This window comes from Bacteriovorax sp. BAL6_X (assembly GCF_000443995.1).
Taxonomy (GTDB): Bacteria; Bdellovibrionota; Bacteriovoracia; order Bacteriovoracales; family Bacteriovoracaceae; genus Halobacteriovorax_A.
The window spans coordinates 288,358-346,028 of the sequence record NZ_AUMC01000003.1; the positions used below are offsets into that span (position 1 = coordinate 288,358).

The 57,671-nt window shown below is 36.6% G+C and carries 53 protein-coding genes (2 of these 53 only partly in view); 40 read left to right on the forward strand and 13 right to left on the reverse strand.

What is annotated here, in order from left to right:
• The 4 genes from M902_RS01550 to M902_RS01565 form a co-directional block, all read left to right on the forward strand.
• On the forward strand, window positions 1–231 hold the end of the coding sequence (locus M902_RS01550) for a TrkA family potassium uptake protein (protein ID WP_021266154.1). 465 nt of this gene lie to the left of the window's left edge; 231 of the gene's 696 nt are visible here — the last part of the coding sequence; its start codon lies beyond the left edge, outside the window; its stop codon occupies window positions 229–231.
• A 30-nt stretch (window positions 232–261) separates the two neighbouring features.
• Window positions 262–1,494, forward strand: coding sequence for a HAMP domain-containing protein (locus tag M902_RS01555; RefSeq protein ID WP_021265968.1), 1,233 nt, complete (start codon window positions 262–264; stop codon window positions 1,492–1,494).
• Between the two features lie 89 nt (window positions 1,495–1,583).
• Window positions 1,584–3,407, forward strand: a complete 1,824-nt coding sequence (lepA, locus tag M902_RS01560) for a translation elongation factor 4 (RefSeq protein WP_021265778.1) — start codon at window positions 1,584–1,586, stop codon at window positions 3,405–3,407.
• A gap of 2 nt (window positions 3,408–3,409) precedes the next feature.
• Window positions 3,410–4,027, forward strand: a complete 618-nt coding sequence (locus M902_RS01565) for a hypothetical protein (protein WP_021266050.1) — start codon at window positions 3,410–3,412, stop codon at window positions 4,025–4,027.
• Here M902_RS01565 and M902_RS01570 read toward each other — a convergent pair.
• Complete coding sequence (locus tag M902_RS01570) at window positions 4,024–4,959, reverse strand: hypothetical protein (RefSeq protein WP_021265743.1); 936 nt, start codon at window positions 4,957–4,959, stop codon at window positions 4,024–4,026. The genes M902_RS01565 and M902_RS01570 overlap by 4 nt on opposite strands.
• A 64-nt stretch (window positions 4,960–5,023) precedes the next feature.
• Entirely contained in the window at window positions 5,024–6,016 is a 993-nt protein-coding gene (locus M902_RS01575) for a lysylphosphatidylglycerol synthase transmembrane domain-containing protein (RefSeq protein ID WP_021266364.1), read from the reverse strand.
• Between the two features lie 80 nt (window positions 6,017–6,096).
• Here M902_RS01575 and M902_RS01580 point away from each other — a divergent pair, with 80 nt between their 5' ends.
• The 3 genes from M902_RS01580 to M902_RS01590 all read left to right on the forward strand — a co-directional run bounded on the left by M902_RS01580 (window position 6,097) and on the right by M902_RS01590 (window position 8,495).
• Window positions 6,097–7,410: a UDP-glucose/GDP-mannose dehydrogenase family protein gene (locus M902_RS01580; RefSeq protein WP_021265833.1), complete on the forward strand. Its 1,314-nt coding sequence runs from the start codon at window positions 6,097–6,099 to the stop codon at window positions 7,408–7,410.
• Complete coding sequence (locus tag M902_RS15635) at window positions 7,410–8,216, forward strand: nitrilase-related carbon-nitrogen hydrolase (RefSeq protein WP_021266515.1); 807 nt, start codon at window positions 7,410–7,412, stop codon at window positions 8,214–8,216. The genes M902_RS01580 and M902_RS15635 overlap by 1 nt, the downstream gene beginning before the upstream one ends.
• Before the next feature lie 96 nt (window positions 8,217–8,312).
• Window positions 8,313–8,495 (forward strand): hypothetical protein, encoded by a 183-nt coding sequence (locus M902_RS01590; protein WP_021266370.1) that lies wholly within the window; start codon window positions 8,313–8,315, stop codon window positions 8,493–8,495.
• A gap of 88 nt (window positions 8,496–8,583) precedes the next feature.
• On the opposite strand, the gene M902_RS01595 is transcribed toward M902_RS01590, so the two are convergent.
• Both M902_RS01595 and M902_RS01600 read right to left on the reverse strand, forming a co-directional pair.
• Complete coding sequence (locus tag M902_RS01595; protein WP_021266260.1) at window positions 8,584–8,838, reverse strand: NifU family protein; 255 nt, start codon at window positions 8,836–8,838, stop codon at window positions 8,584–8,586.
• Between the two features lies 1 nt (window position 8,839).
• Window positions 8,840–9,544 carry an RsmE family RNA methyltransferase gene (locus M902_RS01600; protein WP_021266149.1) on the reverse strand — a complete coding sequence of 235 codons (705 nt, stop codon included), beginning with the start codon at window positions 9,542–9,544 and terminating at the stop codon, window positions 8,840–8,842.
• A 61-nt stretch (window positions 9,545–9,605) separates the two neighbouring features.
• Here M902_RS01600 and M902_RS01605 point away from each other — a divergent pair, with 61 nt between their 5' ends.
• Window positions 9,606–10,568: a DEAD/DEAH box helicase gene (locus M902_RS01605; protein ID WP_021265808.1), complete on the forward strand. Its 963-nt coding sequence runs from the start codon at window positions 9,606–9,608 to the stop codon at window positions 10,566–10,568.
• Window positions 10,556–11,353: a DNA repair protein RecO gene (locus tag M902_RS01610; protein ID WP_040313735.1), complete on the forward strand. Its 798-nt coding sequence runs from the start codon at window positions 10,556–10,558 to the stop codon at window positions 11,351–11,353. The genes M902_RS01605 and M902_RS01610 overlap by 13 nt, the downstream gene beginning before the upstream one ends.
• Here the strand turns inward: M902_RS01610 and M902_RS01615 are convergent.
• The 6 genes from M902_RS01615 to M902_RS01640 form a co-directional block, all read right to left on the reverse strand.
• Window positions 11,348–12,235, reverse strand: a complete 888-nt coding sequence (locus M902_RS01615) for a hypothetical protein (protein ID WP_021265754.1) — start codon at window positions 12,233–12,235, stop codon at window positions 11,348–11,350. The genes M902_RS01610 and M902_RS01615 overlap by 6 nt on opposite strands.
• Complete coding sequence (locus M902_RS01620) at window positions 12,217–12,648, reverse strand: FixH family protein (RefSeq protein ID WP_021266141.1); 432 nt, start codon at window positions 12,646–12,648, stop codon at window positions 12,217–12,219. The genes M902_RS01615 and M902_RS01620 overlap by 19 nt, the downstream gene beginning before the upstream one ends.
• Window positions 12,648–13,034 (reverse strand): hypothetical protein, encoded by a 387-nt coding sequence (locus tag M902_RS01625; RefSeq protein WP_021266212.1) that lies wholly within the window; start codon window positions 13,032–13,034, stop codon window positions 12,648–12,650. Before M902_RS01625 ends, M902_RS01620 begins: the two co-directional genes overlap by 1 nt.
• Before the next feature lie 2 nt (window positions 13,035–13,036).
• The gene (locus M902_RS01630) at window positions 13,037–13,558 is read right to left on the reverse strand and encodes a redoxin family protein (RefSeq protein WP_021266336.1); all 522 of its coding nucleotides are present in this window, start codon (window positions 13,556–13,558) and stop codon (window positions 13,037–13,039) included.
• Between the two features lie 64 nt (window positions 13,559–13,622).
• Complete coding sequence (locus M902_RS01635; protein WP_021266449.1) at window positions 13,623–13,883, reverse strand: GIY-YIG nuclease family protein; 261 nt, start codon at window positions 13,881–13,883, stop codon at window positions 13,623–13,625.
• On the reverse strand, window positions 13,883–16,336 hold the full coding sequence (locus M902_RS01640; protein ID WP_021266383.1) for a U32 family peptidase: 2,454 nt from the start codon (window positions 16,334–16,336) through the stop codon (window positions 13,883–13,885). Before M902_RS01640 ends, M902_RS01635 begins: the two co-directional genes overlap by 1 nt.
• A gap of 304 nt (window positions 16,337–16,640) precedes the next feature.
• Between M902_RS01640 and M902_RS01645 the strand changes: the two genes are divergently transcribed.
• The 26 genes from M902_RS01645 (at window position 16,641) to aspA (ending at window position 50,917) form a co-directional block, all read left to right on the forward strand.
• Entirely contained in the window at window positions 16,641–17,960 is a 1,320-nt protein-coding gene (locus tag M902_RS01645; RefSeq protein ID WP_304412113.1) for a glycine--tRNA ligase, read from the forward strand.
• 63 nt (window positions 17,961–18,023) lie between these two features.
• Window positions 18,024–20,675, forward strand: coding sequence for a pyruvate, phosphate dikinase (ppdK, locus tag M902_RS01650; RefSeq protein WP_021266307.1), 2,652 nt, complete (start codon window positions 18,024–18,026; stop codon window positions 20,673–20,675).
• Complete coding sequence (locus tag M902_RS01655; protein ID WP_021266009.1) at window positions 20,675–21,562, forward strand: serine hydrolase; 888 nt, start codon at window positions 20,675–20,677, stop codon at window positions 21,560–21,562. Before ppdK ends, M902_RS01655 begins: the two co-directional genes overlap by 1 nt.
• Before the next feature lie 86 nt (window positions 21,563–21,648).
• Complete coding sequence (locus tag M902_RS01660; RefSeq protein WP_021266337.1) at window positions 21,649–23,331, forward strand: hypothetical protein; 1,683 nt, start codon at window positions 21,649–21,651, stop codon at window positions 23,329–23,331.
• An 11-nt stretch (window positions 23,332–23,342) separates the two neighbouring features.
• Entirely contained in the window at window positions 23,343–27,179 is a 3,837-nt protein-coding gene (locus M902_RS01665; RefSeq protein ID WP_021266451.1) for a hypothetical protein, read from the forward strand.
• A 72-nt stretch (window positions 27,180–27,251) separates the two neighbouring features.
• The gene (gene murC, locus M902_RS01670; RefSeq protein ID WP_021266510.1) at window positions 27,252–28,676 is read left to right on the forward strand and encodes a UDP-N-acetylmuramate--L-alanine ligase; all 1,425 of its coding nucleotides are present in this window, start codon (window positions 27,252–27,254) and stop codon (window positions 28,674–28,676) included.
• The gene (locus M902_RS01675; protein WP_021266393.1) at window positions 28,660–30,354 is read left to right on the forward strand and encodes a hypothetical protein; all 1,695 of its coding nucleotides are present in this window, start codon (window positions 28,660–28,662) and stop codon (window positions 30,352–30,354) included. Before murC ends, M902_RS01675 begins: the two co-directional genes overlap by 17 nt.
• 119 nt (window positions 30,355–30,473) lie before the next feature.
• Entirely contained in the window at window positions 30,474–31,640 is a 1,167-nt protein-coding gene (gene metK, locus M902_RS01680; protein ID WP_021265845.1) for a methionine adenosyltransferase, read from the forward strand.
• A gap of 338 nt (window positions 31,641–31,978) precedes the next feature.
• Window positions 31,979–32,209 carry a hypothetical protein gene (locus tag M902_RS01685; protein ID WP_156979689.1) on the forward strand — a complete coding sequence of 77 codons (231 nt, stop codon included), beginning with the start codon at window positions 31,979–31,981 and terminating at the stop codon, window positions 32,207–32,209.
• Window positions 32,210–32,362: 153 nt separating this feature from the next.
• On the forward strand, window positions 32,363–33,904 hold the full coding sequence (locus M902_RS01690; protein WP_021265948.1) for a sigma-54 dependent transcriptional regulator: 1,542 nt from the start codon (window positions 32,363–32,365) through the stop codon (window positions 33,902–33,904).
• Between the two features lie 237 nt (window positions 33,905–34,141).
• Window positions 34,142–36,817, forward strand: a complete 2,676-nt coding sequence (locus M902_RS01695; protein ID WP_021266250.1) for a hypothetical protein — start codon at window positions 34,142–34,144, stop codon at window positions 36,815–36,817.
• A 40-nt stretch (window positions 36,818–36,857) separates the two neighbouring features.
• Window positions 36,858–37,790, forward strand: a complete 933-nt coding sequence (locus tag M902_RS01700; RefSeq protein ID WP_021266167.1) for a sigma-54 dependent transcriptional regulator — start codon at window positions 36,858–36,860, stop codon at window positions 37,788–37,790.
• 9 nt (window positions 37,791–37,799) lie between these two features.
• Window positions 37,800–38,207, forward strand: coding sequence for a flagellar basal body rod protein FlgB (gene flgB, locus M902_RS01705; RefSeq protein ID WP_021266076.1), 408 nt, complete (start codon window positions 37,800–37,802; stop codon window positions 38,205–38,207).
• A 14-nt stretch (window positions 38,208–38,221) separates the two neighbouring features.
• Window positions 38,222–38,665, forward strand: a complete 444-nt coding sequence (flgC, locus tag M902_RS01710) for a flagellar basal body rod protein FlgC (protein WP_021265925.1) — start codon at window positions 38,222–38,224, stop codon at window positions 38,663–38,665.
• Window positions 38,666–38,688: 23 nt separating this feature from the next.
• Entirely contained in the window at window positions 38,689–39,051 is a 363-nt protein-coding gene (gene fliE, locus M902_RS01715; RefSeq protein WP_021265866.1) for a flagellar hook-basal body complex protein FliE, read from the forward strand.
• 68 nt (window positions 39,052–39,119) lie between these two features.
• The gene (gene fliF / locus M902_RS01720; protein ID WP_021265902.1) at window positions 39,120–40,781 is read left to right on the forward strand and encodes a flagellar basal-body MS-ring/collar protein FliF; all 1,662 of its coding nucleotides are present in this window, start codon (window positions 39,120–39,122) and stop codon (window positions 40,779–40,781) included.
• 42 nt (window positions 40,782–40,823) lie between these two features.
• Window positions 40,824–41,855 carry a flagellar motor switch protein FliG gene (gene fliG, locus M902_RS01725; protein WP_021266524.1) on the forward strand — a complete coding sequence of 344 codons (1,032 nt, stop codon included), beginning with the start codon at window positions 40,824–40,826 and terminating at the stop codon, window positions 41,853–41,855.
• Between the two features lie 25 nt (window positions 41,856–41,880).
• Window positions 41,881–42,696: a FliH/SctL family protein gene (locus M902_RS01730; RefSeq protein ID WP_021266438.1), complete on the forward strand. Its 816-nt coding sequence runs from the start codon at window positions 41,881–41,883 to the stop codon at window positions 42,694–42,696.
• Entirely contained in the window at window positions 42,683–44,053 is a 1,371-nt protein-coding gene (locus M902_RS01735; RefSeq protein WP_021266325.1) for a FliI/YscN family ATPase, read from the forward strand. The genes M902_RS01730 and M902_RS01735 overlap by 14 nt, the downstream gene beginning before the upstream one ends.
• 5 nt (window positions 44,054–44,058) lie before the next feature.
• Window positions 44,059–44,517 carry a flagellar FliJ family protein gene (locus M902_RS01740; RefSeq protein WP_021266276.1) on the forward strand — a complete coding sequence of 153 codons (459 nt, stop codon included), beginning with the start codon at window positions 44,059–44,061 and terminating at the stop codon, window positions 44,515–44,517.
• 1 nt (window position 44,518) lies between these two features.
• A complete protein-coding gene (locus M902_RS01745) occupies window positions 44,519–45,052 on the forward strand; it encodes a hypothetical protein (protein WP_021266494.1) in 534 nt (177 codons plus the stop codon).
• Window positions 45,053–45,132: 80 nt separating this feature from the next.
• Window positions 45,133–46,653, forward strand: coding sequence for a hypothetical protein (locus M902_RS01750; protein ID WP_021266413.1), 1,521 nt, complete (start codon window positions 45,133–45,135; stop codon window positions 46,651–46,653).
• Window positions 46,653–47,516, forward strand: coding sequence for a flagellar hook assembly protein FlgD (locus M902_RS01755; protein WP_021266152.1), 864 nt, complete (start codon window positions 46,653–46,655; stop codon window positions 47,514–47,516). The genes M902_RS01750 and M902_RS01755 overlap by 1 nt, the downstream gene beginning before the upstream one ends.
• Before the next feature lie 10 nt (window positions 47,517–47,526).
• Window positions 47,527–47,994, forward strand: a complete 468-nt coding sequence (locus tag M902_RS15640; RefSeq protein WP_021266054.1) for a TIGR02530 family flagellar biosynthesis protein — start codon at window positions 47,527–47,529, stop codon at window positions 47,992–47,994.
• A 133-nt stretch (window positions 47,995–48,127) separates the two neighbouring features.
• Window positions 48,128–49,408: a flagellar hook protein FlgE gene (locus M902_RS01765; RefSeq protein WP_021266455.1), complete on the forward strand. Its 1,281-nt coding sequence runs from the start codon at window positions 48,128–48,130 to the stop codon at window positions 49,406–49,408.
• Between the two features lie 90 nt (window positions 49,409–49,498).
• A complete protein-coding gene (aspA, locus tag M902_RS01770; protein ID WP_021266369.1) occupies window positions 49,499–50,917 on the forward strand; it encodes an aspartate ammonia-lyase in 1,419 nt (472 codons plus the stop codon).
• 41 nt (window positions 50,918–50,958) lie between these two features.
• Here aspA and M902_RS01775 read toward each other — a convergent pair whose 3' ends face one another.
• Together M902_RS01775 and M902_RS01780 are read right to left on the reverse strand one after the other, a co-directional pair.
• The gene (locus tag M902_RS01775) at window positions 50,959–51,300 is read right to left on the reverse strand and encodes a hypothetical protein (RefSeq protein ID WP_021265787.1); all 342 of its coding nucleotides are present in this window, start codon (window positions 51,298–51,300) and stop codon (window positions 50,959–50,961) included.
• Between the two features lie 94 nt (window positions 51,301–51,394).
• Complete coding sequence (locus M902_RS01780; protein WP_021266506.1) at window positions 51,395–51,829, reverse strand: hypothetical protein; 435 nt, start codon at window positions 51,827–51,829, stop codon at window positions 51,395–51,397.
• Window positions 51,830–51,948: 119 nt separating this feature from the next.
• Between M902_RS01780 and M902_RS01785 the strand changes: the two genes are divergently transcribed.
• Entirely contained in the window at window positions 51,949–53,115 is a 1,167-nt protein-coding gene (locus tag M902_RS01785; protein ID WP_021266042.1) for a thiolase family protein, read from the forward strand.
• A 44-nt stretch (window positions 53,116–53,159) separates the two neighbouring features.
• Window positions 53,160–54,224 carry a Crp/Fnr family transcriptional regulator gene (locus M902_RS15645; protein WP_021266267.1) on the forward strand — a complete coding sequence of 355 codons (1,065 nt, stop codon included), beginning with the start codon at window positions 53,160–53,162 and terminating at the stop codon, window positions 54,222–54,224.
• Here the strand turns inward: M902_RS15645 and M902_RS01795 are convergent.
• Window positions 54,221–55,831: a hypothetical protein gene (locus tag M902_RS01795; RefSeq protein ID WP_021265932.1), complete on the reverse strand. Its 1,611-nt coding sequence runs from the start codon at window positions 55,829–55,831 to the stop codon at window positions 54,221–54,223. The genes M902_RS15645 and M902_RS01795 overlap by 4 nt on opposite strands.
• Before the next feature lie 164 nt (window positions 55,832–55,995).
• Between M902_RS01795 and M902_RS01800 the strand changes: the two genes are divergently transcribed.
• The 3 genes in view from M902_RS01800 to M902_RS01810 are tightly spaced (at most 6 nt apart) and all read left to right on the forward strand, a layout consistent with a single transcriptional unit that may run on beyond the window.
• Window positions 55,996–56,787 (forward strand): GYF domain-containing protein, encoded by a 792-nt coding sequence (locus tag M902_RS01800; protein WP_021266185.1) that lies wholly within the window; start codon window positions 55,996–55,998, stop codon window positions 56,785–56,787.
• A gap of 6 nt (window positions 56,788–56,793) precedes the next feature.
• Window positions 56,794–57,522, forward strand: coding sequence for an alpha/beta fold hydrolase (locus M902_RS01805; protein WP_021265825.1), 729 nt, complete (start codon window positions 56,794–56,796; stop codon window positions 57,520–57,522).
• Window positions 57,512–57,671, forward strand: partial view of a hypothetical protein gene (locus M902_RS01810; protein WP_021265879.1) — the 5' portion only. It continues 362 nt past the right edge of the window; only the first 160 of its 522 coding nucleotides appear in the window; its start codon is at window positions 57,512–57,514; the stop codon falls past the right edge of the window. Before M902_RS01805 ends, M902_RS01810 begins: the two co-directional genes overlap by 11 nt.

Here is a 57,671-nt window from a genome sequence, read left to right on the forward strand (position 1 = left end):
TTTGAAGGTAAAACTCTTGTTGAGAGTAAGATTCGTCAAAACTATTCACTTAATATCGTTGCCCTTCAAAAGAAGGTTCCATATATCACTGAAGATGGTAAGTCCGCTTATCGTATGGAGATTAATGATTGTCCGATGCCGATGGATATTATCGAATCAGATGACATCGTTGTTCTTGTCGGAAGTGAGAAAAACTTTAATAAACTTTTTGCTGATCTTGAGGATGCATAAGTCTTTAACGTCGCATAAAGGGGAATAACTTTGAATTTATCACTAAGAAACCGAGTCGCATGGAGTTTTTCATTTGCCGCAGCTGTGGTAATCCTACTTGCGTTTATCGTTTTTTATCATTTAAATAATCTGAATAAAGAAATTGAGTCGATAACAGATCGTTCTAATAAAGTAACTCTTATTACTGACGAAGTTAGGATTTCGGCCGTTGCGATTCTAAAGAATCAAAGAAGAATTCTAACGAAGAAGCCTACTCCAGAAATGGTTGAAAGGATTCTAAATCTTTGTGAATCATTTACATCGCAACTTCAAAGACTGGATACTCACTATGATGAGCCTGAAGTTAAAAAGATTATTGGACAGATGCTCTCTTATACAGACTCTCTGAAAGTTATTCTAAGTAAAGCATCCTTATTCCATCGAAATAATATTGGAATGACTTCTATTGGGGAGCTTGCGGACAAAATCCTTGATGCTTTCTCCGAATTTCAAGATATTCAGTATTACCAAAATGTTGAAAGAGAAGAGAAGATTAAGGGTATTATCAACGAAACAAAACGTAAGATGATGATTACTCTTATCATCGCATTTCTGTGGACAATAATTTTAGGTTTAGTAATTCCTGGAAAGATAGCTCTGCCATTTAAGAAAATTAAGGATGCAATTCGTGAGCTTCAAGATTGTAACTTTGATGTGTCCATTTATTACTCCCAAGATGACGAGATTGGTGAAATTGCCCAAGAGATGAATAAGATGATTCACTCTTTTAAGAAATTTGAAGAATTACGTGCGGATAAGATTGTTGTTGAGAATAGAAAATTTGATGTACTCGCCAATATGGTTAAAAGGCCGGTTCTTTTAACAAATGCCAAGGGTGAGCTGATGTATATGAATAATCAGATTTACCAACTTCTTCAGGTTCAATCTGAGGATACAATTGGTAAGGTGATGACTGACTCAATTATTCCGCAGTGTATTATTGAGACCTATGAGCTTGCCATTAAGCGTCGTTCAAAGATTGAAAACCAGGAAATCAAAATCGCTAAGCGCGATGACTCAACTAAATCAGATAAAGAAGTTGGGGATAAGATTTCAGTAAAGGTTGATATTGAAGGTGATGAAGTTACCGAGGAACAGGAAGAGGCCGAGGAAGTCGTTGAATATATTTATGAAGGCTATGCGTCAGTTATTCCAATTCGTGGACGCGACTCGTCACTGGATTATTACCTTATGGTAATGTCTAAACAAGTTGAGGCATCATAAGTATTTAGGTGCCTCAAAACACTCGAAAATATAGTTATCCCTAGAAATCTGTGCTATGATTCGTGGAATTTAGCGGAGTTATAGATACAATGATTGATAGGAAACTAATTCGAAATTTTTCCATTATTGCCCATATTGACCACGGGAAGTCGACACTTGCAGATCGATTAATTGAAAAAACAGGTTCAATTACTGATCGCGAGAAATCTGATCGTATTCTCGATAATATGGAACTTGAAAAAGAGCGTGGGATTACAATTAAGGCCCAGACTGTGCGCTTAAATTACAAGGCCCGTGATGGACAGACTTACTACCTAAATATCATCGATACTCCGGGGCACGTTGACTTTTCATATGAGGTTTCGAGGTCTCTTGCTTCTTGTGATGGAGCACTTCTTGTTGTTGATGCTTCTCAAGGTGTGGAAGCACAGACTCTTGCCAATGTTTATATGGCCATTGAAAATGATCTTGAAATTATGCCTGTACTGAACAAGATCGACCTTCCTCATGCAGACGCGGATCGTGTAAAGCAAGAAATTGAAGATGTTGTAGGAATTGAGGCTTTAGATGCTGATGAAGTATCTGCAAAGTCAGGTCTAGGCGTTGAAGACCTCCTTGAATCTATTGTTGAAAAAATTCCATGCCCGAAAGGTGATCCAAATAAAGACCTTCAAGGTTTAATTTTTGATTCGTGGTTTGACCCGTATCAAGGTGTAATCTTCTTACTGAGAGTTGTTGAAGGTACAATTAATAAGAAAGATATGATCTATCTTAAGAACTCTGATCAAGAGTATGAGGTTCTTAAGCTTGCTGTGAATACTCCATTTTTTACTGAGGTAAAAGAACTCGGTGCCGGTGAAGTAGGAATGGTAATATGTGGTATCAAAAATATCCGTGATGTAAAAGTTGGGGATACAGTTATCAATGCCAAGAAGAAAGATACACCAAGTTTAGGTGGATACGAAGAAGTAAAGCCAATGGTTTTTTGTGGTATCTTCCCAGTCGAGTCTAATGATTATGAAGTGTTAAAAGATGCACTTGAAAAGCTAGCTCTTAACGACTCTTCATTTACATATGAACCTGAAACTTCTCAGGCCCTAGGTTTTGGATTCCGTTGTGGTTTCCTAGGCCTTCTACACATGAATATTATTCAAGAAAGACTAGAGCGTGAATTTAGTTTAAATTTAATTTCAACAGCACCTTCTGTGTCTTATAAAGTAAAGATGAATGATGGTGAGATTGTTGAAGTTGATAACCCTTCAATGATGCCAGAGCCTGGTAAATTTGAAGAGATTACTGAGCCAATCGTTTCAATTTCAATTCACGTACCAAATGAATATGTAGGGAAGATCATTCGTCTTTGTGAAGAAAAACGCGGTATTCAAACAGATATGAAATATATTACGGAAGAGCGTGTACAAGTGACTTACGACCTTCCTCTTAGTGAAATGGTTTTTGACTTCTACGATAAGTTAAAAAGTTATACTAAGGGATACGCATCAATGGACTATGACTTTAAAGGTTACGAGCCTTCGAAGTTAGTTAAGGTTGATGTACTACTTAATAGTGAAAAAGTTGATGCGCTATCAATTATTTGTCATGTTGATAACGCTTATTATAAGGGACGAGATCTTGTTGGTCGTTTAAGAAAGATTATTGATCGTCAACAATTTGATATTGCCATCCAGGCCGCAATTGGTGCTAAAATTGTTGCTCGTGAGACTGTTAAGGCACTTCGTAAGAACGTACTTGCTAAGTGTTATGGTGGTGACGTTTCAAGAAAGAGAAAGCTTCTTGAAAAACAAAAAGAAGGTAAGAAGAGAATGAAGATGGTTGGATCTGTTGAGGTTCCACAGGAAGCATTCTTGGCCGTACTTGCTGTAGATGAAGACAGTAGTGGTGGGAAAAAATAAACATGGAAGAATTGAGAAGTATTTTAGATGATGCTGTAACGAAGTTTTCGTCAAATGAATACTATGACAAATTAAGGTCAGCAAAAGAAGAATACTTCAAGCTTGCTGGTAAGTTATCTGAAGAAGATGAAGACTACGAATCTCGCATGAATGGTTTCGTCTATTGGTATATCACTCAGCGTGACTTCGATGATAATGGGCCATTAATTAAGAAATTTGTAAATGAAATCTCAATTGAAGAGAATCAAAAAGATTCAATGTTAGGTATTAACCACTCTCTTTTTGAATACCGTGGACAAAACCTTTTTAAAAAGCATGTCTTTAAAGACATTCTTCACAATACAAAATTCTACATTCCTAAAAATGAGTTTACATTACAACTTGTAAAGGATGACTTATTTATTGCCCGTACAATTAGTTATGAGGGTAAGACAATGCTACTTGATGATATTTCTGTTCTTCCATATGATGCGAGAGGGCCTCTCGTTAAGGAATCAAAAAAAGTCAGAAAGCTAAATGATCGTAAAAGAGATATGCAATTTCTTTTAAGAATTGAGTCCCTTAAAACAAAATGGCGTCAATACGGTCATATCGATCCGAAAAAGATTTTTGTTTTTTAGATCTTATAGGAAATGGCCAAGGATATTATCGTTCCTTCGAAGTTACTTGTGTCATTTGAATAGTTGAAGAACTTCATTTTACCGTTTAGCCCAAAGGTATTTTTAAAAAAATAGTCTACAGAGAGAGTTACTTTACTACCGGAATATTCCTCTTCGTTTTCATTTTTTGCAAAAATTGTATTTGCATAAATGAGATTCATATCAAGCGCTCTAAAATGTAAACCTAGCCCTAGCATACCTTGGTATAGATTATTTTGATTAAATGATAGCTTATTACTACTTAAAGTAGAGGTTTTAATAGTTTGAAAGTTTTCGCTATTTAAACCAATTGAAAAAGAAATTGTTTGATTTGTTGAGGAGAATATTCTGTCTAGAATTGTTAATTCGTAATCCGACAAGTTCTCATCTATTTCTTGGTTGCTTCCTTCTAAAGTGATCTCACTAAGTTTAGTATAGCTAGCAGTAAACTCGAGTCTATTATTATCAGAAAGGTAAGCTAAATATTCAATTTCAAGACTTGGTGAAAAATTGACCTGGTACTTTGCTTCAATATTTGAAAGATATGTTTGATTATAAATTCTGTTTGAGAAGCCAGCCTTTAAGACTAGTTGGGTACTCCGATCTTTACTCTCTTCAATATACTGAGCATTTAATGGTTCTGCATACTTCCACGAAAGAGCAGGAGAATAGGGACTTGTCAGGTAAATCGACTGTCCGGCCCTCGGTCCTTCTATGGAGTCAATGTGCTGATTCCAGTCCTTAAGTTGTGCTGCAAAATCACTAATGTGCCCATCCTTATATTCTTCATATTTTTTTGCAACTTCGCTCCAACTAGTATCATTCTTAAATCTAACTGTTTTTGGTTCTTGTGAAAGAGCAAAGGTAGTTAAGCTCAATATAAATGTAAATAAAGTAAATACAGATCTAAGCATCATTTTCTCCGTTAAACAAATTTTATCATATAAGAATGATTATGTAAGACGAAGAAATTTTTATCTATTCACTCTCAAGTGCTTCTGCTTCTTTTAATGTGTGCTTTTTTTTCCAAAGAACATATGGGATTACACCTAAAAGATTCACTGAAATTGCTACTAAGAAGTAGAGGTTAAAGAATGAAGCTCCCTTATCTTGGCCTAAAGCTTTAAAGAGCTCTTCAAATACAAGGTGACCAACTCCTGCTCCCGCTGGTGAGATGGGAATAGCTATTGAGATAAGCCCTACTGGAATAATGCTAAAGAGTTGCTTGATTCCAATATTAACATGAAGGAATGAGTGTACTAGACTCCAAAAAGCAGTAATGGCGAAGATGTGGACAATAATTGAAAGGCCGATGGATTTTAGGATAACTGTTCTACTTTCTCCAATCTTCCAAAAAGTCTCTGTAATGCTTGCAATTTTATCACCAACAATTGGAAAAACTTTAATTAGCTCAATTACATGTATCTTTATTCTTACAGGCATAAAGAGTACAAGAACAAATCCAAGGGCACCAAGTAACAACATAATATTAAATGAGATAAGTGGCTTAACTTTTGGCGATAATACAGTTAACTCTGAATAGAAATAAATCGAAGATAGCCCACCAACAATTAGAAGGCCAATTAAGCCAATAATGCGATCAATCAGTGCGGTACTTAAGAGAAAAGATCTCTTCAAATTCTTGTCCGAATCCCTAACGTAGAGAAGTTTTAAAAAGTCTCCCGTGACAATACCTGGGAGAAAGGTTGAAAAGAATTGTCCTATTAAATTGATTGGGTAGATCTTTTTAATATGAATTTTATCACTCTTTGTTTTTAGAATTAGCGACCAACGAATTGCCGCAATAAATGAACTACATACTAAAAGAGCAAATGATATTAAGGCCCATGGGCCATTCTCAAGTACTTGTCCGATCAGACTAAGGTCAAGTTTATCAGACTTTGCAAGCCATGTGAGAATTGCAGCTGCAAAAATAACCTTGAGTATTGTCTGAATTGACGCTTTGTGCATATAGTTAAATTCCTTATTTAGGCTTAAAACTTAGCATAAAAGGTGCTAATCTAGTACCAATTTTTAAAAAGGATAAAAGCTTGAAAATTACAGTAATTGGAACGGGGTACGTTGGTTTAGTAAGTGGAACTTGTTTTGCAGAAATAGGTCACAAAGTAACTTGTGTTGATATTGACGAGAATAAAGTTGCCATGATGAGACGTGGTGAATCCCCAATTTTTGAACCAGGACTTAATGATCTATTAGAGAGAAATATAAAAGCAGAAAGGCTTACTTTCTCTACAGGTCTTGAATCAGTAAAAGACTCAAAATCTATTTTCTTAGCAGTTGGTACACCATCTGGAGATGATGGAAGTGCAAATCTTTCTTACTTATTTCAAGCTGCTGAAGATGTTGCAAAGAATATTTCTGATGATGCAATTATTGTTATTAAATCAACTGTACCAATCGGGACTTGTGAAAGAGTAAAAGAGATTGTTGCAAAGAATACTGATAAAAAGTTTCATATTGTAAATAACCCGGAATTTTTAAAAGAGGGTTCGGCAATTGAAGACTTTATGAGGCCAGATCGCGTTGTTATTGGTCATAATGATCAATACGCAGCAGAAGCTATGGAGGAACTTTACGAGCCATTAGTAAAACAAGGCAATCCAATTTATATGATGTCTAATCTTTCAGCAGAGATGACAAAGTATGCGGCCAACTGTTTCCTAGCAACTAAGATTTCTTTTATTAATGATATCGCAAGACTTTGTGATACTTTAGGTGCAGATATAAATGAAGTACGCCAAGGTATTTCAAGTGATCGAAGAATTGGTTCTCACTTCCTTTACCCAGGGCCTGGTTATGGTGGCTCTTGTTTTCCAAAAGATGTTAAGGCCCTTATTTATACTGCTAAAGAAAATGGTCATTCTCTAAGAGTTATCGAATCAACTGAAGATGTTAATGATGAGCAAAAGTTATATATGGCCACAAAGATTAAGAAGCACTTCGGTTCTGACCTAAGTGGAAAAACTTTTGCATTCTGGGGAGTAGCATTTAAAGCTAATACTGATGACGTTCGTGAGTCTCCAGCAATTTACATGGCAAAAGATCTAATCGATGCTGGTGCAAAGATTCGCTTCTTTGATCCTGAAGGCGGACCTAATTTCATGAGAGCGATTGATGAAAAATATCACGCTTCACTTGAAGAAGTTTCAAATAAGTACGACTGTTTAAGTGGATGTGATGCAATGGTTACAGTGACTGAATGGAGAGAGTTTTCAACTCCTGACTTTACTGAAATTGCTACACGCTTAAATGAAAAGGTAATCTTTGATGCGAGAAACCTATTTAAAACTGAAAAAGTTTTAGCTGAAGGTTTTACTTACTATGCGATTGGGAAGAAAATTTAATGAGTGAATTGGTTGTCGCCAACATTCAAATTTCATCAACTCTTGATTACAAATCAAATCTAGAAAAAATTAAAACATACTTATCACAGGCAAAAAGAGAAGGGGCCCAAGTGGCCTTCCTACCTGAATGTTTTTATTCAATTTCTAATGGCAGAGAGCCTAGCCCGCACCTTGTGGAGTGGAATAATGAACACTTTGATAACATCAGGCAATTGGCCGTTGATTCTGGGCTCTTCCTTATTGGGGGCTCTGTTGCTTTTAAAACTGATACAGGTATTCTTAATAAGGCCATTAACTTGGATCCTCAAGGTCGTGTTATTGGTAGCTACGACAAGTGCCATCTATTTTCTTGTGACATCACAACTGTAGATGAACAAGGAGAAACAAAACGTAAAAAAATTAATGAAGCCGATATTTATACCGCTGGAAAAGATCCGCTAATTATTGATGTACTTGGGTGGAAGATCGGAATCGCAATTTGTTTTGATCTTCGCTATCCAAGTTTTCTTCAGTATTACTACGACAATAAAGTTGATCTTATTACTTTTGCTTCTGCATTCACTGTTCCAACAGGGATGGCCCATTGGCATACTTTATTACGAGCACGTTCGATTGAGGGACAATGCTATGTCGTCGCCAGTGCACAATGTGGCGAAAATAACCCCGGAATTCACACTTATGGACACTCTTTAATAATTAATCCGTGGGGAGAAGTCCTTTGTGATCAAAAAAATGATGAGGGGACAACTATTGTTAGACTCAATAAAGAGCAAATTAGAGACACACGTTCTCGTGTTATCCTATAATCTAACTGTTTAAATTTATTGAAAATTGAGTAGAATTTGGAGGTATTTCATAATTACCTGCCGATAAGTCTATATGATTAGATTTAGGAGGCAAAGATGGAATTACTAGAAATTATACTCGTGACTACAGTCATGGCATTTGCCACCAGCGGAAATATTATTCTTTCAGGGTTAAGCTATTGGGAGAATGAAGATAGGGTAAGAAGGTCCATTTCTCATGCTAATGAAGGGTATGGTATGCGCGAGTCAGAATTAGAAGAACACACAAAAGTTGCATAACTAAGTGGCAATTAAGTACTTACTTGAGGAGAGCTTTCGATAAGCTTAAAGAACCTTATCGAGAGCTCTTGTTTAAAATTAGTTACAGTTACATAAATGGATTATCACCCTTAGAGTGATCTGTTACATCCACAACTTCAACAATATCTGGAAAATTTTGTTTTACAAGTCTTGCAACACCATCAGTAAGTGTTGCTTGTGAAGCAGAGCAACCTTGGCATCCACCTGTCATTTTTACGTAGAGCTTATCATTATCATAATCAATAAGTTCGATATTTCCACCGTGGGCAGCTAGTGCTGGTCTGACTTGTTCATCAAATAGTTTTTCAATTTTTCTAAGCATATTAATTCCTATCCATTAATTGGTTTAAGTGGCCAAGAATGGCGATTGATGCATTTTCCACTCTCATGATTGAAGGGCCAATGCTTATTTCTTTAAAACCAAGATTTTTAAATTCGTAAATCTCTTGGTTAGTCCATCCACGTTCAGGTCCAATAGCCAATTGTAATGGTCTTTCGATATCTATTTTAACATCTTTTAACTTAGTTGTGGCATAAGGTGAGAGAATAAATTTTTGAACACCTTGTGTTTGCATATCTTCGTATTGATAAGTCTTCTTAAGTTTAGGTGCCTTGTAGAAAACAGCTGACTGGCTTACACCAAGTTCAGATAGTTCTTGAAAACGTTCGTAAACTTTAGAAGTGAGATAGCTCTTATCACTTAGAATGGCCTTAAAGATATGAAAACTATCTGCTCCCATTGCACTACAATGTTCGAAAACTTTTTTCATTGTAGGTGGCCTTGATGCCGCAATAATTAGCTCTATTGGGTAGTGGAGTCCTGGACGAATCAGGCCAACTTCTACCTCGACTGCTTCGTCGATTATTTTACTAACTTTAAGAGTTGTTAGCCCTTGCTCAAGAATTGTTCCCTTGAGTTCGTCACCAATCTTTACTTTGACAACTTCACGTAAATGTCTCGATTGCTCTTGAGTGAGAACAACTTTTGATTCGCGAATTTGATTTTTTCTTATTATGACAGAGTTCATCTTCTTTAATTTTAATTAGTTATAGCTTTAATTCTTTTACCACTTCTTGCACTTCTTGGGTATGGATTTTAAAGCAACTTTGTCACAGATCGTCAATAGAGAGCACTCATTCACATTATTTATGGCCCCGATGGGCTGGGGGAAAACAAGACTTATTTGGCAATTATTAGAAGACTTTGAAAGAATTATTATTGTCTCTCCATTGCGATCAATTCTGGAAGATTTGAAGGAGAGGGAATGTGTTGTGGATAATATTTCTGGCAAGGGAATCTTTTTAACAACTGTGGAGTCACTTTCTAAGGATGATCTTGATTTTGCTTTAAAATCCAACTCTCTTTTTGTATTAGATGAATTTCACCTCTTCTACGAATGGGGAGAGTCTTTTCGTCCGAGGTTACTTGATTTCCTTTATCAAATCTCATCTTCTAAAAATACCAAAGTGATAGGTTTGAGTGCAACGATTACTGATGAGTTGTATCGTGTGATCGAAAGAGATGTCGAAAATAATTTCAGGCATTTTTGTTTTCTTAATATTGGAAATTTTCAAAAAAAGAATATGTATAAGAAAAAGCGTATGTTGATTCGCCCACTTCTTCTACTTAAGCTCATCTTTGAACAATTACTCTTTGAAAGGGGAAGAACCATTCTCTTTTGTTCATCACGAAAAGAAGTCTTCTTTTGGCACAAGTTTTTTAAAAGATTAGGTATTTCATGTGATTACTGTGTTGGCGGAGAAGTTAAAGACTTTGTGGCCAGAGAGAATCAAAATCCTGCAGATTTGATTATTGCGACTAGTGCTTTGAGCCATGGAGTTAATTTACATGGAATTGAAAATATTTATATTAGTTATAGGCCTAATGAGTCCACAAATTTTCAAATGATCGGTCGTGGTGGTCGGTTTGGAGAAGAGTTTCAGTATTTTGGTGCCATAGAGAAAGGGAAGAAGTGGTGGGAAAGAATTCACTACAAGATATGTAATTATCTCTTTATAATGAGTCAGGACTTATTATTATGGTTGAATTAGAAGGTATACTCATTAACAAGGTACCATATCAAGATAAACACTTGATTGGAAACTTACTCCTTAGGAACGGAAATAGAATTTCTGTGATGTTCTATGGTGGCCAAGGAGGGGGAAAGAAAAAAGTTTCTTCTATTTTACAAGTTGGTTATCTTTTTAAAGTTGGTTTTGGCAGAGTTAAGAGCAGTTTTGAAATCTTAACGAGTAAGGATCATGTTGAAAAATGGTGTCATAAAAATATTTCTCATAATCCAATGGCCTTCTACCTACTTTGCTTCTTCTGTGAATTTTGCCAGTCGTTTGCTCCACAAATTACACATAAAGATGATCTTGATTTAAGTGAAAAAAGTCATGAGGGGATTTTTCGACTTCTTTCAAATGCCATTTTTCGACTAGAAAGCCGTGTGTTGGAGAGTGACTTTAATGCCAACCATGAACTTTTTATTTTTCTTGTAAAGGCAATGGTCGAACTTGGAATTTTTCCAAGAACAGAGACATGTGCTGTCTCAGGCGTTGAAATTGGGGATAAAGACTTTGTTTCTCTTTCTATTGAACAAGGTGGCTTTATTCACTATTCTCACTTAAGCCTAGAAGAACAAAGGTTGGTAAATGGCCAAGAGGGAAAGAGCCTTAGAAGTGAAATGTTAAATGTTGCTGCAAGTAAGTACTCTGAGTATAAAGTAAGTATGCAAGTCCAAAAATCTGAATTAAACCAACTGGTTAATTATATTTGTTATCATCAGCACGTTCAACGTGAGCACTACAAGTCCTTAAGCTTACTCTTATAGGTCTTCAAATACTTTGTAAGTAAGTGAGATGGCCTTAGCTAGATTTGTATTCTTTGCTACGTTTAGGATGGTTTCATCTGAATAATTTAAAACGAGAGAACTTCTAGTAAACATATACGAGTAGTTAAAGTTTGTTGAAAGATAGTACTTATTTTCACCTTCATTACCATCGATCTTAACGGCACTATCTTGCCAATAGGTTAGTGAAGTACCAAAGCGCATTGTTGCACTTGGATTATATCCAAGGCCCAAAGATGATGAATAGCCGAACCCTGGCTCAACTTCTTTATTATCAATCGTTCTTTTAAAACCGTAGTGTCCCTCTAATGTCACAGAGTAGTCGTAGTCGTAAACAACCTTAAATAGAGCAAGTCCTAGAGTTGATTCGTAGACTCCTCGACTTAGTGAGTCTGACAAGAGGGGATCATCATAACTATAAATAGAATTACCATTTGGAATAAGCTGCTTAAAGAATAGAAAGCCACGAGGCTTTAAAAGATTATAAGTGAGTTCAGGCAAAAACTCCCATGTAAATTGAAAACTTGGATCGACCATTTCAGTGGTACTTGTTTCTTTTATAGAAGACTCAACTGTTCTTTTTTTAACTGGAATATCAAATGCGATTTGAAAATAGCTGTCAATGAGGTAGCTACCTTTAAACGCGATAGTTTCAGTTACTTCATTCTTAGAATTAATATTATGAATCTTGCCATCAACCCCCGCTTCACTTGTTACTGCAGAGTTTGCATAGTTGATTTTTGCTTCCCACTGGTGGTCGCCTAAAATAATATTAGGAATATTTGCGCCACCACCGCAGCATGAAGATGCATTAGTTGTTAATGAAAATAAGAATGTAAGTAGAACTAAAGCGTAAGTGGCCATGAGACAGTATCGTACAGGTTTCCGTTATCTTTTAATTGTAAGTGAAAGTCCCAAAGACCACCCATTGTGAAATAGATATCAGTTAGTTCATAGACTCCTGTGGCAATCTTCGTTACAGTTATTGGGTAGGAACCATGACCCATATCAGGCATCCAGATATAGGCTGAAAATTCCCCAATTGGATCTTTTAGGTTATCTGCTGAGTCTTTAAATTTGATTGTGATAGTTGAGCTGTCGTAGAGCAGTGGCCCTTTTTCCCATTGACGAGAAATTGTCAGGGCCTCTGTATTAAATTGCAATTCACTTGTAATATTATCACTTCCACCAACTAACTCTTTCAGATTTCCTGAAAATGGAGATTTTCCACAACTTGTGAATAGTAAGAATAGAAGTGCTAGTGATAATAATCTCATTACTTTTTAAGCTCCACATCAATTGCTGCAATGTCACCATTTAGCTCAAAACGAACTTGCCAGTAGCCTTTCATGTGACCCATGAAGAATTTTGCATTTCCATTGATTACTTGATCTTCGTCAAATGACCAAGAAATAGCTGGACCACCGTGTTGGCGACCATTTGCCATCATCATCCATACATAAACTTTAAGTTCTTCTGGGGATACTCTTTCTCCGGAGTCTTTGTCATAAATAATTGCTTCAAATGCTGAAGGTTTTCCATCGTATGGCCCGTTTGTCCACTCGATATCTACACATAGATTTTGTGATTCAATTTGAAATGGACATGCCATTACTGAAGCTGTGATAACTAGTACAATTAATGCTTTAAACGAATTTAACATATTTACCTCGCGATATAGCACCCAAGTGCCTTTGATTCTTTATATGGTAGTTCTTTATTATTCTTTAGTGCTGTAAGCACATCATTTAGGTAGAATTTTGAAGATAGCTCAGGACTTCTCTTATTTGTAACTGCCCCCTGGTAGATAACTTCTTGTTTTTCATTTAATAAGAAGACATGAGGTGTTTTAAGAGCGTTCATTTTATTTGCGAACTTTAAGTCTTGATCAATGAAGATAGGGAAGTTGATTTTGAACTGGTCAAAATACTCAAGGGCCTTCTTCTTATTAATATGTTTATTAGAGCTAAAGCCAATGAACTCAAGATTTGTAAACTTCTTTGCAAGAGAGTTAATATAGTCGAATTGTTTTTGTGAACAAGGACAACTAGGTGAAAGAAAAATTAGAACTTTCTTTTTACTAGTTTGAGAGATTTGTTTCTCTTGATGAGTCGATAAATCGTAACGGACTTCAGTAAATGCCCCAAAAGTTGCGCTTGAGATAAGGAGTGCAATTAGTAATTTCATAGGTGTTATTTATAAAATCTCTAATTGAAGTACAAGAAATCAATACCCTAGTAGGTATTAATTTTTACGATACCTTGATTAAAGTCAGCTTTTGAGCACGAGTAAGCTTCTTAATTTGAGCTTCTCGCTTGCTCGCACTTGAGCGATCTGGGTGCTCCTCTGTAAAACGAATTTTTTTAGGTGGGTTGGCCTTGGTAAATTTAGCACCTTTAGGATCATTTTTATGTTCTTCAAATCTTCGTTCTACATCAGTTGTAATACCAGTGTAGAGCTTTCCATTCTTTGTTTCAATGATGTAAACAAACCACTTGTTGGCTTTAGCCATTAATTCTTTCTCGCTTGATATGTATCTTCTTTCATAAGCATTCCCGTACCAATTCCGTACTTTTCTTGAGTGCCTAATAGAGACTTTAACTCATTCGTGGAAATCTTTCCATTAAAGAAGTTAAGGTAACTTTCAAGCTTACTTTTTAGCTTCTCACCATGTTCGTTTAAAAGCTCGACTCTAAATTGAGAAACACCTTTTGCAATGAGTTCATCGATTAAGTCTGTCGAACTCTGTGCAATAGCATTAAACATTGTATTTCGACACTCTTGATCGGCCTTGATAAAATGCATATTCCCAAATTGGTCTTTTAGTTCCACATGATGCTTTTCACATGGTTTCCCACAGTCTTTAAATGACGATCCTTCCGATAAAAAGGCAGCATACACACAATGTTCCATATGAAAACTTGGCATATATTGGTGAATATTAACCTCAATTCTCCCAGCATCAGTATTTTCAAGAAGATTCTCCAATTGCTTGGCATTTAAATCATATGACGAAGTTAAGGTTTCAAATCCTTTGTCTAGTAGATAGTTGGCCGTTTGTGAGTTGGCCACGTTTAAAGAAAAGTCACCTTTAAGTTTAATGTTACATTTAGATCTCAAGTATTGGTAAGAGCCAAGATTACGACAAAGAATGAAATCAGGTTCTAATCGAGTTAGAACATTTAAATGGTGATATTCTTTCGGTTTCAAAATTCTATTCGTTGCAATACCAACTAGGCACTTTGGAAGTTGCTTTAAAAGCTCTAATGAAGGCTTGTAATCCTTTCCAAACTCAAAATCTAAAGTGATGAGTAGTCTTTCGTACTCGCATTTTTCTAAGACTTCAAATGCTTCTTTTACTTGATCAATATCTCTAAGAAGGAAATTAAGAGTAATATCGTTTTCAGAAACTTCTTTCTTAGTAAGGTTAAAGAAAGAAGTTTGAGGGGTCTTAACAAAGACTCGCTTACTATTTAATTCTTCGATGGCCTCTTGTCTCAACTTCTTTAATGATTTTGAGTGAATGAAGGGTGACTTTTCATTTGATATTAATTTAAAGTTTGAAACAGCATAAATTGTACGAGATAGGGCACAAGCATCTTTTTCAACTTTTTCAAAATCTACTGGCTTTCTCGCTTCTTCAACTAAGTCTTCGCTTTCAACTATAACTTGATTAAATCCATCGTTAATTTTATAGGTCAGTTTCTCACCAATATTTGCAATAAGCGTAACTTGAATTGGAACGCGTTTTTGTTTATTTACATCACTTATTAATGACTCGCTCTCTTTTGCAACTTTCGGATCCGAGTTTAAATAGATATCCATACCGGGGCGAACTTGCTTCCACTTAAAATCGTGTGCAAGTGAAAGGCTTACGCGTTTTCCTTTTCTTTTTACACTAAAAATTGAAGATCCAATCTCGAGGCCCTTATTATCGTCGCATATCGCAACACCCATTCCATTTTCTAAATTACGATCAGTATCGATTTCTAAAAATGGAGGTGAAACTCTTTTTACTTTTCCAAGTTCTATCCCTCGGTGGGCCCCGTAGTTACCTTTAACAAGTTGTTGGTGGTCTACCCCATGAAGCCACCCTGAGAAGAGACCTCGTGAGTATGTAAGGGCCATATTATCGAGTTCTTTTTGACCAACTTTCTTGCCTTCAAGTTTTGCCTTAAATGCACTTGCAGCGGTTGAAACGTAGGCCGCTCCTTTAAGACGTCCTTCAATTTTAAAAGAGTCAATTCCCATATCTTGGAGTTCATTAACTTCTTCAATTCCACAAAGGTCCTGAGGGGAAACGAGGTAACTCATTTTACGTCCATGTTTTGTGAGGTCTTGTTTTTCTCCATCAACAAACATTTCGTAAGAGAAGCGACAACTTTGGGCACATTGACCACGATTTGCAGAACGTCCACCGATGCTTTCTGACGTAAAACATTGGCCAGAGTACGCAACACATAAGGCACCGTGAGTGAAGACTTCAAGCTCACGCTCTGTATTTGATCTAATCTCTTTAATTTCAGGGATTGAGTTTTCACGTCCTAGGACAAATCGTTTGATATCAAGGTCTTCAAGAAATGTAATATGATCGTGATTGGTCACTGTCATTTGGGTCGAGCCGTGAATAACTTGCTCTGGATATAATTGTCGGACGATATTTGCTAGTCCGATATCTTGAATGATTAGAGCATCAGGGCCTAGGCTCACAACTTCATTTAATCTTTTAATAGCATCAGAAATCTCTTCTTCAAAAATGAGAATATTAAATGCGACGTGTACCTTTACTCCATAGAGGTGGCACATATCGATAATCTCTTTTAATTCATTAACTGAGTGGTCGTGAGTCCTACCACGAGCATTGAATCCTGGCATTCCAACATAGATGGCATCTGCACCACCGTGAATTGCCGCAAGGCACATTTGCATATTACCCACAGGGGCGAGAATTTCTGATTTTTTCATGAGCTGCTTTTAGCACGAGTAGAAAAGGTACGCGATACCAAATCGTGATTTCAGTAATTTATATATAGAAAATAAGAAAATTGATGATAAGTTTTCGCAACTATAAAGGCTACTTATTCAAATAGATATTAGTTATTAGGTAACACTTATAAAGTAGGTGAATACCAGATAACTTCAATGTAAATTGACGCATAAGTTAGTAATATTACGAAAAGGTGGCACGTTCCTTAATGGGAAAATAATTAGCCGTTCGGCATTTCAAAAGGTATACTTTGTGCAATTATTTACCATAGTAGGGGGCATTGTGTCAGAAAGTAATATCAAAGACATGCAGCAAATTGTTAGTCTAGCTAAACGCCGTGGGTTTATTTTCCAAAGTTCGGAAATTTATGGCGGCCTATCTTCTTGTTGGGATTATGGCCCATACGGAATTGAGTTAAAAAGAAACTTAAAGAATAAGTGGTGGAAGGCCATGACTTTACGTTCAGATATCGTAGGTGTTGATGCTTCAATCTTTATGCACCCACAAGTTTGGAAAGCTTCAGGTCACGTGGATGGCTTCAATGATCCAATGGTTGATTGTAAGCAATGTAAATCTCGCTTCCGTGAAGATAAAATCGATACAACAGCTCCTTGTCAAAACTGCGGAGCAAAGGGTGAGTTTACTGAGCCTAGAGATTTTAACCTAATGTTTAATACACAGATGGGTCCTGTTGAAGATTCATCAGCAAAGGTCTACTTAAGACCAGAAACAGCTCAAGGGATTTTCGTAAATTTCTTGAATGTTCAATCAACAATGAGAAAGAAGCTTCCATTTGGTATCGCACAAATTGGAAAAGCATTTAGAAATGAAATTACTCCAGGTAACTTCATTTTTAGAACTCGTGAGTTTGAACAAATGGAAATGCAATACTTCATTAAGCCTGGTACTCAAATGGAGGCCATGGAACAGTGGAAAGAGATTCGATGGAATTGGCACTTATCAAATGGACTACGTCCTGAAAATTTAAGGTGGCATCCACACTTAGGTGATGAGCTTGCTCACTACGCAGATGCTGCTGAAGATATTGAGTATAAATTCCCACATGGTTGGGATGAAATGGAAGGTATCCACTCAAGAACTGACTTTGATTTACGTCAACATGAAGAGTTCTCAGGGAAGAACTTAAAGTATACAGATCTACAGGATGGAAATAAAAAATTCCTTCCATATGTTCTTGAAACTTCTGTTGGGTGTGATCGTTCACTTCTAGCAATTATGTGTGACGCTTTTAGAATTGAAAATGAAGGTGATAAAGAGAATGAAAGAGTGGTAATGAAGTTTCACCCATCTCTTGCACCTGTTAAAGTTGCTGTTCTTCCATTAACTAAAAAGTTAAACGAGCCAGCAACAAAGTTATTTAATGAACTTCAGCAAGAATTTGCTGCTGAATACGATGTCGCAGGATCAATTGGTAAGCGCTACCGTCGTCAAGATGAGATTGGTACTCCGTTTTGTATCACTTTTGACTTCGATTCATTAGATGATAATGCAGTTACAATTCGTGACAGAGATTCGATGAATCAAGAGCGTATCGCCCTCGATAAAGTGAAAAACTATTTAAGAGATAGAATCTACATTTAAAATATTTTTTTGAAGGGCCACAGATTCGTGGCCTTTTTTCTATACTAAGCAAGGAGCGCAGTTATGAGTAAATGGGTTTACTCGTTTTCAAAAGAAAAAACTGAAGGTAATAGAAGCATGAAAAACCTTCTAGGTGGTAAAGGTGCCAACCTAGCTGAAATGTCTGCTCTTGGATTACCGGTCCCTCCAGGTTTTACAGTAACAACTGAAGCCTGTATCGATTATCAAAAAGCTAATGCAATAAATGAAGTAATTAAATCACAAGTTGTTGAGGCACTTAAACTTGTCGAGTCATCATCTGACAAAACATTTGGTGGTGGAGAAAATCCACTTCTTTTCTCTGTTCGTTCTGGAGCAAGAGTTTCAATGCCTGGAATGATGGATACTGTTCTTAACTTAGGTCTAAACGACGAAACAGTAGAGGCCCTAGCTAAGAAGTCTGATAACGAAAGATTTGCTTGGGACTCGTATAGAAGATTCATTCAAATGTATGCCAATGTTGTTATGGGTATGAGCCACTCTCTTCTCGAGTCAACTCTAGAAGATTTAAAAGAAGCTAAAGGTGTAGACTCTGATACAAAGTTAGATGCAAAAGATTTTAAAAATTTAGTTAAGGTTTATAAGCAAATTATTGCTCAAGAAACTGGAAAGCAATTTCCTACAGATCCAATGGAACAATTATGGCTAGCAATTGAAGCCGTTTTTGGATCGTGGAATAATCCACGAGCAATCAAATATCGTCAGCTGAATAATATTCCAGGAGACTGGGGAACTGCTGTAAATGTGCAGGCAATGGTTTTTGGTAATATGGGTGATGACTGTGCAACTGGTGTTTGCTTCACTCGTGATCCATCGACTGGTGATAAGAAATTCTTTGGAGAGTATCTTGTTAATGCTCAAGGTGAAGACGTTGTTGCAGGGATTAGGACACCGGCACCAATTAATGAATGTTCAAAGAATGATTCAAATAGAAATGAAAAAACTCTAGAAGAGTATATGCCTAAGGCATTTGCTGAGCTTACAGACCTTTATCAGCAACTAGAGAAACACTACAAAGATATGCAAGATATCGAGTTTACGATTGAAGCTGATAAACTTTACCTACTACAAACTCGTAATGGGAAAAGAACTGCAGCTGCTGCTTTAAAGATCGCTGTTGATCTTGAGAAAGAAGGTATTGTGACGAAGGAAGAAGCGATTATGCAAATCGACCCTGAAGCACTAAATCAACTTCTTCACCCAAGACTTGATCCAGATGCAACGAAGAAAATTATCGCTAAAGGTCTTCCAGCTTCTCCTGGTGCAGGTGCAGGGAAAATTGTTTTCCACTCAGACGATGCAACTAGTATGAATGAAAATGGGGTGAAAGTTATTCTTGTTCGCCAAGAAACTTCTCCTGAAGATATTGCGGGAATGGCGGCTGCTCAAGCGATTCTAACTGCACGTGGTGGGATGACTTCACACGCGGCCGTTGTTGCTCGTGGAATGGGGAAACCATGTGTTGCAGGATGTTCTGAAATTTTAGTTGATAGTAAAAATCGTACAATGATTATTGGCGATAAGAAATATGTTGAAGGTGACTTCATTACACTTGATGGTGGAACAGGTGAAGTTATTGAAGGTGAAGTTCCAACTCTAGATGCTGAAATCAATGCTGACTTTGCAGAGTTCATGTCTTGGGCAGATGAGATTAGAACGCTAAAAGTTCGTACTAATGCTGACAATCCAGAAGACAGTGAAACGGCCGTAAAGTTTGGTGCTGAAGGTATTGGTCTTTGTCGAACAGAACATATGTTTTTTGAGCCAGAAAGAATCCTTGCAGTTCGTGAGATGATCTTTGCAGATTCGACGATTCAAAGAGAAAAGGCACTTGCAAAACTACTTCCGTATCAGAAAGAAGATTTTAAAGGAATCTTTAAGGCCCTTGACGGTATGCCTGTTAATATTAGACTTCTTGACCCTCCTTTACACGAGTTCTTACCTCATTCTGAAGAAGAAAAGAAAGAACTTGCTGAGTATATTGATGTAGAAGTGAAAACGATTGAAGATGGATGTGAAAGGCTTCATGAGTTCAACCCAATGCTTGGTCACCGTGGTTGTCGTTTAGGTATCACTTATCCTGAGATCTATACAATGCAGGTTACTGCTATTACTCAAGCCGCTCTTGAATCTCTTGCTGAAGGGATTGATGTGAGACCTGAGATTATGGTTCCTCTTGTTGCAACAGCTAAAGAATTATCAATTCTTAGAGAAATCTTAGTGGCAACAATTGATAAGATAAAAGGAGATAAGGAATTTAAGTACAAGCTAGGAACAATGATTGAGCTTCCACGTGCAGCGATTACAGCTGCAGAGATTGCTGATCATGCAGATTTCTTCTCGTTTGGAACAAATGACTTAACTCAAACAACTTTTGGTCTTTCTCGTGATGATGCTGGACGTTTCTTAACTGAGTATATTTCCAAATCAGTTCTTCCAAATGATCCATTTGTTTCACTTGATCAAGAAGGTGTTGGTTATCTTGTTAAGTTTGCAACTGAGCAAGGACGAAGTGCTAACAAAGAAATTCACGTTGGAATTTGTGGTGAGCACGGAGGTGAGCCTCAGTCAATCGACTTCTGTCATCGAATTGGATTAGACTATGTATCTTGTTCTCCGTATCGAGTGCCTATTGCTCGTCTGGCAGCTGCTCAGGCCGTAATTCGTAACAAGTAATGTCGATAGAAGAATTAACAAAAAAAATAAAAGCAGAGTTTGGCAGTTATAATTTTAACTGCCTTGCTTTTGCCTATATTGATTTTAAAAATGAATCTTATGAATCATTTTCATTTTTTGAAAATCCTTTTTTAAAAGATCAGAGAGTTTATTTTGATCTTGCTTCTCTGACAAAGCCGTTAACACTTGGTTTTGCCTATTTAAATAAACCTGAAATCTTTTCTGAAGATATGAAGCTTCTTCTAAATCATCGTGGAGGATTAAAGGCCTGGGGAAGACTTTCTTTTGATAATTGGCGAGAACAAATCCTTTCTTATCCAATTAAAGAAAGTGAGACTCTTTATTCAGACTTTAGCGCACTAAGGCTTCAGCTTGAAATTGAAAAGGAGCAAGGTCTTTATGATCTTGTCTCACCAATGTGGGATGAAGGAATTAAGCACTGGCTTGATATTAAAGAAGAGGTTTGTGTACCTACTGGCCGTAGAAATAGAGAGATTATCGACGGGGAAGTTCACGATGATAACGCCTTTGTAATAGCTGAAAAAGTTTCTCATGCTGGACTTTTTGGAACGATTGATGGTGTTTGTAAAACACTCTTAAAAGTAAATGGTGACTATCAATTAATTAATAAAACGAAGCGTGAAAGCGATCAGCGATTTATTAATGGTTGGGATAGCGTGACAAACCCTGCAACTTCTCTTGCTGGTAAGTGTTCCAATAAAGATACTTTTGGTCATCTTGGTTTTACTGGGACATCAATTTGGATCGATCCTCATTCACAAAAAGGTGTTGTGATACTTGCAAATGAGGTCATTAAATATTGGTATGATCGAAAGAAGCTGAGTGAAATTCGAAAGGAAATTGCAAATTATTACTTTTGTAACTAGTTGATTTTGCACATCCTCTTACACCTTAAATTAAGAAATTGTTAATAATTGCCGATAAATATCAAGTATTTTATCGGAGATGAAAAATGGGACTCGTCCTTAAGCGATTTCAATTATTATTTTTAGTACTTTCGTTCTTACTGGTTTCTTGCCAGCAAACGAAAAGATCAATTTCTAGTATCGAAGACCAGGTTGATAATCAACCGGCGCTTTATTTGAATACGATTTCAGAAGCACCTGATCTATTTGACCGAAATCTTGAAGAGTTAGTTGCTCATTATAATGTTAACCTCCAAAAACGTGCTTATGACTCGAGTGAAACGAGGGCCGTTCTAATCTCACTAGACTCAATGGAGCTTCCAGAGGGACAGGCTTTTGCTATTGATACGTCTATTGAAGACAATGGCGTCCATGTCTTAAAGATTTATCGTTCAACAAATGATGCAGCTATTACTAAGGCATCAAAAAGTCTACTCTTTAACTTTCTTTCTGAAATTAATGAAAAAAAGAATATTGTAAATATCTACTCTTTCTTTGAAATTGCTCACAATGCTAAAGCAGGAGATCTTCGTGCAAAGATTGCGTTAGAGAATTTAAAGATGAAGGCATTAGGTGATTCTGCAATTTATGATGAAGATCGCAAAATTATTGAAGAAGGTATCTCTGAACTAGAAAGCGACTTTAAGGTTGTAAAAAAAGAAATGAAGGCCAAAGAAACAGCTCGTAAGAGTGCAATGGCCGCACTTGATAAAGCTTCTGAGAATCATCAGTTAAAGGCATTAATTCAAAATAATGATCGCAAAGGTGTTGCAGATCTTTTAGAGAAATATCTTCCTTGGGAACAGATGACTCCAATTGAAGATTCATATTGGAGTCATATTCTTAAACGTATGAGAAACCCAATTGCTGCAAAAGATAAGGTTCTGGTTTACCGTGGGACATACGGTGACCGCTTATTCCCTCAGATTGTTGATGGCCAAGAGCTTGAGTATGAAGATGCTGTAAAGAAAGCAAATCTCGGTTCAATGTCTACTATCTTAACTCGAAATCAAGGAACTTATAATCGTAGACTTCGCTCTCTTCAAACAATGTATGGAAAAAAAATTGCTTCTAATCCAAGTAATACAGATTCTAAGTTTGTTGAAACTGCACGCTTAACAACAATGCTTAAGCAGCACTCTATTGAAGCGCAGGGAAGTCCATTCCTTTCGTTCACTTCAAATTTTGATACAGGTTATACCTTTGGATTTTCAATTGCTGATGACAAAACTGTAGCCGATGCGAAAGGTGCTATGGGGGCATTCTTAATTGATCCAGAACTTCTTATGTTTAATCAAATGTCGGGATTTAAATCTGAGATGGAATACTTAGCACCATTAATTACGTTTCCTGATGAAATGGTTGGCTTCTATGATGAAGACTATATGGAAAAGGTTAATCGTTCAGCTATTAAAGATGCACTTCATGATGGCCTTAAGAAAGAAATGGTTAGGATTTATGGAGATGCGCAAGGAACTGAAATCGCTGAAGAAATCCTTTCTCGTTCAAGTGAATTTAATGATTATGAAAGGGCATATCTTGTTCCAAAATTAAAATCAAATTTGACTGGGGCAGCTAATGAGAACGTCGGAATAGCAAAGAAGATTAGTAATTTCTTTAGTAATTTAAAAAATAAATTTTCCTCTTCCAGTAAGGGGAAAGTTAAAGTGATTGATGAAATGCCTAAAATTAATAATTGTTTATACGCTATTAAAAGCTTCTTACAATAAAAGAGGAATTCATGCATAAGAAAGCATTTGGTTTACTTTCCGTCTTACTTCTAACACTTACTGTTCTTACACAGTATTCGCAAGTAGATCGTTCTGAGTATTCATACTTCAGCACTCGAGCACCAGCTTCCGTTGCTGATATGGAACGTTTAGAGACGTTACTAGCTGTTGATAAACTCGATTACTATATCGGTGAATATATCAATAACTTTGGTAAGAAGATTGATGATGAAGCACTAGGAGAACTTAAGAAAGTTGAGCTTGATTATATTGTTGATAAGTACTCAACTGACTCTCGAATCTTTGATGCAAAGAAATACGATGCAATTATTTATGATATCTTAAAAGAGCGTCTAGGTAAGAAACCTTCTGGTTCTAAAGCTAGTTATGAGTGGGGTTATAACTTCTTTAAAAATAAATTAAATGAAGGTTTTACTCTTCTTGATTCTAAAATAAAACCAAAAGATGACTCTGCTATTACTAAAGTAGAACCAAGGTCTGAATTTACTCTTCCAGATCAAGGAATTAAAAATGGTGAGCTGACTTTAGATGCTGATCATTATATTTCAAATCGTACGACACGTGCTGTTTTCTGGGAAGCAGTTGAAAGTAATCGTGATGTTGAATTTCACCTTGAGAACTCTAGAGAGTTCTTAAAGAACCTGCAGGCCAATGGTGGTCAGATACTAAAAGAAATTCGTCCATTTGCAAACAATTACAATAAAATCTATGCCGTTCAATACCCTGGCGAGTCTACTTATCGTTATGCGATTACAGCAATCGGTGGAAAGGATCGATTAAATCACCTAATGCTGCAATTCGGACTATCTAAGAGGGGCCATACAGTAACAAATAAAGTTCGTATTTTTGGTGATCTTGATGATACTCATAAGATGATGGAAGATGAACTCTCTGGTATCTTTAGACACTTACCAAAGTCCGAAAGAGTCATTATCGGACAAAAAGGTGCGATTGAGAGAACTTTTGAAACACTGTGGAAAGTTCGAGCTCTTAAAAACTTATACGATGATGAGCCAGACTTGGTTCTATCTCACGTCTCAGATAAACTAAAAGATTCCTTTAAAGATCTCATGGCCGATGGAGATATCAAGAAATACGATATTTTCAAAAATAAAAAAGATATTGAAACGGCCTTTACGAAGTTAGAAAAGACAATTAAAGCGAAAGGAATTGAACCCTTTGAGTTTAAGAAATATGACTATGATAATTATGTTATTTCGATGTCAGATATTGTTTTTAAAAACTCAAAAGGAGAAGACGTTGTTTGGCGTGTTGTGGCCAATAGTTGGGGAGATGAAATTTCTCCTCTTGCAAAGGCTCTGAAAAATACGGGGCATAAGAATATCACTTATATTGGAACAGCAGGAGCCTTTCCTGATAAAGGTTATAGTGTCGGTGACCTTGTTATCCCTTCGCATACGCGTTTAGATGGTGAAAGTAAAAAACTACGCGGAACGATAATGAATATTGATGGTGCTAAAGTTGGTGGCACTGTTGACCATGTATATTCTCCATTTATTGAAACAAATGAGTGGTTAAAAGAAAGCTCAAGTCATTCTGAATTTGTTGAAGTTGAAGTAAGTCACTTACGAAAAATTTTAAATGGCCAAGATGATGATCTTCAAGCCTATCTACTAATATCAGATGTCCTTAAGTCAGAAGGAGAGACTCTCGCTTCTGCTACAGGGGCCAAGAGAAGAAACTCTCTTAATAAACTTCTCTATGCAATGCTTGATAGAGATAAGGTTGGAATACCACAAGGTATAAACACTGCTGATAATCATATTGGAATTCTAAGAAGTACAATTGATAAAGTACTTGGAAATAAGGCCAATACATTAAAGTACTATATTTTCTCTATGCTAAAAGATAATAAGAATATATCTGAAGCAGAGATTCAAGCGGCAGTGGACTCTGTCGATAATTTTAGTGATAACTATTTTACAAAGAGAATTACCGAATCTTCTGAGGTCTCGAGTTATGTTCTAAGGAAATTAGAAGAATTTGGGCATATGCCTAAGATTTCTATTGATAAAGAATTTGTCGACGGAAAGTGGCACCCTAAAACAGGTAAGATTATCATTAATATTCATGCTGACACACAAGAGTTAGTGGATCAGTATAAAGAAGTAGCAAAAGATTTTGAAAATGAAATTGCAAAGGTTTCTAAATTTTGTGAAATTAATTTCGTAAGAGGCCCTCCTTCAAGTGAATTTGTTACAATTCCAAAATATGTAGGCCTTGATAGTGATTACCTTGTTAACCTTTATTCTCAATCTGCATTCAAGCAAGCAGGTCTTGACGCTCAGGTAACTTATAACGGCAATTTAAAATTTAACTTCTTACCAACTGTTAATAATAGTGATGTTTGTGTAGATGAGAAATTTTGCCACCTTTCATTCTTTAAACCAGATCAGGCAACAAAAGACTTATTAGTTGACTTCGACTCACATACTAAGTTCAAAGCACAATTTAATAAAGATCCGGTTGAGATGTTCAATAATATGATTGAGTGGGCAAATCAAATTAAACAAACTAATTATAGCTTTGAAGTTGTCGTTGAAAAGAATGTGACTCTCGAAGATGGTAAATTAGCTGAAATTGTTCCAGATATCGATCCTGATAAGGGTCTTCTTGTAAAGGTACGCTTTACGAAAGAAGGGTATAAGAATCCACTAGTTCTCTTAGAAGAGGCTATTCATGTAAATCAAATTACACGTGGAGATGACTTTTTAAAACATCCCGTTTTTTGGGCCGAAGCTGCATTAAACGCAAAACATGGTTCAATGCGTTCTCGTGAGTTCTTAGCACGAGCAGAAGTGGATGCAATGGATAAATTAACAAACTTAATGAGAAGTCACTTCTCCGGAAATGCAGAAGCAGCACTTAGTAAAATTGAACAATATGCAGAAGTTAGAAAGGCGCATGCATCAAAGATTGCCAATAATCTTAAGAAGAAGGTGCGCGCTGAAAAAACGATTCGTAACGGTTTAGCTAAGCAATGGAAATCTCTTCATAAAGCGCTTGAAGCACAAGATTTAAAACTAGATGATTATATTGCTTCAAATAATCGTAAAAAAGTGGCCGAGTTAATTGAAGCCTATATGCCATGGGAACAGATGGAGCCTACTGAAATTGCAGCATGGCAAAAATGGTTAAAAGAAATTGAAAACCCAAGTGATGATTTCTTTGTGAGCTTTAGAGGCTTAGGTGACGATCTTGTTCGAGAATCAGATGATGGTGGTCACTTCTTAATGGCAAAACTTTTAACAAAGAATCAAGGGAGTTATACGAGAAGACTTCGCTCGTTAAAAACCTACTTTGATAAGAAAATTAGCAAGAAGGCAGGTGTACATATGCCAGTGGAGTTTCAGTCTCTTGCTGGAGTTTTCAAAGGCCATAGTGTTGAGCCTTTAGGGTCTCCTTATTTGTCAGGATCAGTTCTCTCTGTTGCGGATAATTTTGCTAGTGAATACCAAGGTCAAAAAATAGCTGCTTTGAAGATGTCTGAAAATAGGAGTTTATTAAACCTTGTTTCAAATTATAATGAACTCGAAGAGATGATCCCACTGATCGTCTTCCCTGATGAGATTATTTCAATTGAGCCAGCAGGAGATACTGAAGCAATTCAGGATTCTGTAGAAGAAAAAATAGGACGTCCTCTCAAAGATACAGAGCTTAAAAGATCTGCAGTGCAGTCCGATAGCGATTACAAGATCAGAGCAACACTTGAGTGGTGGAAACAAATTGATCCAACTGGTATCACGCCTACAAATTCTACCAAGACCTGTAAGGGTGTAATTAAGATGTTCTTATCTCAACAGTAATTAGTTGATCATAATATTTACCCTTACCCTTTGTCCGAAAAACGGTTAAAATTGACGGATAAAGGGTAAGTTATGAATTTAGAAAATTACAAAGATATAAATGCGCTTTCTGCATTAAAAGAATCAAATAAATTTAAAAAGGTGTTCTTTTACCGTATTTGCGGTACTGGAATGGGAGCGGCAGCATGCCTTCTTAAGGAAGCAGGGTTTGAAGTGGCCGGCGCAGATCGTATGTTCTATCCACCAATGAGTACCTATCTAGATAACTCGGGTATTGATGTCTATAAGTTTGAAGAACACAATATTGAAGAGATTATTAAAGACTATGATTTAATCGTTGTAGGAAATGTGGTTGCTAGAAACTCTGATGATGCAAAGTTTATTGAAGAAAGTGGACTTCCATTTTGTTCATTTCCAGCTGCAATCGGAGCCTTAGTTTTAAAAGATAAAACTGTTGTTGGTATTTCTGGAACACATGGGAAAACAACAACTACATACTTTGGTGTTCAACTTTTCGAAAAATTAGGGATGGAGCCAGGATACCTCATTGGCGGGGTAATGGATGAGCGTCCTCCTGCTAGAGTCGGAAAAGGTGACTACTTCTTTATCGAATCAGACGAATACGACTCAGCATACTTTGAAAAATTCTCAAAGTTTCGTTCTTACTATATTAATAAATTAATTATTACATCTCTTGAGTTTGATCATGCTGATATTTTTGAATCAATTGAAGATATAAAAAATGAGTTTAAAGCAATTCTTCCATGTGTAGACGAAGTAATAGCTTGTTCAGAGTGGCAAAGTATTAATGAACTTAAGGTCACGGATAAGTCATGGTCGGAGTACGATCGTGAAAATGTAAAAATCATTAATGTCGAAAATGGTCTAACTTCGTTTTCAATGAAGTGCTCAGTTGGTGAGCATGAATTTAAAACAAATCTAATGGGCCATCATAATATACTTAATTTAGCGTCAGTTATTATTGTCGCTTTAAAAGCTGGAAAGAGTCCAGAAGAAATTCAGGATGGTATCTTAAATCTTAAAATGGTGCAAAGAAGGCAGGAAGTAAAAGGTAAATTCAACTCTTCGCCTATTATAGACGACTTTGCACATCACCCAACTGCCGTACAAGAAACTTTGCATGCAATCTCCTTAAAATACCCAGGAAAGAAGATACATGCTTATCTTGAACCAGGCTCAGCTACTGCTCGAAGTGATCTCTTTCAAGAAAGATTTGCAGACTCATTAAAAGGAGCAGAGAGTGCAACAATTATCAAACCATCTCGTCCTACAACGGCAAAGGGCCAAGGTGATCTTGATGTTGATAAACTAAAGTCTGACTTAGAAAAAAGTGGAATAAGAACTAATGTTGTTACAGAATTAGAGCCTTTGATTACGTTAATAAAAGAAAATAGCAGTGAACAGAGTGTTCAACTCGTTATGAGTAATAGTTCTTGTCTAGGTTTATGGAGTAGCGAGTTTGTTAAAATACTTTAAGACAACTCTTCCATTTCTCATAGCTTTTACAAGTTTCTCTGGCCAGTTTGCACAAGCAAAAAGCTTAACAGATAAACAAGTAATCAATGAGTATATGAAGCTTCATCGTAAGCAATATAAAACGACATGCTCGATGAAAATTTATAATGAGTCTCAAAAGCTCTATAAGAATTTCTTAGGGAATGGAATCTTTATTCCTTTTCAATTAAGTGGAGATCTCGATGAAGGAACAATCAAAGAATACGTTCCTTTAATGAAGAAGAAAAGAGAATGGATAAAAGGTGTTAATGAACGCCTTTCCAAAATGCGATCTTTTAGAAATGTTCTTGCTCGGAATCGTCAGATTCAAACTCAATTTGAAAAGGCAATGCGCCACAATTATAAGTATCGCTACATAAAGGATTTAAAGACTAAATCACAAGTTGCCCTTGAATCAAAAAAAGAAATCAAACAATTTCTAAAAGATCTTGAAAGATATCTAAATAGCCTTTTCTTCCTACAGTCTTTTAATTTTCCTGTTGATCACCTTCACTTAAGAAGTGAGTATGACAAGGTTAAGGATATAGAAACTGCAGAAGGCAAGCAGAAGTCAAATTCTGCATACTTACTAAGAAAAATTGTTGAAGACGGAAGTGTTGATCCTAAAAAGGGGCGATCTGACTTAGGTCTTAGATCTCTAATTGACTCAGTCTACTTGCGAATTGTTGGTTTTGATCAACCATTCTTAACTGAAGACCTACGCTATGATATTTCTGATTTAATATCTCGACTTGATGGAGTTTTAAGGAAAGGTCATAAGAAGACTTATGCTAGAACAAAGTACTGGCAAAAAAAGATCATTGAACGTGAAGATTACTATCTTGATTTACTTAATAAGAGTAAAACAAAAGATGATATTTTAAAAAAAATCTTTGAAGATAAAAATCAGGCCCGTTACGCCTTAAGCCAGTATATCTATGATAAGGAAGCTTTGGTTTATAAATTTTGGAAAAGGCAGAAAGAAATTTATCGCAAGCTATACGCACTTGAAACGATTTTAATTCATGAAGTTGGACGTCTCGATGATAATTATGGAAGTGAAAGAAGAGATGTGGCCAAAGTTGTAATCAATCGTGTGACAAACCCTGGTTATAATACAATTGAAAGCGATGAACCGTTCTATCAGTCTCTTGTTAAAGCAGGAGTGAAGAATACTGAAAAGTATCCGTGGCTTAATGTACTTTTTAAAAGAGGCCAGTTCTCATTTACTTATTTTTTTATACCTGCTTCGAAAGGGATCTTTTGTCCTGACCAATCTAAATCTGCAAGAAAGTTAATGCGAAAGAATTTAAAAATTATTTTGGATGAATTACATAATCCTGATAAGGACTTCAAGGCAACACGATACTTTTCAAGAGCATCAATGCTTGGTCGAATGGATATGTCCTCTTTGTGGGATGAGTATACAAGCATGGAGGAGCGTCCAGGGCCTTTAATTCACAATACGTCGCGATTAAAAACATTACTGACTCGTAAGAACTTAAACTATTTATACTCTTTTAAAGATAGTGGTGAACATAATTACGATGTTTATCGATATAAAAATAAAGTTTATGTATACTCGGCCACAAGTGATAAATTCTATCAATACCGTAATCCTCATTATTTCAAATACTTCGTAAAGGACGATGATTACTAATTTTTATTGAGTATAAGCTATTGAAAATAGTAGTTGAAACTAGTTGTTAAAACGCACTAATAGCAGTATATTCATACAATTATTAGTGTATTAATTATTTATAGCTAGGAGATGAGGCAGTGCTAAAAGATTTTACATTCACTTCTGAATCAGTAACAGAAGGGCACCCTGATAAAATTGCGGATCAAATCAGTGATGCGGTACTTGATGCGATGTTAGAACAAGATCCAAAATCTCGTGTTGCTTGTGAAACTATGATCACAACAGGTCTAGTTGTTCTTGCAGGTGAGATTACTTCTACAGCTAATATCGATTTCCAAGAAACAGTAAGAAATAAAATTAGAGAGATTGGATACGATCACTCTGATAAAGGTTTTGATGCTAATACTTGTGGTGTAATGGTTGCTCTTGATAAGCAATCACCAGATATTGCTCAAGGTGTAAACATTGGCGAAGGTACATATACAGAATTAGGTGCTGGTGACCAGGGTCTAATGTTTGGTTACGCTTGTAACGAAACTGATAACTATATGCCAATGACAATTGATCTTTCACACAGACTTGCGGAAAGACTTTCAGAAGTTAGAAAGAATGGAGTTTTAGGTGAGCTTAGAGCTGATGGTAAAACACAGGTTTCTGCACAATATGAAGATGGTAAACTATCTCGTATTGATGCAATTGTTGTTTCTACTCAACACTCTGACAATATGACACTTTCACAAGTTCAAGAAGCAGTAAGAGAAGAAGTTGTTAATAAAGTTGTTCCAGCATCACTTGTTGATAACAACACAAAATACTTCATTAACCCAACTGGTAAATTTGTTATCGGTGGGCCAATGGGTGACTGTGGTCTAACTGGTAGAAAGATTATCGTTGATACTTACGGTGGTCACGGTGCTCACGGTGGTGGAGCATTCTCTGGTAAAGATCCAACTAAGGTCGACCGTTCAGCAGCTTATGCGACAAGACAAATTGCTAAGCATATTGTTGCTGCAGGTCTTGCTGATAAAGCTCTAGTACAAGTTGCATATGCAATTGGTGTTGCTGAGCCAATGTCACTTCTTGTTGATACTTTCGGTACAGAAAAAGTAGACGTTGCTAAGATTAACAATGCTGTTAACCAAATCTTTGATATGAAGCCAGCGGCTATTATTGAAAGACTTGATCTGCTTAGACCAATCTATTCACCAACAGCTGCTTACGGGCACTTTGGTAGAACTAAAGATGGTTTCTTCCCTTGGGAAGAATTAAGCTATGTGGAGAAGTTAAAAGCTCTTTGCCTTTAACCGAAAGCCGCGCCATCGCTTCGCTAGGCTAGCTTTCTCGAGTCACATCCATCTCAGCTTCAAAACTGCCCTTTGGGGCACTTTTGCCGCAGGATGTCCCTTGGGAAGAGCTGTCGTATGTTGAAAAACTTAAAGCACTTTGCTTGTAAAATAGAAGGCTCCGAAAGGGGCCTTTTTTATTTGTGGCAAACAACCGAAAGCCGCGCTATCGCTAGCTTTCTTGAGTCACATTCATCTCGGCTTCAAAACTGCCATTTGGGGCACTTTTGCCGCAGGATGTATCTCAAGGCCAATGGGAAAGCCTTTCTTTTTTTCCAATTCAGTTTATACTTATCACTATGAATGAATTCCTCATGTTCACATTACGTTATACACCATTCTGGTCAATTCCAATTATGATCATTGGTGGCCGCTTTGCTTACTACTATTGGTTAAGAGGCTACTCTCTGCCTCCATTATTCTTTGCTCTTTGTTCAGCTATCTCAAGTTTCTTTCTATTTATTTGGGTTATGGCCGGTGGCCCAGACAAAGTTGTTCATTATTTCTTAGATATTGTAAGAAACTTTTAGACACTAATATTTATATATAAACCTGTGATATCAGCTATTTATGCTAGTTTCGGAAGTTTTATCATGGTGTTAAAAAATTGACACGTCCACGAGTTGTTCGATACCATTTTAGTGGGACAATTTTTAACCTCACACGATGAGAGGCAACAACACATGAAGAATGATTTTAATTTTCTAACTGATACATTCTCAAATGATGAATCAGATAATGAAGTAAAAATCGATCAAGGAAGAAAACCAGTGATTATTGTCGTGGAAGATGATCAAACTCTTTCCGCAATGATAACTAAGTATCTAAGTAAGAAGATAAACCTAGAAGTTATTAGCTTTTCTTCTCCAACACCTGCAATCGAGCATATTACTAAAAACCAAGTTGATCGCTTTTGTTTAATTACAGACATTAGCTTTGAAGATAATTCGTCTGACGGGCTCTATCTAATCGACTTATTAAAAGAGCGTGGCCTAACTTTTAGTTCTATCGCAATGACGGGCTTCGCCTCTATTGAAACAGCAATAGCGGCAACTAAGAAAGGTGTTTTTCACTACCTAACCAAGCCGTTTGAATTAGAAGCTCTAAAAGACCTTGTCGTTAGGGCCCTTGTTCATAAGCTTGAGTATCGTGAAAGTCTCGAAATTACTTCTGGTATAAACAACGCCAATGATAAACGTTCACTTGGAACTAAGTATAAGTTAGAGATGCCTACTGAAGACGATATGTTTTGTGGGATGATAGGGCGTTCTAAACCAATGAGAAAAATCTTTGAACGGATTAAGAAGGTTGCGTCCTCGAGTTCAACGATTTTAATTGGTGGACCTTCTGGAACAGGGAAAGAGCTTGTTGCAAAGGCAATTCATTTATCATCAAATCGTAATCATAATAAAATTGTTAATGTAAACTGTGGTGCCATTCCTGGTGAACTTTTGGAAAGTGAACTCTTTGGCCATGAAAAGGGAGCCTTTACAGGAGCAGTCTCAAATCGTATGGGACGCTTTGAAGCTGCTGATGGTGGATCAATTTTCTTAGATGAGATTGGTGATATGCCACTACTTTTACAAGTAAAACTTTTAAGAGTTCTTCAACAAAGAGAAATTGAGCGTGTTGGTTCTTCGACGACGACTCCTGTTGATGTGCGCATTATTACGGCCACTCATAGAAATCTTGAAGACTCTGTTCAACAGGGTAATTTCAGAGAAGACCTTTACTATAGACTTAATGTTATTCCGATTAAAATTCCAGCATTAAAAGATCGAAGAGAGGATATTCCACTTTTAATTTCATATTTCCTATCGCGTTTTGTAAGTGCTGATGGAAGAAATGATATTGAATTAGATGATGAGACTTTTGAAATTCTTATGTCTTATGAATGGCCTGGTAACGTTCGTGAACTAGAGAATTTAATTGAAAGACTTGTTATCTTAAGAGGTGGAAATAAAATTAGACCTCAAGATCTACCACCAAAAATTCTAGCTCTAACAAATCGCTCGACAATTGATACTGATGATCTTGTTAGTCTTCCAGATAATGGTATAAATTTAAAAGATTTTATGAATGAAGTAGAAGAGTCTTTAATTAAGCAGGCACTTATTAAAACAAATGGTAATAAAAACCAAGCTTCAAAGCTACTACAGATGAATCGTACAACGCTTATTGAAAAAATGAAGAAGAGAAATTTAGACGTTAATATTCAACAATAAATTTCTACTTAACATGGCCAATCTGACACCAATACTTAAGCCGACTTTCATAGTCGGCTTTTTAAATACCTAATATCTTGTTATGTAAAAAAATTGACATGGAAAAAACGTCCCATGAGAAAAATTTTCCTTTGAAATATTTCAAAATATTGTAAAATAGATTCACGGCATGCTTTAGGACGAAGAAATTGCCAAATAATTGACGTTATTAAATTTGAAACAGGAAGTTTCTACCAAATGAAGATAGATTTTAATTCAAAAAATTTATTATCTTTTATCGTACTTATTTTTAGTACTGCCTTCCTAAATATTGCATCAGCATCAATTGTTACACCAGAAGCTCACAACGACTTTCTACGTGTTAAATTCTTTATTGATAAGAAACTAGTTAATGTAACGAAATCAAACTCAGAGGTATCATTCTCGACGTTAGATGGTGATATTTACTCAAAGGTTAAAGACGGGCTTAAGAACTTCTCTTCTTCAAAGTATATTAAGAGAATCTCTTATACTGAACCAACGTCTGGAAATAATGTTTTCACAATCTCTTTAATGCTAAAAAAGAATGTAGAAGTCTTCTCATTCTATAAGAATCGTGACCGTGCATATTTTGTCGACTTCTGGAAAGATGGCGCTGTTACTACTAAACAGGCAGCGATCAAAGATATTTCTACTCTGGTAAAGAAGAATGAAGCATCAGCACAGCAATCAACGCCAAAGTTTGTAAAAAAGTCTAGGGCCGTTAAACCAGCTCCAAAGATAGTTAGAAAAAATGTTGTTAAAAAGGCTCCTGCTAAGAAAGCGAAAGCATTTCGTGATTTTAGATATGGAGCCTCTTTTATCTGGGACTACCAGGCACTAGCTCCTGAGCTAAAAACACAAATTCTGACGAATAGAAAGACAGCAGAATACTTCTTTCCAATTAAAAATTTTGATTACAACAAAAATGAAAAAGAAGCTCATATGCAACTTACTCTTAATCTTTATAGAAAAAGTAAGTGGGGACTTATGTATAAGTCAATTAAGCTATATGAGAAGAAATTTTCACAGTCTTATAATCCTTACAATGACTACATGAAGGCCAATGCTCTTTTAAGAGAAACTCTTGAAAAAGGTGATATTAAGCCGGTTGATACGGCCGTTTCAATGTATACGAATATCCTCGAGAGAACTGATATTTACGATCTAAGAAAGGGGATCTACAAATACCTCGTTCAGTTCTACCGTGAAAAGAAGGACTTTGTTAAGGCCCTAAAATATGCAAAGAGATTCTTTAGTGATGCAAAAGAGAATTTTGATTACGAAGAATTAGAGTATATGGGTGAGTACATTCTTTCATCTCTTGCGAATTTAAATCAAGTAGAGAAGGTTGAAAATCTAATCAAAGATAAAACTTTAGTTAAGATCATTTCTAAGCAAAAGCTTAAGGCTTACGAAATGTATACTTATCTAAGACAAAATGATGAAGAAAAAGTGATTGGTGCCTATGAGGCATTCGCTAAAACGACTAAAGGTGAGTATCTTCCATCGATCTACTACAATGCTGCAGAAGCTTACTTTAGAACATCACAATATGCGAAAGCATTCAAGATTTATGACTCTTTTATTTCTAAGTACTCATATGTAAGTGAATCTGCTCAGGCAAGACTGCGTATGGCCCTAATTGCTGATATTCAGGATCGTCCAAAGAATGAAGTATTAGAGCTTTATAAGAACGCAATCAATAGAGCTCAGAATCAGGAAGTGAGTCTCGAAGCACGTATCCGCTATGTAGGGCTTCGAACTATTAGAAAGATTAAACCGGATACAAAAGATCTTGAAACAAGAGTTTTTCTCGATAAAGGAACTGATAAGAAGTTAAATAAAGATATTGAAATGCTTCTGTGGCAAACTCGTTTGAGAACGTTCATTGTTGATAGACAATATGAAGAGGCTTTAACATTCTTGACTGCACTACCAATTGCGGCCATGAAAATTAGTGAAAAGAAAGTTTTTGAAGCTGATGGAGCCGAAATTGTTTATGGAATCATCAAATCAAATTTTGAAGAAGGTAAATTTGCTCGTGCTATTCGCGCTTGGGAAATCTACAAAGATACTTATTTTGCAAAGATTGGTGCTGATCCTGAAATTCAATTTATTATAGCGAAATCATATATAAATCTTACACTGTGGGACGGATTTCAGAAAATGTATGAGAAAATGATAGCGAGCAAAAAGGAAACTGCTCACACTTTCCCTCTATGGGTTTCTCGCAAGGAAGTTAAGAAGTTGGACTTGTATAAGAACGAGCTACAAATTCTAAGAAATCTAAAGCTAAAAAATTACACTTCAGTAGACCGCATCATCGCGAGTACGAAAAAAGATTACCCAGGATTTGAAAAAATTACATTTTATAAAGCTCTTGCTCACTATAAGAGAGGAGAGTTTGCAAAGGCAGAAAAAGAGTACGAGAGATTCTATGCAAGTGATGCAAATGCAAATTCAATTGATGCTAAAGACCTTGTTGACTCAATCCAATTCTACCTTGAGTCAATTTATGAGAGTAAGAAGTATGACAAATACTTAAAGGTTTCTACAGCTCTTCTAAAAGACGCAAATTCATTCCAGATCGCTGATACAGTTGTTGAAGGATTAAGAGAAAGAGTTAATTACCAAAGAATTGAAATCCTATTTAAGAAGGCGAATAAACTTGCAGCAGATGAAGCAAGATCTTTCTTGAATGATTATGAGAAATCACTTTATAAGAACCGTGTGAAGTTTTTATTAGGAAAGGAAAGCCTAAGACAAAACGACTTCACAACTGGTGAGAAGTTATTAAATGAAATACTTTCAGATAACGAAGCGAAGGATTATCTGAAAGAGTTGGCCAGGACAGAGCTAACATTAGTTAACTTAAAAAAGCGTACACTATAATTTAGCCCACGGATCGGGCAAACGACAGACAGGAGGTCAGATGAATACGTTTACAGCGGAAGTTTTTGGACAGGATCCTAAAATTGTTAAGGCACTTAAAGTTGCAAACAACGTTGCTGTTACAAAAGCACCAGTTCTTATTGTTGGCGAAGCAGGTGTTGGTAAGAAGACACTAGCTGGTTTTATCCATGAAAATTCAACAAGACAAGGAAAGCCATTTGTAACTGTAGACTGTGCAGCAGAAGCAAACCAAGTTGAGAATGAGATCTTGGGTTATAGAGACCCAGAAACAGGACGTTTCATTAAAGGTGCATTTGAAAACGCAAACGGTGGTACTGTTGTTCTAGTAAACGTAGATGGGTTGGAAGATACTTTTCAAAAGAAGCTTCATAAAATCCTTGGTGAACTAACTGACTATGAAATTGATGTAAGAATGGTTGCAACAACAACTAAGAACCTTTCTAAACTTGTTGGAGCTGGTCGTTTTTACCGTGGCCTATACACTTTCATTTCATCAAACTCAATTACTCTAACTCCACTTAGAGAAAGAGTTGGTGACTTAGAATACATCGCAAAAAGTATTATCAAGACAACTCTTGGTGGTGCAGAAGTTTCTGTTCAAGAAGAAGCCATGAATAAGATCCTTTCTCACTACTGGACACACAATGTAAAAGAACTTAAGGCCGTTATCGAAAATGCTTTAGCAAATTTCGAGGGAACTGAGGTTTCAGCAGAGCACCTTGAGATCGGTGAAAAGAAAGCAGTAAATGTTATCTCTGAAGATGATTCAGAAGGAATTAGATTAATGTCTCTTAAGGAAGCTGAGAAGCTACTTATCAAGAAGGCTCTTATCCATACTTCTGAAAATAGAACTCAAGCAGCAAAGATTCTTGGTGTATCAATTAGAACACTAAGAAATAAAATCAATGAGTACCGTGGAGACGGAAACTCATACTTTGTTAACTTAAGATAAGGCTTCATCATGAGGGTTGAGGATAAGACATTAAAAGCACTAGCTGCATCTTTGAATTTAAGACAGATCCGACATGAGGTCTTAACTTCAAATATCGCTAATGCAGATACACCTGGTTATAAGGCCAAGCGAGTTGACTTTGAAGAAGCACTTGCAAGAGCTTTAGACGTCGATGGGAATCTTGAAATGTTGACCTCTGAAGAGAAACACTTTGACGTTGGCAATGGTGGTTTTGAAAATCTTCAACCTGAAATTTATGATGATCCAAATGGCATCGTCTCTGAAGATGGGAATACTGTCGACAGAGACGCTGAAATGGCCAAAATGGCAGAAAATAAAATTTTGTATGATGCGTCAGTAAAGTTACTAAATAAGAAACTAGGGATGCTTAAATATACAATTAACTCTGAAAAATAGAGTAGGGGGAGATAATGGATTTACTAACGAGTTTAAAAATTAGTTCATCAGGTGTTGCAGCAAATAAGAAGCGCATGGCAGCGATTTCTTCAAATATTGCAAATGCTCAGACGACAAGAACGGCCGAAGGTGGTCCATATCGTAAGAAAGAAGTTGCTTTTGGAAGCGAGCCTGCTCGTGAAAGCTTTTCGGATATTTTAGAAGGTGAAATGGGTGAGGTTGCTCAATCTGTTCATGCAACAGAAGTTGTATCAAGCGATAAACCACCAATCCTAAAGTATGAACCAAATCACCCTGATGCAAATGAACAAGGGTATGTTGCCTATCCAAATATTAATGTAATGGAAGAGATGGCAGATATGATTTCAGCTTCAAGAAGTTATGAAGCGAATATTAACGTAATGAATACAACTAAGAGTATGGCGATGAAAGCGCTTGAAATTGGAAGTGGAAACTAAGAATAAAGGGAAGGGGTTAAATCATGGCGATCAATAATATTACGACAATGAATGACGTCTTTAACTCACACAAAATGCGCGAGTGGACAAGTCCAACTGGTGGCGCGGAAGAATTCAAACTAGAAGGTTTTGATGAACTTTCAAAAGTTACACCATCTGAGAGAAGTCAGTCATTTTCTGAAATGCTTTCTAATCAAATTATGGATGTAAACAATTTACAAAAAGAAGCTAATACAGCTATTGAAAAATTAGTAAGTGGTGAGAGTAAGAATATCCACGAAACGATGCTAGCTGTTGAAAGAGCTGAAATTGCTTTTAAGACAATGAACCAAGTTCGCAATAAAGTAATTGATGCTTATAAAGAAGTAATGAGAATGCAAGTCTAGTTAATAACTAGTTGTTAATGATCTCTTAATTTAGGATGAGTTAAGAGTTTCAGGTGTCAGGAGGATACGTGAAAGATTTTTTCGACAAAATGCTTAGAAACTTCAAAGAGTTCTACGGAGAACTTGATGCAGGAAAGAAAATTTCTCTCTTTGCTGTTACTGGGGTTATTCTAGTCTTCCTATTAGGTGTTGTCCTGTGGGCCACTCACACAAACTATAAAGTTCTATATTCTGATCTTAATAAAGAAGATATGACAAAGGTTGAGGTCTTCTTAAGTCAGAATAATGTTGAGAAGAAAACTTCAGCGGATGGAAAAACAATTAGTATCCCAGAGGATATGATTGAAACTGTACGTCTTAAAATGATGACTTCAGGATTCTCTTTTTCAGGAACAGTAGGTTATGAAGTTTTTGATAATCAATCTTTTGGAACAACTTCATTTGTTCAAAAAGTAAATAAGCAAAGAGCACTTGAAGGTGAGCTAATTAAGACGATTAAACACCTAAGAGGTGTTAAGAGAGCTCGTGTTCACTTAAATATCCCTGAGTCTTCACCATTTGTATCAGAGAAGAAACCACCAACGGCTTCTGTTGTTCTTGAGCTAAACCGTGGTGTAACTTTAACTGAACAAGAAATTAAAGGAATCTCTTCACTTGTTGCTTCATCAGTTGAAGGGATGAGAGGCGAGGGTGTTGTCATCCTTGATCACAGAGGAAAGAAGCTTTCAGAGAATATAGGGGACGCGATGACTGCTAATACGGCGAATCGTCTTGCTCTTGAATCAAAGCTAAATAGAAAGTATGAGAAACAAATTGAAGATATCTTAACGAGAGTTGTTGGTGCAGGAAAAGTAATTGCTAAAGTTTCAGTTGATATGGACTTTACTGAAAGTGTATCAACTCAAACAACTTATGATTCTGAAAACAAAGCTGTTCTTTCCGAAGTAACAAATACTCAAAACCTTCAAGGGTCACGTCCTTCTCCACAAGGAATTCCAGGAGCTAGATCAAACCTTCCTGGGGAACAACCACAACCAGGTGTGCCTGAGACAAGAAATGATGTTAAGAAAGAGTTAGCAACTCGTAATTATAACGTGCCAAAGAAAGTGACGCGCTCAAAGTCTCCTACTGCATCTGTTAGAAAAATTTCAGCAGCGGTTATGGTAGATGGTAAGCATGTGACTCAGACTGTAGATGGTAAGGCCGTTACTAAGTATGAACCATGGTCGGAAGCTGATATTGCTAATTTTCAAGCGATCGTTGCTTCAACTCTTGGAATTGATAATCGTCGTGGTGATGTTATTACAATCAAGAATATGGAGTTCCAACAAGAAGATCTTGAAGCTATTGATGCTCTTATGCGTGAACGTGAAAATAGGGAGCTAATCAAGAATATCTTTAAGTATCTTGCAATTGGTTTAACGATTTCTCTATTCTTCTTCGTCGTTGTTCGTCCATTCATTCAATGGGTAACAGACAACGCGGTAGAAACAGTTGAAGATTTCTTACCAAGAACTCTTGAAGAGCTAGAAAAAGTACAAGCTAATCAGAAACTTCCTGGACTTGAGGATGCTCTTCCACAAATTGAAGAGAAGCTCAATCCAGAGAAAATTGAAGGGAATATGCTTCGTGAGAAGATTATCTCACTGGTTGAAGGTAACCCGGCAAAAGCGGCACAGATTGTGCATGATATGATTCATAGTACGGAATCTGATAAGCAGATTGCGTAATGATAATAAGTAATAGAGCCCTTTAAGGAAGAGGAGAGAAAAGTGGCCGATCAATCATTAGACCCAGATGTAGAATACTCGCTACTATCAGGACAAGACAAAGCAGCACTTCTGCTTAGTTCCCTTGGTGTGAGTACGACACAACTTATATTCGCACATATGCGCGATAATGACGTAAAACGTCTTATCAATGCGATGTCTAATGTTAAGAAAGCGCCAATTTGGATGATCAAGCGTGTTCTTGAAGAATTCTATTCTGAGCTTAACGAAGAAAATGATCTACTTTTCTCTGATAACTCATCAAGAGACTTTATTGTAAATGCTTTAGGGGAAGATCGTGCCAAACAACTTCTTGGTCAAATTATTGATGTTGGTGCCAACCAGACACTAGAGTCACTGGAGCTAGTTGATACCAGAACTCTTGCAAACTTCTTAATTAATGAGCACCCGCAAACAATCGCGCTTATTATTGCTCACTTATCCGCAGAGCGAAAGGTTGATGTTTTAAGACGTCTTCCAGAAGGTCTACAGGCCGAAGTAGTATTAAGAGTAGCAAACCTTGATTTTGTATCTCCTGAGCTTATCGCACAACTTGATGATGTACTTAAGACTGAGCTTTCAACTCTTGGAACTATCGATACAAATCAACTAGGTGGTGTTGAACCAATCGCAGATATGCTTAACCTTATGGATAAGAACTCTGAGAAAAATATTATGGGACGTGTTGAGGAGAAAGATCCTGAACTTGCAGAGGAAATTCGTAAACTTATGTTTGTTTTCGAAGATCTTGTTTATGTTGATGATCGTGGTATCCAAGCACTTCTTAAAGAAGTTGATCAACAGAAACTTGTTATTGCTCTTAAGACTGCTCCTGAAGAAATTAAAGCGAAGCTATTTAGAAATATGTCAAACCGTGCAGCAACACTTCTACAGGAAGACCTTGATGCTCTTGGGCCAACGAAGCTTTCTGATGTTGAAAAAGCTCAAGCTGAAATTGTACATAAGTGTAAAGAACTTGAACAACAAGGTAAGGCGTTTATCTCCCGTGGTGGAGATGGCGATGCCCTTGTTTAATTAATAATAGGTTAATGGCCGTAGTATGACTCGTGATATAAAAGAATATGAATTTCACTCTTTCTCTCAAAAACCACTTAACTCTAGTGTTGAGGAATTTGAGTTTCAAGATTTCGAAGGTATGTCGATTCGTGAAATTGAAGAGAAACAGAAGATTATTCGCGTTGAAAGAGAAATGGCCAAAGATACTGGTTTTGATCTTAACCCTATTGTTCACGAACATAGAGGAGTACGTGCTCAAGAAGAGAATGACTTTTCTCAAGCTGTCCAGGAAGAGGTAGCGCGTCAAATTGAAGCAATCAAAGATGATGCATACCGTGAAGGACTTGAGTTAGGACGTGAACAAGGAAAAGAAGAAGTAAAGAATGAGCTTGCTGGAGCAGCTGAAGAAAAGATTCTTCTTTTAAATGATATGGTTTCAGAAGTTTTAAGTACTCAAGTAGGACTTCTTTCTGCTCAAAAAATGCAAACATATACATTGCTTAGAACAATTGCAAAATGGATTGTTCTTAAAGAGCTTAAAGATGACGGTGAGTATATTATTCGTCTTCTAGAAAAACTTATAGTAGAAGCGCAAACAAAAGAAAATCTTCTAATTCGTGTCAATGAGAAGCATTTTGAACAAATGCCTGAAGTCTTAGAAGTTGTTCAAGGTAAACTTGGAGAACTGACTAACACTCGTGTTGAAATTGACTATGATATAGAAGCACCAGGTATTGTCGTTGAATCTCAAAACGGTATTGTCAATGGTAGCTTGAAGACGCAATTAGATAGTCTTGATAAGTTATTTGAAGCAGTAGGATTAGCAAGTTCAGAGGACGACTCGGATGAATCACAATAATTTCTCTACATTAGATTTAGAAGCAATTCATAAAGCATATGAATATGCTACTCCTTACCAAAAGGTAGGAAAGGTTTGTGCCTCAAAAGGTATGCTCTATGAAGTAAATCTTTCTAGGGCCGTTATTGGTTCTAACGTTGAATTCGTAACGGAATTTGGTGATCGTTGTCTTGGTGAAGTTGTTTCAATAGATGGCCCAAAATGTTTAACAATGCCTTATTCAGAGATAGCTGGAATCAATTCAGAAACAAAAGTATTTTTAAAAGAGCTAGTTACAAAAGTTAATGTTGGAGAGCAATACCTTGGACGTGTAATCGACTTTCAAGGAAATCCAATTGACGGAAAAGGACCAATTAAAAGATCAAATGAGGTTAGATCAATTTTTGGAGAACCAATTAACCCATTAGAGCGTCCACCAATTTCTGAAATGCTAGATACTGGTGTTAATGCAATAAATGCTTTTATGACGGCAGGAAAGGGACAGCGTCTTGCTATTATGGCCGGGTCAGGTGTTGGTAAGTCTGTTACGCTTGGAATGGTTGCACAGAAATCGTCAGCTGATGTTAATATTATTGCTCTAATCGGAGAACGTGGTCGTGAGGTTCGTGAGTTTATCGAACATGACCTTGGAGAAGAAGGCTTAAAGAAGTCAATTGTAGTTGTTGCAACATCTGATACTTCTGCCCTTATTCGTATGAAGGCTGCATATGTGGCAACAACATTCGCTGAATATTTTAGAGATCAAAATAAAGACGTTCTCCTAATGATGGACTCGATAACACGTTTTGCTATGGCGTCTCGTGAAATCTCGTTAAGTGCTGGAGATCCTCCAGGTCAAAAAGGTTATACACCAACTGTATTTGCACAACTTCCGAAATTAATGGAGCGTGCTGGGACAAAAGCTGATGCAGGTTCCATTACAGGTATTTATACTGTTCTTGTTGAAGGGGGAGATATGGATGAGCCGATTGCTGATGCCGTTAGGGGGATTAGTGATGGACACATCATTTTATCTCGTGCCCTTGCTTCAAAGAACCAATTCCCTGCGATTGACGTTCTACAATCACTATCGAGGGTAATGAATAAAGTTGTTTCAAGTGAGCATCGTGTTGTTGCAGGACATATGCGTGATCTTATGTCTGCTTATCGTGATAATGAAGATCTGATTAATGTCGGTGCTTACTCTAAAGGTTCAAACCCTAAGGTTGATAAGGCCATGATCATTATCGATCAACTAAACGACTTATTAAAGCAAATGCAAGGTGAGGATCATTACCAAACGATTGATGAATTATACGATTCAATGGTTGGCCTCGCAAAGTATGCAGAAGAAGCATATAACTCATATGAGGAGTAATATAATTGCGTAGAGAAAAGTTTAAACTACAAGGCCTATTAAAGTTAAGAGAGTTCAAAGAACAAAAAGTGAAACTTGAACTCGGGCAGATTAATATCGAAAAAGGCCGTTTAAACGAAGCAATTGCCAAGTGTCACCAAGATATTGAAGAAACATATAGGGCACAAGAAGCCTTCTTTGATACGTATACCTCAGGTAGGAATGCTCAGTTCTTTCCAATGTTTATTCAATCTAAAAGAAACGAAATTAAGGTATTAGAAAATCAATTACATGCTGTTGAAAGGCAATATCAAGAGAAGGTGAAAGAACTTTCTGTTGCTAAAGGTGAAGTAAAGGTAATTGATAATTTAAAAAATGAATTTGAATCAGAACAAAATAGAGTCATTGAAAAGAAGCGCCAAGAAGCTATTGATGAATTAATGATGGCTAAAAGGCATGCTCAAAAATTGGCCGGGGAAGCTTAAAATGAAAAGGTTATTTCTTTTAGTATTAATACTATCATCTTCACTGACTGCCACAGCGGAAGAGAAGAAGATTTATTCGCAAGAAGAATTTGATAAGGCACTTGAAGTGGCCCTTGAAAAAAAGATGAAGAAAGTTGGTCGTTCAAAGTTGATAGATTTCTCAAAAGAGCTTCTTAAAAAAGAAGAAGAATTGGCCAATCGTGAAAAGGCCTTAAAGAATCAACAAGAACAAGTTGTTGTTAATCAAAAGGAACTTGAGGGGCGAATTAAAGAATTTAAGGCCTATCAAACGAATTTCCTTTCATGTCTTGATAAGAAAGACTCTGATGAACAAAAACGTGTGATTCACATGGTTGATGTCGTTTCAAATATGAGGCCACAAACAGCAGCTAACTTATTATCTCAGCAGGACCCATCAATCTCAATTAAGATTCTTGGAGAGCTCGATCCAGTAAAGGTTTCAAAGATTTTTAATATGATGGATAAAGAGATCTCAGCGCGTTTACAAAAGCAATATATGACGATGAAGAAGTAGAGGTAAACTTTTCCATGGTTAATTTTTTAGTAAATTTGTGTAAAGATATTGCAAAGCGTTAAAAGAAGGAACAAAGAGTAATGCTTAAAAACTTAATTGGACATAACTTAAAAGCAAAGGGGACAAAGGAGCAGTCGCAGACTAATGCGAAAACTGTATCAGTTGATAACCTGCTTTCTAGTCACGCCAATAAGAAGCTTTCAAAAGGACAAAAGGAAGAGTTTAGTAAACTACTTCTAGATGGGGAGTCCAAAGGACAAAAATCTCTTCAGACTACGAATGTGGCCGAGGGATTAATGTCAAAGTCACAAAAGCATAATCTAAATAATCCTGTTAACGAAAAAATCTCTCATCAAGAAGTCAGAGAGCTTCTTAAAGAGGGAAAGGCAAATACAAATACGCTTATTAAAGAATCACATAGTCCAAAGATGGCAAAGGCCATGGCAAAGCACACTACGCCGACTTCTTTAATTTCGACTCTTAGTTCTACAGAGAAAACTCCAGCAGGTAAGCATAGTGATATTGATAGCATTCTTGGTACTAAGAATATTGTCGAATTACAAAAAGCTAAGACTACACTTGAGAGTAAACAAACTCCAAAACTCGCTGCAGAGGGAGTGAAGACAAATGCTTTGTTAGGAAAGAACACACAAGCTATTATTGAGTCAGCACAGGCGACACCTGAAAGAGCTGTTGAGGGGATGAAGGATAATAATCTTTTAAGAATGTCCTCAACAAACCTATTTAAAGGTAAGAAGCCAGTTGCTACAAATAATAAAAATCTTGCAAGTGGTGCAGACTTCTTGGCAAATCGCCAAGTTTTAAATAACCACGTTGCAACTGATATGAAAGCTTCAAATAGTTTTCATATGAATAAGTTTGCCAAAGAAGCATCTCATAAGAGTAGCTCAATTATTCGTATGAAAAGTGAACCAAAAGCTGAGGACTTCTCATCTGATATTGCGACAAAAGGCGATAGAAGAGCTCCACAAGTTCAAAATAATTTAATTGGTGCTCTTGGAAATACTAATACAACAAATGACTTCAAAGCAGAGATCAATTTAGGGAAAGCTCCAGAAGTTCTCGATCTTTCAAATGTATCTAATGCAGATCAAATGATTAAAGAAGTAACTAACTATATTGAAATGAACCGTATTGAAAACGGTAAGTCCTTACAAGTTCTAGTTAAGCATAATGAACTAGGACATTTTAATGTTACTGCTAATAAAGATGCTAACGGTATGATCGCTCTAAATATCGAAACTACTACGATTGAAGCAAAAGAGTTCTTTAAAGAAAATGAAGTTAAATTGTTAAAGAACCTCGATATGAAAGGTGTTAGAGTTGCTGACTTTAAAATTCATACGGCAACATCTGGTCAAATGAGTGATACTGCCTCTCAGTCTGAGAGCTTTAAAAATGAAAAACGTAATAACGAAAGACAAGCGGACAAAATCTCCACTAGAAATATGACTGGAAATGAGTCTGATTATGCGAGACAATTAGATAATGAAGATTCTTTTGCATTTGATAGTTTTCAAGATGCAAGAGAAGGCCGTCAAAGAAGATGGCAAGAATATAGCGAACGCATAGGTGCATAATGCCAGGAATTGGAAAACCACAACAGAGAAATTCATTTTCACAAATCGGTATGGCCCCTCGCCAGACGAAGGGGAATGGAAAAGGTTCAGTTGGTGAAGAACTAAACCGTATTGCTGGTAATAATATCGCTGATCAAAAATTTGTTGATGCTAAAGATCACAATAAAATGGGACAAGAAGGTTTCTTAAAACTTCTATCTCACCAACTAACTCATCAAGACCCAATGAAGCCAATGGATCAAAAACAACTTTCTGCAGATCTAGCTCAATTTTCTCAATTAGAGCAGATGACAAATATGAACCAAAAGCTTGAAAATATGGGGAAGAATGACCCACAAGAATTAAAGTTTTTTGGTGCAAGTTTCTTAGGAAAAGAAATTCTAACGAAAGGTTCATCAGTTACTTATGATGGTCAATCTTTTAGAAAAGATGTTCCATTTTTCTTAGATAAAGAAGCTAAGAATGTTATGGTTAATATCTATGATAAAAATCGCCAATTAATTGGAAAGGTTGAAGCTGAAAACCTAGGAAGAGGACAACACACTCTAACTTGGAATGGACGTCAACTTGATAATACCAGAGCTGCAAAAGGTGATTATACTCTTGAGGTTTGGGCCTTTGATAAGGACATGAATAAATTTAAGGGTGAAACAAAGTCGACAGGTGTTGTTAATGCTGTTGATTTTGATAATGGAGAAACAATTTTCACTCTAGAAAATGGAAAAAAAGTTTTTCTTCGTGACGTTGATAGCTTCAAACAAGCTTCTAATAATGGTTCAGAAATGAACGATAAAAATATTGCCGCATTGCAAAAGAGAGCGGCTCAAAACTATAATAATATTAACAATTCCGCTAACCAATAATTGGAAATAAATGGGAACTAAAGATATTTCAAATTTTCATATTCCAAATGTAAGCCAGGTTCCTGGTTCGAAGAAAGTTGATCTTCGTAACCGCCTTGGTAACGTTAGTGGTGGTAATGAAGCTGCTCAGTCAGAATTTAAAAATCTTCTGAATGATCAGATCTCTAATGAGAAGATCAATAAAGCGCATCACTTAGATCAGTTAGCGCAAACTCAAAGAGAACATGGAATTCAACTTTCGACTCATGCTGCAAAGAGACTGCAGGAGAGAAATATTGATATTGATAGTAATGAATTTTTTAAGCTAAAGGATGCTTTCCAGAAACTTCAAAGTAAAGGGGGAAGGGATTCTTTAGTGATTACAGATAAAGCAGCCTATATCGTGGATGTAGCGGCCAAGAAGGTAGTTACGGCCATTGATAAGGGAAGTATAGAGAGTAACGTTTTTACAAAAATTGATTCGACTGTATTGGTTTAAGATTTAATTAGCTGGTCCTAACGGAAGCTTTGTGTTTGCCTGTCGTTGTAAACACACCTTTTAAAATCCTTATTCCATTTAGTCGTTTTTAGATCTAAAAAATTTAGATTTGGTTTTAGTCTAGGAGGGACGAATGAGTATTTTACGATCATTTAACATTGGTGTATCTGGTTTAAGCGCTTCAGGAGCGGGGATGAATGTTGTTTCAGATAACATTTCAAATGCTGGAACGAACGGTTTTAAAGCTTCAAGAGCTGAATTCCAAGATGTACTTGCAGTCTCTCTAAAAGGGATCGAAGGTGGGGATCAATTTGGTGCTGGTACAAAGCTAGCTCACATTAAGCCGATCATGACTCAAGGTGATGTAGCAAGAACTGAATCAATCACAGACCTTGCAATTCAAGGTGATGGTTTCTTTAAAGTAAAAGCTCCATTCGGAAATGGATATTCTAGAGATGGTTCAATGCACTTTAACAAAGACGGTGAGCTTGTTAACAGTGATGGATATAAAGTAATTGGTTTCAAATCAAATGAAGATGGAACACTTACAAATAAAGAAGGTGAAATTAAGCTAGGAAACACAACAATTCCAGCTCAAGCAACTGAAAAAGTTAAGCTTTCTATGAACTTAGACTCAAGAGTTTCTGTAAAACAATTCGATCCAAATAATCCAGAAGAAACTTCAAACTTTTCTTCTTCAATTACAGTATATGACAATGTAGGTACAGCTCGTCTTGTAACTGCATACTATAATAAATCAGCTGATAACAATTGGACTTATAGAATCATGGCCGATGGTGCTGATGCTCAAGGTGGTGAAGCTGGTAAGATGGTTGAAATGGCACAAGGTCAACTTGTATTCAACGATAAAGGTCAACTTCAAGAAGAGATCGAATCTTCAAACTCTTTCAACTTCAATAAAGGTGCACAACAAGGTCAAAAAATTGAATTCTCTTGGGGGGAATCAATTGCTGAAGGTGGAGACGGTACTGATGCTTCAACTCAGTATGGTTCAGGTTCTGCAGTTGCTAGACACACTCAAGATGGTGCTTCTGCCGCAACTCTTGGATCTCTATCATTCAATGATGATGGTATCCTTACAGCAGTATATGACAATGGTGAGACAAGAGATATCGCTCAAATCGCTATTGCAAAATTTGATAATAACGAAGGTCTTTTCAAAATGGGGAAAAACCTTTTCAAAGAATCTAAAAACTCTGGTCAACCAGCAATGGGGAAGCCAGGAGAAGCGGGACGTGGACAAGTTCTTTCAAAGTCAATCGAGCTTTCAAACGTTGATATCGCAAGTGAGTTCGTTAACCTAATGACGTCTCAAAGAAACTTCCAAGCTAATGCTAAGACTATCTCTACAGCAGATAAAATGATGCAAGAGATTTTCAGAATTAAGGGTTAATAAATAACTCATACTCCTATGCTTTTGAAGGCCCTCTTTTGAGGGCCTTTTTTATATTCTTGTGTTTAAATACTCCTATAGGAGATTTATATGAAGAATCGAATCGAAGAAGATTTACTTGGACAGTTAGAAATAAATAACGAAATGCTCTATGGGATTCATACTCAAAGGGCCCTAAATAATTTTCAAATATCAAATGCTAAAATAGGGGACTATCCTAACTTTGTTAAAGGAATGGTTCTGACAAAGAAGGCAGCAGCAGCGGCCAATAAAGAAATTGGAACAATGGAAGATGATAAGTGCGATATGATTATTAGCGCTTGTGATGAGATCCTGACCAACTTAGATAAATATCTTAAATATTTTCCAACGGATGTCTTTCAAGGTGGTGCGGGAACTTCTGTAAATATGAATACTAATGAAGTTATTGCTAACGTGGCACTTGAGATGAATGGACATAAGCGTGGTGAATATGGAGTTCTAAACCCAAACGATCACGTTAATAAATCACAATCAACAAATGATGCGTACCCAACAGGATTCCGTGTAGCAGTTTACTTTTATATGACTAAAGTAATTGAGCGCATTCAAGGACTTTCAGACAGTTTTGAGAAGAAGGGGATTGAATTTGAGAAGGTGCTTAAGATGGGGAGAACACAACTCCAAGATGCTGTTCCAATGTCTCTAGGTGATGAATTTCATTCATGGGCCGTTAACCTTCGAGAAGAGGTAAGGTCATTATCTCGTTGTCGTGACTTAGTTCTTGAAGTAAATCTGGGAGCAACTGCAATTGGCACAGGACTGAATGCTCATGATCGTTATTCTGACTTGGCAATTGGTTTTCTTTCTGAATTCACTGATGGAAATTTTGTGAAATCTGAAAACTTAATTGAAGCGACTTCAGATTGTGGAGCTTATGTTATGATTTCAGGCTCTTTAAAAAGAACAGCTGTTAAGCTTTCAAAGATTTGTAATGACTTAAGACTTCTTTCTTCTGGGCCACGCTGTGGCCTTAATGAAATTAACCTTCCCGAACTACAGGCCGGTTCTTCAATTATGCCGGCAAAGGTAAACCCTGTTATTCCTGAAGTTGTTAATCAAGTGTGTTTCAAAGTTATTGGAAATGATATGACAATAACAATGGCTGCTGAAGCAGGACAACTTCAACTTAATGTTATGGAGCCAGTTATTGCTCAGTCTCTGTTTGAATCAGTCGACCTTCTAAGTCACGCGGCTTCGACGCTAAAAGAAAAGTGTATCGAAGGAATTACTGCCAATGAGGAGCATACGACAAATATGGTTTTAAACTCAGTTGGTATCATTACTTACTTAAATCCATTCATTGGCCATCACATGGGTGATATCATTGGGAAAGAAGCAGTTAAGACTGGAAAATCAATTCGTGAATTAGTCCTTGAGAAGAAGTTGCTATCTGAAGAAGAGCTTGATGAGATCTTATCAGTTGAAAATTTAATTAAGCCTAAGTACAGAGCAAAATTATTTAAATAAAAAAAAAGCCTCCTTAACGGAGGCTATATTTTTTCATTATTTTAGTTTCGACGGTGTCTTCTTTCTTTAAAAACATGGGCACGGCAGGTTGCTGCCATGATATTTGGATGATTAGTTGGTCCAGAAAATCTTGTGAAGTCAAAGCTTCTAACATTGCAACCTTGTTGGCATACATAATTAAAAGTTCTTTGAAATCCATTTGTGTATGTAATTGTGTATTGATAATCAAGAACTGTCATACGTCGATGTGAGTTGTTGTAGATCTCACAGTTTACATAAGGTCCCCAGTTAATCAGACCTTCAACCGTGCGGTGTCTTTCTTCTTGTGCCCAAATTTTTTGAGTTAGAAAAAGTAGCAACGCTAAACATAGTAGCTTTTTCATAAAAATCCCTCTCTAATGAATATTTATATCAAAATGCTATTAGAGTTAAGTGGCTCTGGCAAGTTAACTCGAGTTAAGCTATGAATGCTGCGTGTTACTGATTAAGAAGTCTATCGGCTTGAATCGTTAGACCAACATTTTCTCTTGTCACCTTGCAGTATAGTGTTGTTCCCTTGAAGGTTTCTTCTTTCCACATATCTTGGTAGTCATCCCAATTTTGGTCCGCAAAGAATTGATCAAAGAAAGCGCCAATTGAGTCTACTAGGCCCTCAAGAAGTTTTGTATGGTCACCGTTTTCCTCAAGATCCATTGATGCGAAGTAAGTGGTTGCTGCAGCAGCCTCGTTTGATGTATCAACAAGAGAGGCCATAATTAGAACTTCACCTTTATAGAGTCTTCCATAGATTTCGAATACTTTATTGGCTTCAAATAATTCATTGCGATATGTATCTTGAAGAAGTTCAAGTACCGAATCCGCCCATTCGTTTGGAAGATCAATTAAAAATGGCCCGTTAGTTCTTGAAAGCATTCGCAATATCCTTTTTAACGCTGTGAAAATCTATATAGAAGTAGAAGATAATTAACAAGCCACTGTTTGTGTGTCAATATATCTGGACTTTAATTAAGATTAAATAAAAGGAGTAAATAATGAGTGTTTATATTTTATCTGGTGCAAGAACGCCAAGTGGAAGTTTTCTAAGCTCACTTTCTCAAGTTGGAGCAACTCGTTTAGGTGCAACTGCAATCGAAGCTGCTGTTGAAAAAGCAGGTATCGCTAAAGATAAAGTTGATGAAGTATTTATGGGTAACGTTGTACAGGCCGGTGTAGGACAAGCCCCAGCTCGCCAAGCTGCAATCTTTGCAGGCCTAAGTGAAGCAACTCCATGTACAACAATTAATAAAGTATGTGGATCAGGAATGAAGACAATTATCTCTGGTGCTCAGTCAATTATGACAGGTGATAACCAAGTTGTTGTTGCTGGTGGTATGGAGAATATGTCACAAGCTCCACACTTACTAATGAACTCTAGAACTGGTGTTGCAAAATTTGGTGCAGCAGAAGTTAAAGATGCTATGCAGTGGGATGGACTATGGGATGTTTATTCTGATCAAGCAATGGGAAATTGTGCAGAAGAATGTACTGAGAAATATAACCTAACAAGAGAAGCACAAGATGCTTACTCAATTGAGTCTTTTAAAAGAGCTCAAGCGGCAATTGAAGCAGGGATTTTTAAAGATGAAATTGCTCCAGTAACAATCAAAGGCCGTAAAGGTGACACAGTTGTTTCTGAGGACGAAGGTCCATTCAAGGCAAAATTCGATAAGATCCCAGGACTAAGACCAGCTTTCAAAAAAGATGGAACAATTACTGCAGCAAATGCTTCAACAATTAATGATGGTGCTGCTGCTGTTGTTCTTGCAGGAGAAGAGTATAAAGACCAAGCGGATTTTAAAGTCGTTGGATGGGCATCACACGCTCAAGCGCCAACTTGGTTTACAACAGCTCCAATCGAAGCAATGAAAAAGAACTTAGAGAAAACTGGACTAAAAATTTCAGATATTGATGTTTTTGAAATTAACGAAGCTTTCGCAGCTGTACCAATGGCAGCTATGGAAGAGATGGGAATTGATCATGCAAAACTAAATATCTACGGTTCAGGAGTATCTCTTGGTCACCCAATTGGAACTTCAGGAACTCGTATTGTTGTAACTCTTATGACGGCCATGAAAAACCAAAATGCAAAGTACGGTTTGGCCTCTATTTGCATCGGTGGCGGTGAAGCGTTATCATTGATATTAGAAAAAATTAAATAAATTAGCAGGACTTTCGTAGTCCTGCTTTTTAAGTAGGACTATGGATGGCCCAATCTCAAACACAAAAGCAACATAAATCTGGTATCGTACGTTTCAAAGCGGGCGAAGTTCTTTTCAACCAAAACGATCCAGCAGATTCTCTTTATATTATTCAAAAAGGACAGATCAGACTCTATATTCCAAAGGGGCAGGGCTTTGTTGAAATCGCTATTCTTCGCGCCGGTGAAGTAATTGGTGAGATGGCCTATTTTGATAATAAGGGTTCGAGAAGAAGTTGTTCTGCTGCTGCTATTGTTCCTACTGATGTTGTACGTGTTACTTTTAGTGCGTTTGATAAAACAATGCAGGGATTAAACCCATGGTTTAAAACAATTGTTAATACTCTGGCCGATCGCCTGCGAAAAACTAATGACCGCGTAAAGGCGCTAGAATCAAATTCTGTTGGTTTTGGTAAGGATGGAAAAGTAGGTGAGTATGTCTTTTTTCATACAACAGATGTACTAAGGATTCTTGCAGGTATTTATCTTTCTTCAAAGGTTCACGCCCAAAAAGGTGAAGACGGTGCCCACCGTATTCACATCAGTTCTATTCGATATTACTTATTCGATATCTTTGGTGTTTCAGAAATTAAATTTGAAGAGATGATTGAGCTTTTAAAAAGAGAAGGTTTGATTATCATGGAAGATGATAAAGACGGACAGCCTAAACTTGTTAAGATTCCAGATCTAGAAAGTCTTCGAAGTATAGTCGCTTTTATTAATGCGGAAAAAATAAAAACAGATGATAAAAAAATTAAAACATCAAAGAAGTGCAACCTTATACTATCACGAATGAAGCATCAGCTTCTTGCAAAAGGTGTTACTAAGGGAAAAGCATCGGCCGATCTTTCAGCTGTCATTAATGAATTGAAGGAAGGGGAAGCAATCGTAAATCCTGAAGATATTCGTCCTGCCATTATATCTGGAGTAGTAGAAGATATTTTTGTGGATGATAAAGGTAATATGACCAATGTCGTAGACATGGATAAGCTAACAAAAACTCTACCTGGCCTTATCTTTCAAGTTGCTTGGCAGCGACTTAATGAAGAAAAGGCCGGTAATAGTTATTAATTTCCAGTTGGATAGAAGTTTACTTCAACGTTGGCCCCGTCACTATAAACAGCATTTCCAAAAAGCTTTAGGAAGTATCCTGTCTCATTCATGGCCGGAACCGCTGGTGTGTCATCTGTCGGACTTGTTATCTTAATATTGAAGTTAGAGTAGTAAGCAGGATTTGATCCCGACTTCATTAGCTGCCAACCGTTAGTTGAACTCTTGTTAATAGTCTGGCCATTAATCTTAAGTGTAATCGAACTTTCAACAGGCTTACTATTAAGCTTCACATACCCATAGAAGTTTTGTGGTGTCTGGTAGCTGACGACTAAACATTCAGGATGTTCTACAATGGCATTCCCATTTAGACGAATGAAGTGACCAGAATGTTCCTCTCCAACTGAAGGAGAGTACCTCGTGGCAAAATTACCTCTTTCACCAATATAGATATAACCATTACTTGTACTTTCAAGAATTGGTGTACCAGCTTGAGAGCTTCCTCTTACGTACTTTGTAATAATAAGAGAGTTCGTATCAATACGAGCACCTGGTTCAGCAACTTTCCAGTAGTTGTACTTGTGATGTAAGATAGCATCTTGAATTGAGTTATAGACATGATCAAAAACATTATTGAAGCTTGTTTTTTGGGTACAAACATCGACATTATCGTTGTATCCAAAGCCATTGTACGAGTTATTAGAACGTGGAAATGGATATGGATTACTTCCACTTAAGTTCTCATATGGTTGATTGTAGATCAGGTCACTGGCACCATGGTAATTAAAATTCTTTTCACCTTTAGAAATTTGTGGACAGCTATAAGACTCTGGGTCAACAGACGGAGCAAGTGAGATAAGTCTTAACATCGATGAGTTAAGCTCATAGCTTCCAACATTACTACATGTTGAATTAAAGGTTGCGGCCGTATTCTTGTTTGTCCCAAGCATTTGTTTATCAGAATTTGAATATAGAGATTGAGAGTAGAGCGCGCCATTGTAATTACCACGCATACATAGAAGATCGTGGGCCATGGCCTTACGATATTTTACGGCCAGAGAGTGATTATTTGCTAAATTTACTCCTGTTGTGTTCCAAGAGTTATCATCTTCGTTAGACATGATGACAATAATTGTATGGGCACTCTTTCTGAGAGCACCATTTAATTGATTAAGTTTTACTAATTCGTTAATACGTGAAAGTCCACCTTCACGTGATCCTGATCCCGGACTGAAGTTTGAGATAACATTTGAAGCGGCATAGCGAGAAATTGTCGTCACTCCTGAAGGACTAATTCCTTCACGAGAAAAGAAGTAGGTTTCACTATTTCCCGAGCCGATAAGTGGCGCCATAAGAACTTGGTAGTCGAATCGATCTGCGATATCATTAACAACATTATTAAGAGCGGTTTTCGTTTGGTTGCTAATAAAGCTTGTACTTTTTGAGTTATCCCATACAAAGAGAAGGTCAACAGGTGGCCTAATATAGGTAAACTTAGAACACATTTCACTGTTTACTGTTTGAGTAGGATCTGTCCCAAATGAGTCTGAATTCTTGCGAGTTGCAAATTCTTCTTTCGCACATGAGGCCATAAATAATAATGTCAAAATAATTAAGATCTTTTTCATCAATTAACTCTTCGGTTAAGAAAAAATAAAACTTAAATATATTTCGGCCTTTTTTACTAAAGTATTACTCCCATTTGGTGCTTCTTAGGGGCAATATTTTTCATTAATTTTGTTAATGATATCAACAGGTTAAAATAGGAAGGTCAAAGCAAACGGAGAAGAATATGGCACAATGGTATTACGTTGAAAAAGGTGAAAGAGTAGGACCTGTTGAATTGGAAGAGGTTGAAGTTCTATTTGGAAAGGGCAAGCTTACACCTGACAGCTATGTTTGGACAAAGGGATTTGATAATTGGAAGTTAATTTCTGAGGCCACAGAGCTAGGTCACTTATTAAATAAGAGAGTTGTGGATGAACTTCCTCCTGAGCTTGATATGCCTCCTGTAATAGACGATCAACATGTCGTTCTTTACTCGTGGGAAGACATCAAAGATGATGAAAAAATCATTACGATAAAAATTGGACTTGATCGCGGTACCGATGAAGTAGAGTATGGCCCATTTAGTGTGATTGATTTACAAAAAGCTTATAAGCAAAATCGTATTAATGAAAAAACTCTTGCCTATATTCCTGGTGAAAATGAGTGGGTATTCCTTGCCGAAACTCCAATTGCAAAAAAAGTCATGGGCTCTGTTCCTCCTTTAATTACTGATGATGAAAGAAGACTTAATCTGCGTAAGCCATTTGTTGCACGTATGTTCTTCCATGATTCTCAACAAGTGTTTGAAGGTGTTTGTCGTGATATTTCTATCGGTGGAATGCAAGTTCTTGTTTCAAACTTTCCATTTAATGTAGGGGATGAAGTAACGCTAAATGTTCACCCTGAAAATACTGATTACCACTTTATTGCTTCTGGACTTGTCGTTCGTCACTTAAATGAAAACCAAGGTTTTGCTCTACGCTTTGTTAATCTATCTGATGAAGCAGAAAGCTCGATCAAAAGTTATATCGGGTAGTCTTAGATGGATACTTCGATTTATATTCGTGAGTATCGCAGCGATAAAGAGGATGCAAAAACTGTCATTCTTTTTCATGACATTGGAGGAGGACACTATACTTTTGATAGCTTGATTCCTTTACTTGTCGAAGAAGGACTACATGTTGTTTCTTTTGATTATTTAGGCCATGGACTAAGCTCAGGAACACGTGGACATTTTGAAAGTATTGACGAAGTTAAAAACTTCTTAAAAGAACTCTATTATAATAGTAAACTTGCTCAAGGAGATGAGGTCTATACTTTGGCCGTTAATCAAGGAGCATTGATCTCACTACTTTTTTCTACATTATTCGATAATGTAAAAGGTAATATCTTTTTAAATCCCAAGATTCGTATAGAATTTAATAAGAATCTTAAAAATGAATTATTATCAAAAATACCTTGGCAGCCAAATTTTTTATCGCGTTATCATATTAAATTGTCAAAGCAGAGTAATGATTTAACTGCTAATAATTTTGTGACAAAGAGAACATTAATCGTTCTTAATCAAATCTTGAAAAAAGTTCAATTAGACGTCTATTTCATGGAATGCAGGAACTTAATATTTAGTAGTAACAAGGATAGTATTATTTTTGAGACGATTATGAGTGAATTTAGAGATGAAATAGAAATCCCAGAGTTTAATTCTGTTAAGGCCATAAAAAAACAAGACATTATTTTCAAAGAAACTTATAATTGGATATATGAAAACTAAAATTTTAGCTCTTTTTGCCCTGTTTTTTTTAACTTCATGTGGAAATATGACAAAGAATTTTGTCAAAAGTGGAGAATCAATTATCAAGGGTGGTACCGCTGGTGATAAGCCTTGGAATGAAGCATTAAGGTTTCAACGATTATCTTGGT

Bases quoted from the DNA above. Each gene is read 5' to 3' on its own strand.
- lepA (WP_021265778.1), top strand. From the start codon at position 1,584: ATGATTGATAGGAAACTAATTCGAAATTTTTCCATTATTGCCCATATT.
- M902_RS01565 (WP_021266050.1), top strand. From the start codon at position 3,410: ATGGAAGAATTGAGAAGTATTTTAGATGATGCTGTAACGAAGTTTTCG.
- M902_RS01570 (WP_021265743.1), bottom strand. From the start codon at position 4,959: ATGCTTAGATCTGTATTTACTTTATTTACATTTATATTGAGCTTAACT.
- M902_RS01575 (WP_021266364.1), bottom strand. From the start codon at position 6,016: ATGCACAAAGCGTCAATTCAGACAATACTCAAGGTTATTTTTGCAGCT.
- M902_RS15635 (WP_021266515.1), top strand. From the start codon at position 7,410: ATGAGTGAATTGGTTGTCGCCAACATTCAAATTTCATCAACTCTTGAT.
- M902_RS01590 (WP_021266370.1), top strand. From the start codon at position 8,313: ATGGAATTACTAGAAATTATACTCGTGACTACAGTCATGGCATTTGCC.
- M902_RS01595 (WP_021266260.1), bottom strand. From the start codon at position 8,838: ATGCTTAGAAAAATTGAAAAACTATTTGATGAACAAGTCAGACCAGCA.
- M902_RS01600 (WP_021266149.1), bottom strand. From the start codon at position 9,544: ATGAACTCTGTCATAATAAGAAAAAATCAAATTCGCGAATCAAAAGTT.
- M902_RS01605 (WP_021265808.1), top strand. From the start codon at position 9,606: ATGGATTTTAAAGCAACTTTGTCACAGATCGTCAATAGAGAGCACTCA.
- M902_RS01610 (WP_040313735.1), top strand. From the start codon at position 10,556: ATGGTTGAATTAGAAGGTATACTCATTAACAAGGTACCATATCAAGAT.
- M902_RS01615 (WP_021265754.1), bottom strand. From the start codon at position 12,235: ATGGCCACTTACGCTTTAGTTCTACTTACATTCTTATTTTCATTAACA.
- M902_RS01620 (WP_021266141.1), bottom strand. From the start codon at position 12,648: ATGAGATTATTATCACTAGCACTTCTATTCTTACTATTCACAAGTTGT.
- M902_RS01625 (WP_021266212.1), bottom strand. From the start codon at position 13,034: ATGTTAAATTCGTTTAAAGCATTAATTGTACTAGTTATCACAGCTTCA.
- M902_RS01630 (WP_021266336.1), bottom strand. From the start codon at position 13,558: ATGAAATTACTAATTGCACTCCTTATCTCAAGCGCAACTTTTGGGGCA.
- M902_RS01635 (WP_021266449.1), bottom strand. From the start codon at position 13,883: ATGGCTAAAGCCAACAAGTGGTTTGTTTACATCATTGAAACAAAGAAT.
- M902_RS01640 (WP_021266383.1), bottom strand. From the start codon at position 16,336: ATGAAAAAATCAGAAATTCTCGCCCCTGTGGGTAATATGCAAATGTGC.
- ppdK (WP_021266307.1), top strand. From the start codon at position 18,024: ATGAGTAAATGGGTTTACTCGTTTTCAAAAGAAAAAACTGAAGGTAAT.
- M902_RS01655 (WP_021266009.1), top strand. From the start codon at position 20,675: ATGTCGATAGAAGAATTAACAAAAAAAATAAAAGCAGAGTTTGGCAGT.
- M902_RS01660 (WP_021266337.1), top strand. From the start codon at position 21,649: ATGGGACTCGTCCTTAAGCGATTTCAATTATTATTTTTAGTACTTTCG.
- M902_RS01665 (WP_021266451.1), top strand. From the start codon at position 23,343: ATGCATAAGAAAGCATTTGGTTTACTTTCCGTCTTACTTCTAACACTT.
- murC (WP_021266510.1), top strand. From the start codon at position 27,252: ATGAATTTAGAAAATTACAAAGATATAAATGCGCTTTCTGCATTAAAA.
- M902_RS01685 (WP_156979689.1), top strand. From the start codon at position 31,979: ATGAATGAATTCCTCATGTTCACATTACGTTATACACCATTCTGGTCA.
- M902_RS01690 (WP_021265948.1), top strand. From the start codon at position 32,363: ATGAAGAATGATTTTAATTTTCTAACTGATACATTCTCAAATGATGAA.
- M902_RS01695 (WP_021266250.1), top strand. From the start codon at position 34,142: ATGAAGATAGATTTTAATTCAAAAAATTTATTATCTTTTATCGTACTT.
- M902_RS01700 (WP_021266167.1), top strand. From the start codon at position 36,858: ATGAATACGTTTACAGCGGAAGTTTTTGGACAGGATCCTAAAATTGTT.
- flgB (WP_021266076.1), top strand. From the start codon at position 37,800: ATGAGGGTTGAGGATAAGACATTAAAAGCACTAGCTGCATCTTTGAAT.
- flgC (WP_021265925.1), top strand. From the start codon at position 38,222: ATGGATTTACTAACGAGTTTAAAAATTAGTTCATCAGGTGTTGCAGCA.
- fliE (WP_021265866.1), top strand. From the start codon at position 38,689: ATGGCGATCAATAATATTACGACAATGAATGACGTCTTTAACTCACAC.
- M902_RS01730 (WP_021266438.1), top strand. From the start codon at position 41,881: ATGACTCGTGATATAAAAGAATATGAATTTCACTCTTTCTCTCAAAAA.
- M902_RS01735 (WP_021266325.1), top strand. From the start codon at position 42,683: ATGAATCACAATAATTTCTCTACATTAGATTTAGAAGCAATTCATAAA.
- M902_RS01745 (WP_021266494.1), top strand. From the start codon at position 44,519: ATGAAAAGGTTATTTCTTTTAGTATTAATACTATCATCTTCACTGACT.
- M902_RS01750 (WP_021266413.1), top strand. From the start codon at position 45,133: ATGCTTAAAAACTTAATTGGACATAACTTAAAAGCAAAGGGGACAAAG.
- M902_RS01755 (WP_021266152.1), top strand. From the start codon at position 46,653: ATGCCAGGAATTGGAAAACCACAACAGAGAAATTCATTTTCACAAATC.
- M902_RS15640 (WP_021266054.1), top strand. From the start codon at position 47,527: ATGGGAACTAAAGATATTTCAAATTTTCATATTCCAAATGTAAGCCAG.
- M902_RS01765 (WP_021266455.1), top strand. From the start codon at position 48,128: ATGAGTATTTTACGATCATTTAACATTGGTGTATCTGGTTTAAGCGCT.
- aspA (WP_021266369.1), top strand. From the start codon at position 49,499: ATGAAGAATCGAATCGAAGAAGATTTACTTGGACAGTTAGAAATAAAT.
- M902_RS01775 (WP_021265787.1), bottom strand. From the start codon at position 51,300: ATGAAAAAGCTACTATGTTTAGCGTTGCTACTTTTTCTAACTCAAAAA.
- M902_RS01780 (WP_021266506.1), bottom strand. From the start codon at position 51,829: ATGCTTTCAAGAACTAACGGGCCATTTTTAATTGATCTTCCAAACGAA.
- M902_RS01785 (WP_021266042.1), top strand. From the start codon at position 51,949: ATGAGTGTTTATATTTTATCTGGTGCAAGAACGCCAAGTGGAAGTTTT.
- M902_RS15645 (WP_021266267.1), top strand. From the start codon at position 53,160: ATGGCCCAATCTCAAACACAAAAGCAACATAAATCTGGTATCGTACGT.
- M902_RS01795 (WP_021265932.1), bottom strand. From the start codon at position 55,831: ATGAAAAAGATCTTAATTATTTTGACATTATTATTTATGGCCTCATGT.
- M902_RS01800 (WP_021266185.1), top strand. From the start codon at position 55,996: ATGGCACAATGGTATTACGTTGAAAAAGGTGAAAGAGTAGGACCTGTT.
- M902_RS01805 (WP_021265825.1), top strand. From the start codon at position 56,794: ATGGATACTTCGATTTATATTCGTGAGTATCGCAGCGATAAAGAGGAT.